This is a genomic window from Marinoscillum sp. 108 (genome assembly GCF_902506655.1).
Taxonomy (GTDB): domain Bacteria; phylum Bacteroidota; class Bacteroidia; order Cytophagales; family Cyclobacteriaceae; genus Marinoscillum; species Marinoscillum luteum.
This window is the reverse complement of sequence record NZ_LR734808.1, coordinates 2,537,545-2,595,215: the sequence shown is the minus strand read 5'-3', so window position 1 is coordinate 2,595,215 and position 57,671 is coordinate 2,537,545. Positions and strand designations below refer to the sequence as shown.

Annotated in this window: 50 protein-coding genes and 1 tRNA gene (2 of these 51 only partly in view); 34 read left to right on the top strand and 17 right to left on the bottom strand. The window is 45.2% G+C overall.

What is annotated here, in order from left to right; genetic code table 11:
- The 5 genes in view from GV030_RS10395 to GV030_RS10375 are tightly spaced (at most 7 nt apart) and all read left to right on the top strand, a layout consistent with a single transcriptional unit that may run on beyond the window.
- Positions 1-529 carry the final stretch of a dihydroorotase family protein gene (locus GV030_RS10395; protein ID WP_159582245.1) on the top strand. Its footprint begins 728 nt before the window's first position, so the window shows 529 of its 1,257 coding nt (coding positions 729-1,257); its start codon lies beyond the left edge, outside the window; the stop codon is at positions 527-529.
- A 3-nt stretch (positions 530-532) separates the two neighbouring features.
- Complete coding sequence (locus GV030_RS10390) at positions 533-1,042, top strand: DUF4199 domain-containing protein (RefSeq protein WP_159582244.1); 510 nt, start codon at positions 533-535, stop codon at positions 1,040-1,042.
- A 7-nt stretch (positions 1,043-1,049) separates the two neighbouring features.
- The gene (locus GV030_RS10385) at positions 1,050-1,571 is read left to right on the top strand and encodes a DUF4199 domain-containing protein (RefSeq protein WP_159582243.1); all 522 of its coding nucleotides are present in this window, start codon (positions 1,050-1,052) and stop codon (positions 1,569-1,571) included.
- Positions 1,572-1,574: 3 nt separating this feature from the next.
- On the top strand, positions 1,575-2,546 hold the full coding sequence (locus GV030_RS10380; protein WP_159582242.1) for a glycosyltransferase family 2 protein: 972 nt from the start codon (positions 1,575-1,577) through the stop codon (positions 2,544-2,546).
- Positions 2,539-3,537, top strand: a complete 999-nt coding sequence (locus GV030_RS10375; RefSeq protein ID WP_159582241.1) for a glycosyltransferase family 2 protein — start codon at positions 2,539-2,541, stop codon at positions 3,535-3,537. Before GV030_RS10380 ends, GV030_RS10375 begins: the two co-directional genes overlap by 8 nt.
- Positions 3,538-3,545: 8 nt before the next feature.
- On the opposite strand, the gene GV030_RS10370 is transcribed toward GV030_RS10375, so the two are convergent.
- Positions 3,546-4,310: a class I SAM-dependent methyltransferase gene (locus tag GV030_RS10370; protein WP_159582240.1), complete on the bottom strand. Its 765-nt coding sequence runs from the start codon at positions 4,308-4,310 to the stop codon at positions 3,546-3,548.
- A 108-nt stretch (positions 4,311-4,418) separates the two neighbouring features.
- On the opposite strand from GV030_RS10370, the gene GV030_RS10365 reads away from it, so the two are divergent.
- On the top strand, positions 4,419-4,841 hold the full coding sequence (locus GV030_RS10365) for a hypothetical protein (protein ID WP_159582239.1): 423 nt from the start codon (positions 4,419-4,421) through the stop codon (positions 4,839-4,841).
- 12 nt (positions 4,842-4,853) lie between these two features.
- A complete protein-coding gene (locus GV030_RS10360) occupies positions 4,854-5,441 on the top strand; it encodes an acyl-CoA thioesterase (RefSeq protein WP_159583768.1) in 588 nt (195 codons plus the stop codon).
- On the opposite strand, the gene GV030_RS10355 is transcribed toward GV030_RS10360, so the two are convergent.
- The 4 genes from GV030_RS10355 to GV030_RS10340 are packed head-to-tail and all read right to left on the bottom strand — an operon-like array spanning position 5,416 to position 7,984.
- Positions 5,416-5,823: a DUF3052 family protein gene (locus GV030_RS10355; protein ID WP_159582238.1), complete on the bottom strand. Its 408-nt coding sequence runs from the start codon at positions 5,821-5,823 to the stop codon at positions 5,416-5,418. The genes GV030_RS10360 and GV030_RS10355 overlap by 26 nt on opposite strands.
- Entirely contained in the window at positions 5,820-6,986 is a 1,167-nt protein-coding gene (locus GV030_RS10350) for a lipopolysaccharide assembly protein LapB (RefSeq protein WP_159582237.1), read from the bottom strand. Before GV030_RS10350 ends, GV030_RS10355 begins: the two co-directional genes overlap by 4 nt.
- 42 nt (positions 6,987-7,028) lie before the next feature.
- The gene (crcB, locus tag GV030_RS10345) at positions 7,029-7,403 is read right to left on the bottom strand and encodes a fluoride efflux transporter CrcB (protein ID WP_159582236.1); all 375 of its coding nucleotides are present in this window, start codon (positions 7,401-7,403) and stop codon (positions 7,029-7,031) included.
- Entirely contained in the window at positions 7,400-7,984 is a 585-nt protein-coding gene (locus GV030_RS10340) for an ACP phosphodiesterase (protein ID WP_159582235.1), read from the bottom strand. Before GV030_RS10340 ends, crcB begins: the two co-directional genes overlap by 4 nt.
- Before the next feature lie 120 nt (positions 7,985-8,104).
- Between GV030_RS10340 and GV030_RS10335 the strand changes: the two genes are divergently transcribed.
- The 6 genes from GV030_RS10335 (at position 8,105) to GV030_RS10310 (ending at position 12,854) form a co-directional block, all read left to right on the top strand.
- A complete protein-coding gene (locus GV030_RS10335; protein ID WP_159582234.1) occupies positions 8,105-8,500 on the top strand; it encodes a TerB family tellurite resistance protein in 396 nt (131 codons plus the stop codon).
- Position 8,501: 1 nt separating this feature from the next.
- Positions 8,502-10,403: an AAA domain-containing protein gene (locus tag GV030_RS10330; protein WP_159582233.1), complete on the top strand. Its 1,902-nt coding sequence runs from the start codon at positions 8,502-8,504 to the stop codon at positions 10,401-10,403.
- 84 nt (positions 10,404-10,487) lie between these two features.
- Positions 10,488-10,901, top strand: a complete 414-nt coding sequence (locus tag GV030_RS10325) for a DUF4440 domain-containing protein (protein ID WP_159582232.1) — start codon at positions 10,488-10,490, stop codon at positions 10,899-10,901.
- 68 nt (positions 10,902-10,969) lie between these two features.
- Entirely contained in the window at positions 10,970-11,467 is a 498-nt protein-coding gene (locus tag GV030_RS10320) for a hypothetical protein (protein WP_159582231.1), read from the top strand.
- Position 11,468: 1 nt separating this feature from the next.
- A complete protein-coding gene (locus tag GV030_RS10315; RefSeq protein WP_159582230.1) occupies positions 11,469-11,900 on the top strand; it encodes a sporulation protein in 432 nt (143 codons plus the stop codon).
- 90 nt (positions 11,901-11,990) lie between these two features.
- Positions 11,991-12,854: a class II glutamine amidotransferase gene (locus GV030_RS10310; RefSeq protein ID WP_159582229.1), complete on the top strand. Its 864-nt coding sequence runs from the start codon at positions 11,991-11,993 to the stop codon at positions 12,852-12,854.
- 91 nt (positions 12,855-12,945) lie between these two features.
- Here GV030_RS10310 and GV030_RS10305 read toward each other — a convergent pair whose 3' ends face one another.
- From GV030_RS10305 to pxpA, 4 genes are all read right to left on the bottom strand, one after another.
- Positions 12,946-16,224, bottom strand: coding sequence for a M4 family metallopeptidase (locus GV030_RS10305; protein WP_159582228.1), 3,279 nt, complete (start codon positions 16,222-16,224; stop codon positions 12,946-12,948).
- Positions 16,225-16,615: 391 nt separating this feature from the next.
- On the bottom strand, positions 16,616-17,464 hold the full coding sequence (locus GV030_RS10300) for a biotin-dependent carboxyltransferase family protein (RefSeq protein WP_159582227.1): 849 nt from the start codon (positions 17,462-17,464) through the stop codon (positions 16,616-16,618).
- Positions 17,457-18,182: a 5-oxoprolinase subunit PxpB gene (gene pxpB, locus GV030_RS10295; RefSeq protein ID WP_159582226.1), complete on the bottom strand. Its 726-nt coding sequence runs from the start codon at positions 18,180-18,182 to the stop codon at positions 17,457-17,459. Before pxpB ends, GV030_RS10300 begins: the two co-directional genes overlap by 8 nt.
- Positions 18,179-18,880 carry a 5-oxoprolinase subunit PxpA gene (gene pxpA, locus GV030_RS10290; protein ID WP_159582225.1) on the bottom strand — a complete coding sequence of 234 codons (702 nt, stop codon included), beginning with the start codon at positions 18,878-18,880 and terminating at the stop codon, positions 18,179-18,181. Before pxpA ends, pxpB begins: the two co-directional genes overlap by 4 nt.
- 65 nt (positions 18,881-18,945) lie before the next feature.
- Between pxpA and GV030_RS10285 the strand changes: the two genes are divergently transcribed.
- Entirely contained in the window at positions 18,946-20,220 is a 1,275-nt protein-coding gene (locus GV030_RS10285) for an amidohydrolase family protein (protein ID WP_159582224.1), read from the top strand.
- A gap of 3 nt (positions 20,221-20,223) precedes the next feature.
- Here the strand turns inward: GV030_RS10285 and GV030_RS10280 are convergent, their stop codons facing one another.
- The 4 genes from GV030_RS10280 to rlmD form a co-directional block, all read right to left on the bottom strand.
- Positions 20,224-20,940, bottom strand: coding sequence for a hypothetical protein (locus GV030_RS10280; RefSeq protein WP_159582223.1), 717 nt, complete (start codon positions 20,938-20,940; stop codon positions 20,224-20,226).
- A 125-nt stretch (positions 20,941-21,065) separates the two neighbouring features.
- A complete protein-coding gene (locus tag GV030_RS10275) occupies positions 21,066-21,896 on the bottom strand; it encodes a mechanosensitive ion channel family protein (RefSeq protein WP_159582222.1) in 831 nt (276 codons plus the stop codon).
- A 43-nt stretch (positions 21,897-21,939) separates the two neighbouring features.
- Positions 21,940-22,302, bottom strand: coding sequence for a hypothetical protein (locus GV030_RS10270; RefSeq protein ID WP_159582221.1), 363 nt, complete (start codon positions 22,300-22,302; stop codon positions 21,940-21,942).
- Position 22,303: 1 nt separating this feature from the next.
- Positions 22,304-23,698 carry a 23S rRNA (uracil(1939)-C(5))-methyltransferase RlmD gene (gene rlmD / locus GV030_RS10265; RefSeq protein WP_159582220.1) on the bottom strand — a complete coding sequence of 465 codons (1,395 nt, stop codon included), beginning with the start codon at positions 23,696-23,698 and terminating at the stop codon, positions 22,304-22,306.
- 65 nt (positions 23,699-23,763) lie between these two features.
- On the opposite strand from rlmD, the gene GV030_RS10260 reads away from it, so the two are divergent.
- Positions 23,764-26,343, top strand: coding sequence for a gliding motility-associated C-terminal domain-containing protein (locus tag GV030_RS10260; protein WP_159582219.1), 2,580 nt, complete (start codon positions 23,764-23,766; stop codon positions 26,341-26,343).
- A gap of 1 nt (position 26,344) precedes the next feature.
- On the opposite strand, the gene GV030_RS10255 is transcribed toward GV030_RS10260, so the two are convergent.
- Together GV030_RS10255 and GV030_RS10250 are read right to left on the bottom strand one after the other, a co-directional pair.
- Positions 26,345-28,873 (bottom strand): DUF5686 and carboxypeptidase regulatory-like domain-containing protein, encoded by a 2,529-nt coding sequence (locus tag GV030_RS10255; protein ID WP_159582218.1) that lies wholly within the window; start codon positions 28,871-28,873, stop codon positions 26,345-26,347.
- Positions 28,851-30,014, bottom strand: coding sequence for a PLP-dependent aspartate aminotransferase family protein (locus GV030_RS10250; RefSeq protein ID WP_159582217.1), 1,164 nt, complete (start codon positions 30,012-30,014; stop codon positions 28,851-28,853). Before GV030_RS10250 ends, GV030_RS10255 begins: the two co-directional genes overlap by 23 nt.
- A 442-nt stretch (positions 30,015-30,456) precedes the next feature.
- Here GV030_RS10250 and GV030_RS10245 point away from each other — a divergent pair, with 442 nt between their 5' ends.
- From GV030_RS10245 to GV030_RS10235, 3 genes are all read left to right on the top strand, one after another.
- Positions 30,457-31,794, top strand: coding sequence for an ammonium transporter (locus GV030_RS10245; protein ID WP_159582216.1), 1,338 nt, complete (start codon positions 30,457-30,459; stop codon positions 31,792-31,794).
- A 122-nt stretch (positions 31,795-31,916) separates the two neighbouring features.
- Positions 31,917-32,957, top strand: a complete 1,041-nt coding sequence (locus tag GV030_RS10240; protein WP_159582215.1) for an outer membrane beta-barrel protein — start codon at positions 31,917-31,919, stop codon at positions 32,955-32,957.
- A 235-nt stretch (positions 32,958-33,192) separates the two neighbouring features.
- The gene (locus GV030_RS10235) at positions 33,193-34,203 is read left to right on the top strand and encodes a glutamine synthetase beta-grasp domain-containing protein (RefSeq protein WP_159582214.1); all 1,011 of its coding nucleotides are present in this window, start codon (positions 33,193-33,195) and stop codon (positions 34,201-34,203) included.
- A gap of 58 nt (positions 34,204-34,261) precedes the next feature.
- On the opposite strand, the gene GV030_RS10230 is transcribed toward GV030_RS10235, so the two are convergent.
- Entirely contained in the window at positions 34,262-34,948 is a 687-nt protein-coding gene (locus tag GV030_RS10230) for an SH3 domain-containing protein (protein WP_159582213.1), read from the bottom strand.
- Positions 34,949-35,063: 115 nt separating this feature from the next.
- Here GV030_RS10230 and GV030_RS10225 point away from each other — a divergent pair.
- From GV030_RS10225 to GV030_RS21700, 5 genes are all read left to right on the top strand, one after another.
- Positions 35,064-35,139: transfer RNA gene (locus tag GV030_RS10225), tRNA-Lys, on the top strand.
- Positions 35,140-35,572: 433 nt separating this feature from the next.
- Positions 35,573-36,856, top strand: a complete 1,284-nt coding sequence (locus GV030_RS10220) for a hypothetical protein (protein ID WP_159582212.1) — start codon at positions 35,573-35,575, stop codon at positions 36,854-36,856.
- Between the two features lie 56 nt (positions 36,857-36,912).
- The gene (locus GV030_RS10215; RefSeq protein WP_159582211.1) at positions 36,913-39,885 is read left to right on the top strand and encodes an RHS repeat domain-containing protein; all 2,973 of its coding nucleotides are present in this window, start codon (positions 36,913-36,915) and stop codon (positions 39,883-39,885) included.
- Positions 39,886-39,897: 12 nt separating this feature from the next.
- Positions 39,898-44,070, top strand: a complete 4,173-nt coding sequence (locus tag GV030_RS10210) for a DUF6443 domain-containing protein (protein WP_159582210.1) — start codon at positions 39,898-39,900, stop codon at positions 44,068-44,070.
- Positions 44,071-44,687: 617 nt separating this feature from the next.
- Positions 44,688-44,849: a transposase gene (locus GV030_RS21700; protein ID WP_221413328.1), complete on the top strand. Its 162-nt coding sequence runs from the start codon at positions 44,688-44,690 to the stop codon at positions 44,847-44,849.
- 309 nt (positions 44,850-45,158) lie between these two features.
- Here the strand turns inward: GV030_RS21700 and GV030_RS10200 are convergent, their stop codons facing one another.
- On the bottom strand, positions 45,159-46,097 hold the full coding sequence (locus GV030_RS10200; protein ID WP_159582209.1) for a hypothetical protein: 939 nt from the start codon (positions 46,095-46,097) through the stop codon (positions 45,159-45,161).
- 425 nt (positions 46,098-46,522) lie between these two features.
- Here GV030_RS10200 and GV030_RS10195 point away from each other — a divergent pair, with 425 nt between their 5' ends.
- From GV030_RS10195 to GV030_RS10145, 11 genes are all read left to right on the top strand, one after another.
- Positions 46,523-47,653, top strand: a complete 1,131-nt coding sequence (locus GV030_RS10195) for a hypothetical protein (RefSeq protein ID WP_159582208.1) — start codon at positions 46,523-46,525, stop codon at positions 47,651-47,653.
- A 27-nt stretch (positions 47,654-47,680) separates the two neighbouring features.
- The gene (locus GV030_RS10190) at positions 47,681-48,874 is read left to right on the top strand and encodes a hypothetical protein (RefSeq protein ID WP_159582207.1); all 1,194 of its coding nucleotides are present in this window, start codon (positions 47,681-47,683) and stop codon (positions 48,872-48,874) included.
- Between the two features lie 227 nt (positions 48,875-49,101).
- Positions 49,102-50,181: a hypothetical protein gene (locus tag GV030_RS10185; protein WP_159582206.1), complete on the top strand. Its 1,080-nt coding sequence runs from the start codon at positions 49,102-49,104 to the stop codon at positions 50,179-50,181.
- Positions 50,182-50,201: 20 nt separating this feature from the next.
- Positions 50,202-51,143: a hypothetical protein gene (locus GV030_RS10180; protein ID WP_221413327.1), complete on the top strand. Its 942-nt coding sequence runs from the start codon at positions 50,202-50,204 to the stop codon at positions 51,141-51,143.
- A 3-nt stretch (positions 51,144-51,146) separates the two neighbouring features.
- The gene (locus GV030_RS21485) at positions 51,147-52,106 is read left to right on the top strand and encodes a hypothetical protein (RefSeq protein WP_185155814.1); all 960 of its coding nucleotides are present in this window, start codon (positions 51,147-51,149) and stop codon (positions 52,104-52,106) included.
- Complete coding sequence (locus GV030_RS10170) at positions 52,103-53,116, top strand: hypothetical protein (RefSeq protein WP_159582204.1); 1,014 nt, start codon at positions 52,103-52,105, stop codon at positions 53,114-53,116. Before GV030_RS21485 ends, GV030_RS10170 begins: the two co-directional genes overlap by 4 nt.
- A 258-nt stretch (positions 53,117-53,374) precedes the next feature.
- On the top strand, positions 53,375-53,788 hold the full coding sequence (locus GV030_RS10165) for a type IV pilin protein (RefSeq protein ID WP_159582203.1): 414 nt from the start codon (positions 53,375-53,377) through the stop codon (positions 53,786-53,788).
- 80 nt (positions 53,789-53,868) lie between these two features.
- Entirely contained in the window at positions 53,869-54,276 is a 408-nt protein-coding gene (locus GV030_RS10160) for a hypothetical protein (RefSeq protein ID WP_159582202.1), read from the top strand.
- Positions 54,245-55,636, top strand: coding sequence for a GspE/PulE family protein (locus tag GV030_RS10155; protein ID WP_159582201.1), 1,392 nt, complete (start codon positions 54,245-54,247; stop codon positions 55,634-55,636). The genes GV030_RS10160 and GV030_RS10155 overlap by 32 nt, the downstream gene beginning before the upstream one ends.
- Entirely contained in the window at positions 55,633-57,507 is a 1,875-nt protein-coding gene (locus GV030_RS10150) for a type II secretion system protein GspD (protein ID WP_159582200.1), read from the top strand. Before GV030_RS10155 ends, GV030_RS10150 begins: the two co-directional genes overlap by 4 nt.
- 8 nt (positions 57,508-57,515) lie before the next feature.
- Positions 57,516-57,671, top strand: the beginning of a protein-coding gene (locus tag GV030_RS10145) for a hypothetical protein (protein WP_159582199.1). 1,026 nt of this gene lie beyond the right edge of the window; only the first 156 of its 1,182 coding nucleotides appear in the window; the start codon lies at positions 57,516-57,518; its stop codon lies beyond the right edge, outside the window.

The following is a 57,671-nucleotide window of genomic DNA, read 5'->3' as shown; positions in this document are numbered from 1 at the left end:
GAAAAAAGGACTGCAGGTGACGGCAGATGTGGCTGTTCATCAGCTATTATATACGGAAGAGGATTTGATCGATTATGATTCTAATTTGAAGTCGGATCCTCCCTTTAGAAGTGAAAGGGATCGCAAAGCACTCATAAAGGGCCTGAAAGAAGGCATTATTGATGCGATTATTTCGTCTCATCAGCCTCAGGATCCTGAAAGTAAAGAATTAGAGTTTGACCTGGCGAGCCCCGGTCTGATGTCTTTGCCAACAGTGTATTCGGACTTGCTGGCCTTGCAGGATGAGCTACCACTGGAAATAGCGGTGCAAAGGCTGACCTCAGGCCCCAGGGCAATATTGGGACTTCCTGAGGTGAAAGTGGAAGAAGGAAGCACGGCAAAGCTCGCTGTTTTTGACCCTTATCAGGTTTGGGAATTCTCCGCTAAACATAATCCATCCAGATCCAATAACGCTCCCAAATACGGTAAGCAACTGACCGGTAAATGTTTCGGCGTGTATAATCAGGGTACATTTTTTCAGAATAAATAAACTATGCTGAAGATTTCCATCAAATACGCACTGATATGTGGGGTATTTATTACGATCATCTATCACCTTTCTTTTCTTTTCAATTCCAATCCACTGATCGATCTGAGTCACTTGTTGTTTGATTTGATCCTCTTTGGTCTGTTCATATTTTTTGCGGAAAAGGAATACAAGACCTACCATGGTCAGGGTGTGTTTCATTTTTGGCAAGGCATGACCATGGGCTTTATTGTTTACACCGTGGCAACAATTCTTTTTGTTGGGGCTTTGATAATATACTTCCAGTTTTCGGAGGATGCTGTAAAGAATTATCAGGAAGCCGCGACTCATTTTCTCAACGAGCGTGCTGAGATGTACAGGGAGCAGTTTGGTGAAGCCGGATTGCAGGAGCAAATGGATGAAATACGGGATGTCACCATGTGGGATTTGGTACAGAGTTCGGCACTCAAAAAAATGTTGGCCGGATTCTTCATTACCCCGGTTATATCCATAATTTTAAGGAAACAACCTAAATGAAGTACCCATGGAAGAAACGAAAAATATTTCTGTAAAGAGTGTAGCAATCAAATATGGCCTTATCAGCGGACTCGTTGGTGTCATTTTCTTTTTGGTCATTGATTTTGCAGGCCTCTCTGGTAATCAGTCTGTTTCCTGGATAGGCATTCTCTTTACTGCGGTCATCATGTATTTTGCCCAGAAGGAGTTTATCAAGGAAGGCGACGGATACATGAACTATGGCGAAGGACTCGGGCTAGGGACTCTGATGTCCTTGGTTTCAGCCGTGATATCCAGCATATTCACTTACATCTATGTGTCGTTTATAAACCCTCAGTTTATTGAAAACATCAGGCAGGCACAGGTTATTGCTATGGAAGAGGAAGGTATGAGTGATGCTCAAATAGAGCAGGCTATGAAGATTTCTGAGAATTTCACAGGCCCCACTGGACTACTAATCTTTGGTTTGATTGGAGGTGTTTTTGTGGGCTTTCTTATTTCATTGATCATCTCTGCCATCACAAAAAAATCAAGACCCGAATTCGAATAATCTGTGTCAGATAGAAGAATAGCGCTTTCGATAGTAATACCGGTATACAACGAAGAGGAGTCACTTCCGGAGTTGTTTGAGTGGATATGTAGGGTAGTGGATAAAGAGAACTACGATACGGAGGTGCTCTTTGTGGATGATGGTAGTGGTGATACATCGTGGCAAGTCATTTGTGAACTGAACAAAAAGGACCCACGGGCCAAAGGCATCAAGTTTAATCGGAACTATGGCAAATCTGCGGCCCTTCAAACCGGGTTTGAAGCAGCTGTGGGTGAGGTGGTGATTACCATGGATGCTGATTTGCAGGACAGCCCTGACGAGATTCCGGCTTTGGTCAAAATGATCACGGAGGACAATTTTCAGCTTGTTTCGGGCTGGAAGAAGAAACGACACGATCCCATCGGAAAGACCATTCCCTCGAAGTTTTTCAATGCCATCACCCGGATGGTTTCTGGGATCAAACTGCATGACTTTAACTGCGGGCTGAAGGCCTATCACAGAGATGTGGTGAAGAATATAGAGGTATATGGCGAAATGCATCGCTACATTCCGCTGATTGCTAAGTGGAATGGTTTTTACAGAATTGGCGAAAAGGAAGTACATCACCGTGAGCGAAAATACGGGCAGACCAAGTTTGGCTTGGAGCGCTTTGTTCACGGGTTTCTGGATTTGATTTCCGTCACGTTTGTGAGCAGGTTCAGAAAAAACCCCATGCACTTTTTTGGAGCATTGGGTACGCTCTCTTTTCTTTTCGGATTGGGAGTCACGGCCTATGTGATTGGGGATAAGATGTACAGAATCTACCATCACCTGGATGTGCGTGATGTGGTGGATCAGCCGCTGTTTTTTCTTGCGTTGGTGGCTTTGGTTATCGGCACACAGCTGTTTCTGGCTGGATTTTTAGCGGAAATGATCATTCAGGTCAATCATAAAAAGGGCGACTATCTGATCACAGAAAGGACAGGGGATGCCTAAGTATTCTGTGATTGTGCCGGTTTACAATCGGCCGAGCGAAGTGCAGGAGCTCCTATCTACGCTTGTAAATCAGACTTTCAGAGATTTCGAGGTGATCATTGTGGAAGATGGGTCTACGTTAAAGTCTGATTCAGTGGTTGCTGAATACCAGTCGAAACTATCCATCGCTTATTTCATCAAGGAAAATGAAGGGCAAGGGTTTGCCAGAAACTATGGTTTTGCCAGGGCAAAGGGCGATTACTTTATTGTATTCGATTCTGACTGCCTGATCCCGTCTGACTATTTTCAGGTAGTGGATCGTTATCTGAGTTCACATACCGTGGATGCCTTTGGTGGGCCGGATGCTGCACATCCATCTTTTACAGTGGTGCAGAAGGCCATCAATCAGACCATGACTTCATTTTTTACTACTGGTGGCATCAGAGGGGGAGCTTCTCATATTGGTAAATACCACCCCAGGAGTTTTAATATGGGATTTAGCAGGAAGGTGTATGAGAAAACCAAAGGCTACATTATTCCATTTATGGGAGAGGATATGGAATTCAGCACACGTCTGCTGAAGGAAGGCTTTCAATCTGTATTGATCCCCGAGGCTTATGTCTTTCACAAAAGGAGAACCTCACCAACGAAATTTTTCAAGCAGCTCATGTACTTTGGACGGGCCAGGATCAACCTGTCCAGATTTCATGCGGGTCAGGTAGGACTGGTACACTTATTTCCGCTGGCTTTCACTCTGGGGTTGTTGGTGTCATTCTGTTTGCCCGTTTTTTTCTTCGATTCGTTGGGCTTTACCGGATTGATTGGCTACTTGTTTTATCTCAGTATCGTCTTTAGCGAGTCACTTATGGTCAACAAATCATTGACCGTGGCTGCACTTACACCTGTGATGACTCTGCTTCAGATGACTGGCTATGCCACAGGGCTTGTTTATGAAGGCATAAGAAAACTAATGGGGATTGATCCCAATACCAGGTATATAGACTTATACTGACCCCTGTTTTACTTTTCTACCCTGAAAATAATTTCCTGTCGGGGTAGTGCAAATCTTGATACCTCATCTTCTGAAAGCTCCATGACGAGTTTGTCTTCAGTCACTTTAAACCCGGCACTGGCCAGGCGGGCGCCATAATCTTCACCAAACATACGGACATGGTCGTCCTGTCCAAAGGCCTTTTCCCTTTCTGCCGGAGACGTGATGCTCTTATCCTCGTAGGTTTCTTTTTTCAAAGGATAGAAAAACGGAACCTGCAGGATGGCCCATCCTCCCGGCTTCAGAACCCTGCGCATTTCTTTCATCGCCAGGATATCATCCTCCACATGCTCGAGCACGTGGTTGCAGAAGATCACGTCAAAGGTATTTTCCTCAAAGGGGATGTCATGGATATCCATTTTCACCTTGGCTAGCGGTGATTCTATGTCTCCGGTGATGTAGTCCAGATTTGGCAGGCTTTCAAATCGGTCCATAAAGCACAGTTCTGGCGCTATGTGCAGCATTTTATTTTTTCGGGTAAAGAAATCTGTTTTTCTTTCCAGGTATAGCCAAATGAGCCTGTGCCGCTCCAGCGCCAGACATTTGGGACAGAGCGCATTTTCTCTTGATTTTCTGCCATAGGGCAAAAACTTCCTGAAGGTGGAGTGACATACTGTACACTCTACATTGTTTCCACTATAAAAAAGTGCCAGCACACGCAATCCATGATGACTAACCAGCTGAAGGTATTTTCTGGGTATTTTTCTTAAAAGAAAGCTTATGATTTGCTTCATGGAAATGACAGAATCAGATTTGCACTTATTTAAATTAGCGGGCAAAGATATTTAAGATCATTATCTTTAAGAATCTATCTCTCGTCGAAGAATTAACATGTTGCGCCTATGGCCTTGATCAGGATTTTGATCATTTTTTTGCTCGCTGTTTTCAGTGCTAATATAGTCAATGCACAGTCTCAGAAGGACGGTTTTAGTAAGGACATGCCTACTGAAAACATTAATTTTGGGAAAGAAGCCAATCGTTCGAGTACACGACCTAAACGTCAGAAGATAGAATACATTTACAAAAGCTCATCAGAAGGACTTCTTTATGGTAATCCATGTGCCATGCAGGCCACCAGAAAAATGGGGTTTGAATACGTGCTGCAACCACCAGGGATCCCCGGAAGCCCCACTCAGAAGGAATCGGAGCTCAATAATTTTCTCGTGAATCTGAAATTGATTTTCACAAAAAGCCCTTTTTGGAAACTGATTTTGAACAATAGGATAAAGAAGTGCAGGCAGGACAGTGGAGACATAGTAGGCTAACCTAAAAGTATGATGGAACCAATTCCCGTTAAATTTTCGCAAACGACGCTCACCGAACTGATGATTCCCAGTTATGCCAATTTTGGTGGTAAAATACACGGAGGTATACTTTTATCACTGATGGATAAAGTGGCTTATGCCTGCGCCAGCAAGCATGCCGGAGCGTACTGTGTCACAGTTTCTGTTGATGAAGTAGAGTTTTTACAGCCCGTGGATGTTGGGGAGCTGGTTCATCTAAGAGCATCGGTCAACCATGTGGGGAATACCTCACTGGTGGTGGGCATACAGGTGACAGCTGAAAACGTGAAGAACCATGCCATAAAGCACACGAATACGAGCTACTTCACCATGGTAGCCAAAGATGATGATGGCAGTCTGGTGAAGGTGCCTCCGCTTAGGCTGGAGAGCATGGATGAGATCAGGCGTTTTATCGAGGTGATCAAGCGCCGAAAGCTCAAGGCTGAAGCCAACAATAAGATGCAGAAGGAGCAATCAAACTTCGTGATGGCTGAAGATTTCCCACTATTACGGGGCCAGCGCTGTGAAACCCGGTTGGTCGGAGATGATGATCATCTCAACGATCTTTTCGCCGGTACATAAATTTTAGTCCGGACCAATCCTTATCAACCGCGCATACTTTCACATCCACCAGGCCATTTTCGAGTCCATGTGCACGTATGTCGTTTTCATTAATGTCTTTTGGTAGTTTGGATGATCCTTTGGGCCATGAGATCCAAAACATGCCATCTTTTTTCAACGCTGCCTTCAAGGGGGACCAAATGGATTTAAGTTCTGATTGGTACGATACAAAGGCGTGGATAAAGTCATACTCCCCATCCACTTTTCCATCCTCAAATTCGGCCTCCGGGAGACCGAAAAGCAAATCAAAATAATCATCTGGTACCTGATGTAGATAGCACCGATCACCTTGCCTGATACCTAGTTTTTTGAAGAGTGGGGTTCCTGAATATCCAGTAGTCATAGGCATGGGGAGTTGAGGGTGCCTGTGTAACCATGTTCCCGGGCCTTCTTGATAGACTCGCAGGCTTCAGTATCATCTCCAAGTACTTCAAAACTTTGAGCAGCGATGAGGTAGTTCTCTACACTATCCGGCCAAACGCTGATGTTCCATTTAGTGGATTTGATAGCTTTCTCCAGCTCGCCGGTTTCCAGATAAGCGCTGGCCAGACCGGTATAGAGGTAGTAATGTTCCTCCGGCAAGGATGCACCACTGAGCACCAGTGGGTAGGCATTTCCATAAATAGACTTGTATTTTTCTATGGCCAGGTCGCTGGCCACTTCGAAGTAGCGTTTTGCTTCTGTTATATCGTGAATGTCGTCTCTATAAATCTGAGCCATTAACAGGTAGGTTTCCATCTTCCGGTAATTGAAAATGAGCAGTTCCTTGAGTTTTTTCAAAGATTTATAAGGCCTGTTCACTTCTCTGTATGCCAGGGCCAGGTGTTCCTGAAGCGGCAATGGGTTTCTGGGAGCATAGTTTTCGATGAGTTCAAAGTAGTAAATGGCCTCTTCGTACACCCCTTGATTATAGTTGTGTTCAGCTTCAAAAACGAAGCTTTCCATCAGATTGGTTTTATATGCTTCCATGTCGTCTTCACCATCCATGAAAACACCCAGGCTGTTGATCGTGGAGATAGCACTCTCTATTTCTCCGAGCTTATACTTGTTTTGGGCCACTTGAAAAATGCCCCGACGTTGGGTCAGCAACTCCTCCATTTTCTTTTCATCATAAGTTCTTTTGATAAAAATAGCGGTCATTACCAGGGTGGCTACTACCAGCGTAAACCCAAAAGCATAGGCCGTGGCGACCCAATTCTCCCGCCAGTTGACCTCAGGTTCTTTATAGGCTCTTCTGTAGGCAGGTCTGGGTGGTGGAGGCGGAGGTGGTGTGTAATATGGCTCGTCAGGTTGCCCAAACTGCCACTGGATGTCGTATCGTGCTTTTTGGTAGGGGTTCGAGAGTACCTGATAAGCGTGGTTGATTTCTTTGAACCGCTCCTCCATTTCTGCACTGCCATCGTTTTTATCAGGATGATACTGAAGGGCCAGCCGCTTAAAAGCAGCCCTGATTTCGGAGCTCGAAGCAGCCTCAGTTACTCCCAAAACCGTATAGTAGTTAACCATCCTAAATTTTTTTAGTTAACGTTAGTCAGGGAGCATATTGTTTCATGCAAGGAGTTTTTGTGCGATCCACACTCCCAGAAGGCAAAGGACCAATCCTCCAAAAACACTTACCGTCACATAGGTGACGTACTGATAATATTGAGCTTCTTTCAGAAGCCTGAGCCCCTCTATGGAGAAAGAGGAAAAAGTGGTAAATCCACCGCAAAAGCCCGTGATTAGGAGCAATTGATAAAACTGATTGTTCATTTTCAGGAGTGCCCCAGCCAACAGTCCGATGAGCGCACTGCCTACAAGATTGACAATAAGGGTGCCGTATGGGAGGCTTGGAGCCAAAACCCTGAGGGAGTATATGGTAACCAGATACCTGCAAATACTCCCTGCAAATCCGCCAAGGCCGACCAGTAAGATGTTTTTCATAAAGTCTCTAAAAATAATTCTGAGTGCCGGACAAGATCGGGAAAGAAAGCCTCAAATTCGAGTTGGTAGCTCTCATAATCGGTCTTTAAATCCACAGCGGCCTGCTCCATTTTGGAGCGAAACGGCGTTCGCTGACTCATCCCTGTCAAAGCTCGGTTGATCCCCTCTACAAATTGATAATTATATAGCCAGTTGTCACGTTCCATGTAAAACAGCATCTTTTGGGCACGCTCAGGGATTACATCCCGATAGTGAGTGGTCACCTCATAAAAGGACCGGGTAAAATCCAAAAGAGGTGTCGGATGGTAGTTTTCCCAGAGACTGGCCAAAAAGTGATCATAAAACACATCAGATATTACAGGGGCATAATGATGGTATTTGGGGCGCAATCGCTCCTTGGTTTTGATCACTACTTCATGGTCATCGGTGTACCGGTCGATTTCCCGATGCAGCAAAATCCCCCTTTGGATCGCTGAATCAAACTCTTCCCAAGCTTTTCCTTTTACAAAGTCGCCAATGAAATTGCCAATCATGACACGCTCCTGATCCCCGGATAAGTAAATATGTGCAAGAAAATTCATGGCTGCTTGATTATCAGACTGAGCAAAAGGCTTGTAGGTCTTTTGATTTTAACCTAAGTTTAAAAATTATTTTGTTAGTACCGCTAAACAAAAGAAATTATCGCGCCTAGTTCAACGAATATGATCCGCACACATTTAAATCTCCTGGTACAGCTGGCCAAGGTGGATGGAGTGGTTGTGCAAGACGAAATCGACCTCATCGCTCAGATCGGAGAAGCCAATGGGATGTCTTCCAGTGACATCAGTGCATGCTTTGAAGACTCCTCGCTCATCGAAAATCTGGAAAACCTGACCGATGACGAAAAATACGAATACATCTACAATATTGTCCAGCTCATGAAGATAGATGGGCGATTGTACAAAGAAGAGATTCGCTTTTGTGCAAAACTAGCCAGTAAACTAGGCTACAACGAAGACGTCCTTCTGGAGCTCATGCTCAAAATCTACAGTGATCCTGAAATATCTGCAGACAAGGCATCCCTCAAATCCACCATTCAGCAGTATCTGAAAAAATAGCATGGTTCATTCTGAGCATTTTCTTCGGCTCTTGCTTTTGTTGAAAAAGGAGAGGGTAGAAGACCGGAAGCAGTATGAAAGTAAAATAAGAAATCGTTCGCTGGAAGACCGGAAAAAAGAGGGGGTAACCTGGTATCCGGTGGTAGTTGATAGCTCCTTTCTGGGTACCGGTGAGAAGTGGGTGCTGAAGATGGAGCGCACCACCGATCATGACAAGCGACATTTTTTTCAGGCGGGCTCCTCGGTCAGTATTTTCCTCAATGACCAAAAGAAAAATTTAAGTGCTTCGGGTATTATCAGTAAGGTGTCAGAAAAATACATGACAGTGGTTCTCAACTTTGATGATCCGCCGGACTGGATTGATGAGGGCCGACTGGGGGTGGATTTACTCTTCGATGAAAGCACCTATGACGAAATGGAGCGCACCATGCGCAAACTGGCCGATGTACGTGAGGGTCGGATACAGGAGTTGATTAGTGTGCTACTCGGACATACACAGCCGGGGTTTCACCAGTCTTTTGGCATCAGACACCCCAACCTGAACGATAGCCAGAATGAAGCACTGAACCTGATTAAATCCGCTCGGGATTTAGCGCTGGTTCATGGACCCCCCGGTACTGGCAAAACCACCACCCTGGTGGAGGCCATCAAAGACACGGTGGCAGAAGAAAAACAGGTAATGGTGACGGCAGCCAGCAATGCTGCGGTGGACTTACTGGCCGAAAAGCTCACACAACAAGGGGTGCGTGTGCTCCGTATAGGTCACCCTGCCCGGGTAACCGAAGAGGTGGTGTCATCCACGATAGACGCCAGGTTGGCTGAGCATGCAGATGCTAAGCTCCTCAAGGATCTAAGGAAAAAGGCGGAGGAATACCGTGCTCTTGGTAAAAAACACAAACGCCATTTTGGAAGAGAGGAAAGACAGCAACGTACCCTGCTACTGAACGAAGCAAGGACACTGAAGGAAGATGCCCGTATGTTGGAAGATCACATGATCCACGACGAGCTCAATAAAGCGGAGGTGATCGCTTGTACCCTGGTGGGGGCTAATAGCAGTTACTTGCAGAACAGAACTTTCAAGACACTTTTTGTGGATGAAGCTTCCCAGGCACTGGAGCCGGCGAGCTGGATTCCAATCATGAAGTGTGGCAGGGTGGTGATGGCTGGCGATCATTGGCAGCTGCCGCCTACCGTGAAATCACTGGAAGCAGCCAAAGAAGGGTTGTCAGAAACCGTCTTTGGCAGGAATATCGCCAAATGGGACGCTGATGTGATGCTGGAGACACAGTACAGGATGCATGATGATATCATGCGTTTTTCCAATCAGTATTTTTATGAGGGAAAACTCAAAAGTGGGGACATTATCTCTCAAAGAAGACAGCTCTTTGAAAAGTCCGTTCTTTTCATTGATACCGCGGGATGTGGCTTTGATGAAAAGTTGAACCCGGAGACTTTGTCTACCTACAATGTGGAAGAAGGCCGTTTTGTGCTGGCGCAGCTGGACAGGATTTTGAAGGAACTTCCGGAGGCGGATGCTCACCAACTGAAGATTGGGGTGATAGCCCCCTACAAGGCTCAGTCGGAGCTTCTAAAGGCAAATTTGCCAGACCTGGGGTTGCCTGGTGAAGTACTCAAAAATATCACAATCAACTCCGTAGATGCCTTTCAGGGGCAGGAGCGGGACATCATGATGATCTCACTCACCAGAAGTAATGCTGAGGGGATTATCGGTTTTCTCTCTAACGAGCGTAGGATGAATGTGGCGATGACACGGGCCCGGCATTTGCTGGTGATGGTTGGCGATTCTGCTACCCTCAGCTCAAACGATTTTTTCGATCAGCTCATCCAGGACCTTCAGCAACGCAATCTCTACCACAGTGCGTTTGAATTCATGTATTCCTGATATTTGGAAACACTTACGAATGATCGGTGCGATGGAGGGCTGATTTGATGCTAAATGGTTATTTTGGTGTTAAAGGAATGCCCTATGAAAACTTTTGCACTGGTTTTTTTAATGATTCCCTCACTGGCATTGGCACAGACGGAAAACGAAATACGAGCGGTCCTCTCTGCTCAGGTGGATTGCTGGAATGCCGGAAATATTCCATGTTTTATGGAAGGCTATTGGAAATCCGATCAGCTGGTTTTTGTGGGTAAGGATGGGCTTACTTATGGCTGGCAGACTACTTTGGAGCGCTATCAAAGAAACTATCCTGATCAGGCTACCATGGGCCAACTGGCCTTTGATATCCTGGAAATTTACCCACTGAATACCGATTATTGGTTTGTCATTGGGCAGTGGTCCCTGGAGAGAAGTGCCGGGAATGCCAGTGGACATTTTACGTTACTTTTCAGGCAGATTGATGGCGAATGGGTGATTGTCTCCGATCATTCTTCCTGAAATACCCTCTTACACGGATGATCTTTTATCTTTTTTTCAACAGTTTTAACACCCAAAAGTGATTGGACATGGGCTTATTTTCTAAAATCAAAAATTATATCACCGGAGGGGCGGCAAGTGTCAGTGTGGTGTTTGAGAGTCCGATGGTGGATGGAAGTGCCCCGATTCGGCTGTTTGTGACGGCCATTGCCAAAGACGACTGTAAGATCAAAAAAGTCTACCTGAATATTCGTGCGAGGGAAACTTATATCAAGACGGTGACCTATACCGAAACAGATGGAGATGGAAACTCCCGAACATCCACCCGGGATGAAACCCGGTTTGAGGATCATTTTCAGAAAGAGATGATACTAGCGACCGATCTTGAACTAAAGAAGGGGGCTGAGGATAAGTGGCTGGCGGAGTTTGAACTCCCTGAGGATACAAAGGCTACTTATCATGGTAAGAGTGTCTTTTTTAAATGGGAGTTTCAAGCCGGACTGGATATGCCAGGAAATGACCCGGACAGCGGATGGGTGGAGCTACTGGTGTCCAAGGCCATGAATTATACAATGAACGATCTGTGAAATGAGCATACTGAAAGACCTTAAGAATTTTGTGACAGGAGGGGCGGCCAAGGTAGATCTCGCCTATGACAAGGAGGTATTGAGTCATGGCGAGTCACTTCAGGTCAGCGTCACCGTGAAGCCTGTAGATGAAACCCTCATTTTTGAAAAAATTTACCTGAGGGTGAAAGCCGTCGAAAGCTCTGCGCATAGTACTACGATATATAGCGAGGAGAAGCTCATTGCGGAGAATTTTCAGATTTCTGCGGGTGAGGAGAAGACCTGGAACACGGAGGTGAGTCTGCCGGAGTCCGCCCCAGCCACCTATATAGGTAGGCATAGCAGTCTTCACTGGTCTGCGCAGGCAGGAGTAGAACTACCCGGGGTGAATCCTACAAGCGACGAAAGGAGGTTTGTAGTGAATAAGCGGATGGTTTATCCTGTGCCCGAATAATCATGGCCTATAAAAAGCAGTACATAGTCGTGAGAATGGTGGGATAATTTCCTATCTTTTATCTCAACAACTGAAAAAATACCCAAGGCCATGTGCCGCTTTACTTTCTATCAGGGTAAGCCAATCAGGATTGGCTCCCTCATCACCGAACCCACGCATTCCCTGATTCATCAGAGCTTTAATGCCCTGGAGCGTGACGAACCACTTAATGGCGATGGCTTTGGTCTGGGCTGGTACAATCACTCCATTTCAAATAGTCCGGCTTTCTTTAAGTCAGTTACTCCAGCCTGGAACAACCGTAACCTTATCCAACTGGCTCGCATCACAGAGTCTACCTGCATCATGGCTCATGTACGGGCTGCTACTCAGGGGCTTCAGGTTTCTGAAAATAACTGTCACCCATTTAGCTACCAGCAATATGCCTTTATGCACAATGGAGATATTGGTGGATTTCACAAAATCCGACGGAAGATTGTTCAATTGCTTTCGGATGAGGCTTTTGAGGAATTAAAAGGATCTACTGACTCGGAGCACTTTTTTTGTCTGGTGCAGGATGAACTGAAAAAGCGAGATACCCTGCCTCCACATGATCAGATGAGTTCTTCGCTCATGGCTGCCATTCGCAAAGTGGTAGAACTAGGGCTGGAAATGGGAGTGGATGAGCCCAGTTATATGAACATGGTGCTGACCGATGGTAGTATATCTGTGGCAGTCAGGTTCACTACGGATATACCAGAAAATGCGGATTCGCTTTATCTGAATGTGGGGAAGCGATATGCCTGTGAAGACGGAGTTTGCCACATGATCAGTCCGGGAGAACACGAAAAAGCGGTGATCATCAGTTCTGAGCCTTTGAGTGATGATCCCGGGTGGGAACCAGTGCCGGTAAACTCGATGGTGGTGGTGAAGGAAGGCTATGTGCTCGATCGACTCACCATTGCCATGGGAGATTGATCAGGGTATTAAGATAGTATGGATAAAAAAAAAGGTCTTACCAGCTTGCGCTGATAAGACCTCTTTCCCATTTATTAAACCGTTTTATTTACTATCGCTTGAGGAATTTGGTCTGAAACTTACCTCTTTCAGACTCCACTTCCAGGATATAAAGGCCAGGGTGTAGGTCGGAGACGTTGAGTGCATTCGCGTTTCCGGAAAGTCTCCTCATTTCTTTTCCTCCCAGGTCAATAATTCTCAAGCCTGAAATGACTTTGAAATCTCCTGTATTGAAATTGAGTACAGCTCCTACCGGGTTAGGATACACTCCGAATGAAGCTTCCGAAAGCTCATGATCCAGAGACTCTGCAAATGACGGGCTGCTGGCCGCAGCAATGCCATTGATACTGGTGGCAGAGATGTTGACTGTGTAGTCTTCTACTTCACCGTAAGAGAAGGTTCCACAGCTTGCAGGTGTGGCGTTCCACACCATGGCAACACGCATTCTGGTAGAACCAAGAGCGGCTCCTCCAGGTACTGTAAAGCTGGCCGAGTAGGTATTTCCATTGGAGGAAGTACCGGTGACCACCTGCTCACCACTGTCTGAGAAATCACCATCTTGATTGTAGTCTATCCACACTCTCCAGTTTTCACTGTAAGTAGAGCTGGCAAATCCGGCACTGAAGTAAATCGTGTTGCTGGAGTTGAGTACAAGCGTGGTAGACTGTGAGGTGAAGTTGCCATAGCCACCATTGGCTGCTGAGGAGTTATTGATAGATCCAAGTTGAATCAGGTCAATCCACTCGTAGTTGGTGTTATTTCCCTTAGCCGTGCAGTACGTCACGTTGTTGGCTGCCGTGGTTACATTCAGCGCAGTACTCTGTGCCGAGTTGTTACCTGCGGCATCTTTCGCTCTTACCCTGAATGCATAGGTAGTACTGGCCGTAAGTCCTGTGACGCTGGTGCTGGTGCCAGATACTGAAGTATAAAGACTGCCGTCTCTGTATACGTCGTAACCTGTTACTCCTACATTGTCACTGGAAGCGCTCCAGGATAGCGTAAGTGAAGTCTGGGTCACTCCAGATGCTGCCAGGCCCGTTGGTACAGATGGAGCTGTGGTGTCCGGAGACTGAGTGGTCACATTTACCGTATTGCTGGAAGCAGACTCATTGGCTGCCGCATCCACTGCTGTCACATGAAACGAGTAGCTTGTGCCCGAAGACAAACTAGTGATGTTTGCGGATGTTCCTGTTACCGTACCAATGTTTGTGGAGCCCTGGAATACGTTGTACCCTGTCACACCTACGTTATCAGTTGAGGCAGTCCATGTCAGAGTCAGCGTAGTTTGAGTGACATTGGATGCCGCCAGGCCGGTAGGTGCTGTAGGCGCCTGTGTATCAGCCCCTGATGAGATACAGAAGTTAGTACTCTCAGACGAAGAGAAACTTCCGCCGGTCTTGATGGTGGTAGATCCACTTGAAAGGGTGTAAGACCCACTTCCGTATGAGCAGCAGATACCGTCTCCATAGCTGTCATTGATGGTGAAAGTGTAATCACCTGCGGTCAGGTTGATGTCCAGGTTGAGGGTAGATCCATCAGGTTGTGACCCATAGGTTCCACCGGAAGCTACTGTAGTTCCCCCGCTATTCTTCACTGTCCAGCTGGTTTCCTCCGGATAGTTATCAAATGTGATAGACAGGGATAAAGGTGAAGCTACACATCCTACAGGGGCTGAGTAGGCAGCGCCCACACCCACTGCATACCAGGCGTTGGTGACGGCTATTTCTTCCGGAGAGTCTGCTCCGTAGAGGTCCTTAGCTGATTGGATGGCAAAAGTTCTCCAGTCTGCATAGGTGGAATTAGCACCCAGGTAAACAGACTGTGATCTCCAGGAGATTGCTGCTGCTTTGTCAATACCTATACCTGTGACACTATAGTTACTTCCAATGTCATTGGTGCCGGATTTCCCCACTGTCAGGATGTAGAACCAGTGATTACCCACTCCACTGTTGGTGTGTACACCACAGTAGTCATTGCTGCTGTTTGGGCTACAGCTGGTTACGCTTACCCAGTAAGTACCACCATAAGTATCAGGCTGGCTATGGGCGTTAGGGTTGGACATGGATCGGAAAGTTTGTCCAATCTCCGTACCCAGGTTCCATAGGTCCTTGTTGGTGCCGTAGTTTACGTTGGTGTAGTTTTCCACACAGGTACCCCAGATGTCACTAAAGGACTCATTCATGGCACCTGATTCTTTCTGATAGATCATGCCGGCTGTGTACTCCATGAAAGCATGACCAATTTCGTGGCCGGTGATGTCCACAGTGGTCAGGGGATCCAGTGAGTTACCTTTTCCATACACCATGACGTTGCCATTCCAGAAGGCATTGTCGTTGTAGCCTGAAGGGTAGCCATATACATCTTCAATGTCTGTATTCACATGGCTATTGATGGTAGCGCCTGAGCCATTGTAGCTATTTCGGCCAAAAGTGGTGCTAAAGAAGTCATAAGTGGCTGCAGCACCGAAATGAGCTTCGAGTCCGGCATCATCCTTATCGGCATTGTCAAACTCTGCGGCAGTCCAGCTATTGTTGTTATCCGTGTAATCCGAAGACCCAATAGGAACCCCGGTTGAGTTATTCACGCCAGTAGCAGTGGTAGCATCCCAGGTCACCACGCCATTTCCACGTGAATAGTCCCTTAGTCTGTAGCTACCGGAGTAGCTATCGGTATGGACGGTTTGTGTGCCACTGTAACGGGTCGCTGCAGAACCCACAGCATCCGCAAAATGGATTTTGCTGTACATCATGAGCGTCTCTCCGCTTTTGGCATCCACAAAGACATCATACCGCTGGTACGGTCTTAGTGAGATGATTTCAAACTTGTACGTCAGGCGGGCTTCGTCTTTGCCCGTCGTGGCAGCATCAAGTATGACCAACTCAGCTTTTGGCTTCTTTGAGAAGTCTTCATCCCAAATGAATTTTTCAGCCGTAATCTTAGAAGAAGCTTTGTCCAACGCAGCTTGCTCAGAAAGAGTAGGCTTCACGTCTACATTTTCCACTTTGGCAAGTTTCCCCGAAAGATGTGAAATCTTGCCTGATTTGGAATGTACGGTGTATTCTGATCCGAATACTTTGACTCCCTCATAATAGTGCTGATACTTCTCATGCTTCATTCCAATCTGATCCATTTCAGATTTCATGAGCTGCATGTCATCAGCATTCTGTAGCTGAAGTTTTTCTCGTAGTAGAGTTTTTGCGTTTTGATTAGGAACTTCCTGCACAGAAATCAATTGAGGAGATTTGAAATCTTTTGCAGGCTTACGCTCACTTTGGGCATAGGTCAGCAATGATGCCCCCATAAGGGTCATTGCAAGTAATTGTTTTCTCATGTGTGTTTTGAATTAGGTTTTGAACTTACGTTTTGAATTAGGTTGAATTTAACGGTTTAATTAGTGTTACATAGTCGTATTGTCTTTTGTGTGGTTCTCAAAATTTTTCAACAGCGGGAAGTTGTTTGAGTTGACTTTTTAGTCGGTAATCTTACTGGTAGCCAGTCAAATGTATAAAAAACTTTTAACACAAATCAAGAGACCTAATGATGTTTTGTGAAAGTGATGTGTGGCTGGTTTTTATTCCGAAATATGTCCGATTGTGAAATTTAATTCGTGAATTTCTAACGATTTTCAGGAAATAGCGAAGCATGTAGGTACATGTAGGGCCGAGGGCTATCGATATATTTACCTATCCTATCAGTTCTTCCATCAAGCATGGGGAAATGACTCAAGCCAGCTGAAATAGAATTGATTGACCATTGGTTTTCTGTGCCAGTTGGTCAATGCTTTCCTTGGTAAGTTGGAGAACCCGAGGGTACCCACCTGTCACCTGGGCATCTCTCATAAGAACGATGAGCTGTCCAGAAGGGGTAAACTGTACTGTGCCCGGGATAACCGGAGCCGTGACCATCTCCATCTGATGAGGAGGCATGTCGGGATGTTTGAGTTGATAGCCCATTCTATCATTCCCCTGGATAAGGAAACTACTGGTAAGGAGCATCTGTTGGGTGGAGTTCTCCAGTAGGTCAAATTCCGGGCCCGGAGATGCTTTCAGTATTTTGTTCGTAAAGTGCTGCGGATCTGTATGGATCAGGGCATGATTTCTACCTGATACTGTCTGTGACTTGTACGCCAATCTATCCCCTTGCTGGAGGCTTCCTGATGGAGTGACCATGGGATATTGTGAATAGCTCCCCAGCACTTTTGGACAATCGAACCCGCCTTTGATGGAAAGATAGGTGCGGATGCCTTGTATGGGCTTGCCAAAGGAGAGCGTTTGACCACCCTTCACCTGTACGCTTTGATTCATTCCGATCGCACTTCCGTCCAAATTTGGGCTCAGGTTTGCTCCGGTGAGGACGATGATGGCTGATTCCGTAAATTGGAGTTGAGGTCCCATCATGGTGATTTCGATTACCGGAGTATCCTCTTCGTTATTGGTCAGGAGATTGGCCAGTTGTGCACTTCTTTGATCCATGGCTCCGCTCAGCGGCACACCAAAGTGCCTCCAGTGCCCTCGCCCAAGGTCTTGGATGGAGGTGTGTAAACCGGTTTTTTTGACGATTATTTCACCCATCGAGCGCGGTGGTTTTAGGGTTGTATTTGCCTTGTGCTATCAGCTCTTTGATGGACAGATATTCATCCACCTCCACTGCGTTGAATTTCACTTCGTCTCCCATGCGAATAAAGCATGGAGGGTTTTTGGAGGGGTCAAACATTGGTACGGGGCAATTGCCAATGACGTGCCATCCTCCTGGTGATGAGGAGGGATAGATGCCAGTCTGGCTTCCGCCAATGGCCACGGAACCTTGCTGAATTTTACGTGTGGGGGTTTGTTTTCGAGGGTGATGTAATGCTGTGGGCAGGCCACCCAGGTACATGAATCCCGGGAGAAACCCAAAGAAGTGTACAGAATGGCTCGTTTGGGTATGGAGGAGGATGATTTCTTCAGGATCGATTTTTTTGACCTCAGCCATTCTCGGAAGATCAACGCCATATACTTCAGCGTAACACACGGGCAGTTCCCAGCATGGTCTTTCTGATTTTTGCCCTTCCTTCAGATCCAGCTGGCGGATACTTTCCTGAAGTTTGGCTGCCGAAATCCGATCTGAATCAAAATGGATGGCGATACTGCAATAGGCTGGATAGCAGGTGATGATTTGTTCTGCCAGTTCATTTGAAATGGCTTTGAAATAGTCAGTAACTGAGGTGAGCGTCTCCTTATTGATCACCTCTGGCCACTCCATCAATAACGTTTCCGGACCAAGCGTACGGAAAACTATTTTTGGACTCATGACACTTTCAGGTGATGGAGGGCTTGCAGGATTTTCAGGGCATCTGGGTTATCACCATGTACACAGAAGGTTTCGGCCACAAATTCTATTTCATCTCCCTCTATAGAGATGAAGATGCCTCTGTCGGAGATGGATTTCACCTGTTCCACGGCATCATTGGCTTTAGAGATCACACCGGCAGGGTTTTTTCGCGAAACCAGGGCCATGTTGCTGTGATATCTTCTGTCTCCATAGCCCTCAAAGCGTACTTTGATCCCTTGTTCTTCGGCCATTTGAGCGATGGTAGACTTCCATGGAGCCATCAGCATGGTGCCCGGGTAATCTTTAATGACTTCCAGAACGGTCCAGGCGATTTCAGGATCTACTGCTGCCATGTTATACAATGCCCCGTGAGGTTTAATGTGTTCGATATCGGGGTAGATTTTTCTCAGGGCATCGATCTGTGTGCGCAGTGTGTCAGATAACGCATTTTTCTCCATTCGCATCGGGATCCGGCCAAAATTGACCTGATCCGGAAATGATGGGTGAGCTCCTATAGAAACGCCATGTTTTAATGCCAGATCCACCGTCTTTTGCATGGAACTTTCATCCCCTACATGCCCCCCGCAGGCTATGCAGCACTCATTGAGGAAAGGCATCAGAAGATGGTCATTCCCTATGTTTTCACCCATGTCACTGTTGATGGTCCAGGTTTTCATTGTCTCTAGTTATGAATCTGTATCAGAAATTAGTTGTATTTTAAAGAGAAAAACAAACATCAACAATGAAAAGTCTATTTGCATTTATTCTCATCACCTTCTGTGGGGTAGTTTCGGCACAGCAAAAGCTCATTTATGCGGGGAGATTAATTGATGGTGTGGGAGACAAGATACAGACGCAGAAGACGATCATTGTAGAGGATAAAAAGATCGTCGCAGTAGTGAATGGGTATCAGGCTCCTGAGGCTGGTGATGTGGTGATTGATTTGAAAAACATGACCGTGATGCCGGGGCTCATAGATATGCATGTGCATTTGGAGCATGAGACCAGTACTGATGGATACCTCAAAAAATTTACGATGAATGAAGCGGATGTAGCTTTTGAGGCAGCGGCCTTTGCCGAGGTGACCTTAATGGCCGGATTCACCACGGTGAGAGATTTAGGAGGAACGGGTGTGAATATTTCTTTGCGAAATGCGATTAATAAAGGAGTGATAGTGGGGCCCAGGATTTTTACTGCAGGGAAGTCCCTGGCTATTACCGGAGGGCATGCAGACCCTACCAATGGATACAGAAATGACTTGATGGGTGATCCCGGTCCGCGAGAAGGCGTGGTGAATGGTGCTGCTGATGCCATGAAAGCGGTGCGTCAGAGGTATAAGGATGGTGCCGACCTGATTAAAATTACGGCGACAGGGGGGGTGCTTTCGGTAGCCAAAGATGGAAGTGGCCCGCATTTTAGTGAAGGTGAAATAGAAGTGATCGTGAAGACTGCTAATGATCTGGGTTTCCAGGTGGCGGCTCATGCCCATGGTGACGAGGGCATGCAGCGAGCTGTCAGGGCGGGAGTGAAAACGATAGAGCATGGAACTTATATGTCTGAAGTGACCATGAAGCTCATGAGGGAAAAAAATGCCTATTATATCCCTACCATTACTGCTGGGATGTCTGTGGCTGAGCTCTCCCGGGTGGCAGGTTATTACCCCGACATGGTGGCAAAAAAGGCTGCTGTCATTGGCCCACAGATCAGCGAAACATTTACCCGAGCCTATAAAATGGGTGTGCCCATAGGCTTCGGTACGGATGCCGGGGTTTTCCCGCATGGGGAAAACTATAAAGAATTTATCTACATGGTGGAAGGAGGGATGCCTGCCATGGAGGCGATTAAATGTGCTACTTCGGTGAATGCCTCTATTTTGGGCGTTTCAGACCAGTTGGGGAGTATTCGTGTCGGTCTTTATGCAGACATTGTAGCTGTGGATGGCAACCCTCTTGATGATATTGATAACATGGGTAAGGTCAACTTTGTGATGAAAGAAGGTGTGGTTTATAAAGACTGAATATTATTGAGTCAGTTGTTGCAATAGCACCCGAAGATCTCCATTGAGGTTGCCCCAGGCGTGTACTTCCAGGGCATTGATCATATACTGAGGGATCTTTTCACCTGCATCTTTTTTGCTTTGGATATCCCTGAGTAGTTGCTGTAGTTCGGTGACCTGATCCAGAAGACCACTTATTTCTTTGACTCCTTCAGTCACATTGGACTTGGCTTCAGTATTGAGGCATTGGGTATTGTAGTCATTTACCAGCGACGAAAGATCCGAGATTTTATATGCTTTGTTTTTGATGGCTTGTACGATAGACGGGCACTCGCTCAGGAAGTCGGCAGCCACTGATCGAAACCCGAAGGTGGGTATTTCCTGACCTTCGCCTGTGACTTTATATAAAAATTTGGGATCAAAATCATAATTGTCCTCAAATCGGAATGAATACAAACCCAGGTATCCCGGTGTGATTTCTTTCATCATCCGGTACTTGTCGCCATGTTTTATGCTTTTGTATAGGTCTTCATTGATACGCACCGCGATGATCTGGCCTGAATGGAATGTTCTTGTTTCGTTCTCAGTGGTTACGGTGACTTTTTCTGTCAGCTTTTCCTGTAGCAATAGGGATACTTTGCCTCGGAGAGTGTCCTTTGATGATGTGATCAGGTAGTCGGTTTGCGCCTGAGTATAAAGTGAGGAGGTGATTAGAAAGCTTAACACAAGAAGTATTCGCATGGGGTATTTGATTTTTGAGATTTCGAAAATATATCAATTTTCGTTCTCCAGACCCTTATCTTACTTCTGAGAGGAAAAAAAACGCTCCTCAAAACTTTGAGGAGCGTGCATGATTCTTTTATTTCTTATTTCTGATTGTGCATGTGTACATCCAGTTGTGGAAAAGGGATGTTGAGGCCTTCTTTCGCAAATTCCTTGTATACTTTTTCGTTCATATCGAAATATACCGGCCAGAGGTCTCCCGCCTTAGACCAGGTACGTACCACAAGATTTACAGAGCTATCGCCCAGAGAATGCACCGCAATAAAAGGTTCGGGCTCTTTGAGGATGCGCTCATCTTCATCAATAAATTTTCTCAGGAGCGTTTTGGCTTTGTCTACATCATCTCCGTAGGCAATCCCAAACTTCCATTCATTTCGCCGATCTTCTTCCTGTGAGAGATTGGTCATGTCCGAGTTGGCAAGTGTGCCATTGGGGATATAGACCACTTTCTTATCGAAGGTGTTGATGATGGTATAGAAAATATGGATTTCTTTCACGGTACCCGTGTAGCCTTTGGCATCAATGACGTCACCAACCTTGAAAGGTCTGAGGAGGAGGATGATCACCCCACCGGCAAAATTTTGCAATGTGCCCTGCAAGGCCAAACCTACAGCCAGACCAGCGGCACCTAGTATGGCGATAAAACTCGTGACTTCAATACCTACCATCCCAATGACAGAGATAAAGAGCATCACTTTTAGCAATGCGCTAAGGAGTGTTTTCAGGAATGGTGTTAGGGACCGGTCAAAATTTCTTTTCTCCATGACACGGCCAAATCCGCGTGTGAGCACACTTATGATCCAGAGACCAATGATAAGCGTGATGATGGCCAGGACCACTTTGGGACCATATTCCCATGCATACTCCATGGCGATGGCTGATAGGTCTGTGATTTGATTTACTTGTTCTTCCATACAGGTAGTAATGTTTTATTCGGTGATTTTGTTATAAAAAATGTCAATCTTCGGGAAACGGTATGAATAAGAAGTTGGTGAATTCTCTGTCTACGATGAACAGACAACAGTACTCATCGGGGTCTTTGTATGCTTCTTTGAATTTTGCTTCCTCAGCAATGAGTTGCCGCTGGGCAAACTCCTCCATGAAAGAGGCGTAGTAATTCCATTCATTTTCCAGTTTGCCTTTTTCGTAGAGCAACTGACCAATGGGGACATCTTCTTTGGATACCGGGAATACCGGGTATTCAGAAAAACCCTTCTTCCTGATGAGGTAGGATGCCTCTTTGAGGTACTCGGAGACTTTCACAAAATCAGAAGAGATTTTGCCGAGGTATTTCGGGTCTAAAGTAGGATCGTTTTGCATTTTATTTTGCTTTTAATAGCATCACATTCTCCACATGATGGGTTTGAGGAAACATATCCACAGGCTGCACTGCCACCACTTCAAAAACGGGAGAGAGTAGCTCCAGGTCTCGCGCCTGTGTGGCAGGATTGCAGCTTACATACACCAGTTTTTTCGGTTTTATCTCGTTGATCATCTCCACCACCTTTTGATGCATACCAGCCCTTGGCGGGTCAGTGATGATCACATCCGGGTGTCCGTGCTTCTTCACAAAGTCGGCATTGATCATATCTTTCATGTCTCCTGCCAGGAAGGTAGTGTTGGTGATCTGATTCAGCTCAGAGTTGATACGTGCGTCAACAATGGCCTCCTCCACAGATTCCACCCCGATGACCTTTTGAGCTTTCTTCGCTACAAAGTTGGCAATGGTGCCTGTGCCGGTGTAGAGGTCGTAGACTACCTCATCGCCTGTCAGACCTGCAAATTCTCTGGCTACTTTGTATAGTTCATAGGCCTGAATGCTATTGGTCTGATAGAATGATTTGGGCCCGATACGAAACCTGAGCCCTTCCATCTCCTCATGTATGAAACCTTCTCCATGAAATGTATGAACAGGCAGGTCGTAGAACGTTTCGTTTTGTTTGGGGTTGATGATGTAAAGCAAGGAGGTGATTTCCGGAAAGCTATCTTTCAAGTGATTTAGAAGTGCCGTTATGGCGGACTGATCCTCATAAAACACTTGCAGAATCACCATCAGGTCGCCGGTGGTGGAAGTACGGATGATCAGGTTTCGCAGTAGTCCCTCTTGTTTTTTCAGATCGAAAAACGTGAGTTCGTTTTTCTCTGCGTACGCCTTTACGGCAAGTCGAATCTGGTTGGACGGATCACCCTGCAGCCAGCAGTGGTTGATGTCGAGTATTTTGTCAAACCTTCTGGGAATATGAAAGCCGAGTGCATTGCGGCTAAGCTCGTCATTGTCTTCTATCTCCTCACGTGTGAGCCATCGCATGTTGGAGAAGGTGTACTCCAGCTTATTTCTATAATACGTGGTGTTGGCAGATCCTTTGATAGGGAGTAGCTCAGGGAGAGCCGTCTTGCCAATTTTGGCCAGGTTGTGCGCTACATGGTCTTGTTTGTGCTTCAACTGGGCATTATACTGTATATGCTGCCATTTACAGCCGCCACAGGTGCCAAAGTGCTCACAGAAGGGGTCTGTTCGGTCTGCGGACTTTTCATGAAAGTGGATGATCTCGCCCAGAAGAAATTTCTTTTGTTTTCCAACGATTCGCACATCCACTATGTCACCTGGCGCACCATTGGCTACAAAAATGACTCTGTTCTCATGACGTCCCACACTCTTTCCGTCAGATGATACACCGGTAATCTCCAGCTTTTCGATAACTTTACTTGCCTTCATTGGGCGCAAAGCTACTAAGAGTTTCTGAGGCGTTCTATTGGGGTATGGGGCAAAAACAATGTTCTATGGGATTAAGACTTGGTATGAAAAAGTTTTCTCTTTTCATCTGTGCGTTGATGTTCTTTTTCGGTCTGGAGGCTTTCCATATCGTAGGGGGGGAGATTGAGTTCATTACCATTGAGCCTGGCGTCTATAGGATCAACCTCATACAATACCGCGACGAAGCCCAGCAGCAGAATACCGAACCAGACCCCTCCGTGACGGTGTATATCTATTCTAACAAGGATAACCGACTCGTTTCCACTCACTTGCTTCCTCTCTCTTCGGTGAGTGAGGTGTTTTATACCAACCCGGAGTGCTCTATAGAAGAATTGCAGACCTCCAGAGTGGTATATACCAGTGTGGTGGAGCTGGAGCCCTCGGGGTATGCCGACACTAAAGGGTATTATGTGGAATGGGAGCGCTGTTGTCGAAACCTGGACATTGTGAATGTGGAGAACCCTGGGCAGACCGGAATGAAATATGTGGTAGAGATACCCCCACTCTGGAAAAATGGTAAGCCTTTTATCAATTCTTCTCCGGTCTTGTTGAAGCCGTTGAGTGATTATGCCTGCATTAATCAGTTGTATTATACCAATTTCACAGGCACCGATCCTGATGGTGATTCGCTGGTTTATCGCCTGGTGACACCTCTCAATAGTTCTTCTGCTGACGCTTTGCCGATCCCTCAGTCAAAACCGCATATTCCCGTTTACTGGGCTGAGGGATTTTCTCTTGAAAATACTGTGCCAGGCAGCCCACCACTGCGCATTACGAGTAAAGGCTTGCTGACAGTTAATCCTAAAACCAAAGGGCTGTATGTGTTTTCTGTTTTGGTGGAAGAGTGGCGGGATCAGGTGAAAATAGGGGAGGTGCAGCGGGATTTTCAAATGCTGGTGAGAGAAGAAGGTTGTGATCCTCCAGATCCGCCGGAAGTGGGTATCCAAATTCCAGGCAACGATAGCTTCGATCCGGAGGTGGACGTGCTTACTTATGCGCTGGAGGACGACAAATGTTTTGACTTTATCATTACCAATATATCTGCAGGAGAGCAAATCACGCTAAGGGCTGTTCCGGTTAATTTTGATGAAGAGCTGGATGATCTATTTAGTATCACTCAGTCCTTTATAAATCCAGGTCAGGATACCTTGGTCGTGCAGGTGTGTGCACCCGGCTGTCCGCCCATAAGAGATGGTCCTTTTATTATTGATCTGATCGCCAGCGATGATGCCTGCCCACTCCCGCAAATGGATACGGCAAGGCTCACCATTAATGTAGAGCCCCCTCCCAACCAGTTTCCGGATTTCACCTCCTTTGGCCCAGGCTATACGATCAATGAAAATGAGGTGCTCACACTCGGTTTTACCGCGACTGATGCTAATAATGACAGCCTGGAAATGATTATGTATGTGCCAGGGATAGAAGACCCGGCCGAAATGGGGTTATTTATAGAAGTGACCAAGTCTGAAAATGGGCTGATGGAGGGCACCCTTACCTGGGACACCAATTGCCAGATATATGACTTCTCCAGCTTGAAGAACTTTCAGTTGGCGCTCCTTCCTGAGGATTTTGATATATGTGAGGTGGAAAACCCCAATGTGGTATGGCTGAGTATGGGGGTGATTTTGCCTCCGAATACCAGTCCTGAGGTTACCTTGGGGTCTGATCATGTGATTACTGCCAGGGATGGTGATGTGATTAGTTTTGATGTGCTCGCAACGGATTTGGATCAGGACACTGTCAATCTGAGTTTGCAACCCCTGGGATTTCAGGGGTCGGGGATAGGAGTGAGTTTCGCGGAAGCGAGTGGCGTGGGTAGTGTCAATTCGCTTTTTCAGTGGAAGGTGGACTGCAGCCTGCTGGACCTGGCGGAGAAACGAACTTACGAGTTTTTATTTATAGCGGAGGATGAGGATCGATGCGACGAGGTAAATCAGGACACTGTGGTGTTTACAGTGAACCTGGACATTCCTGAAAACAACCGCCCTGAGATGCGGGAGTATGCAGATACCGTCTTGAAGATCAATGTGCCTTTTGAAATGGATATTTCTGCATTCGATTTTGATGCCGGAGATTCAGTGACCATTGAGTTTTTGAATCCCTCCAGACTGCCCAGATCAGAGTCCCTTTTCTTTGAGCGCAAGACCGGTCTTGGGGAGGTTACTTCTACTCTTTACTGGACACCCGAGTGCTCCCTGTTAGATTTGGGTGAGGAGTCTGGCTTCTTCGAAATCTCCTTTCTGGCCTACGATGATGCTTGCCCTGTACAGAAGCAGTACACCATGAGTATCACTTTTGAGGTTAGGGAGACCCAGGAGTTGTTTTTGGGGTTTGAACCTCCTAATGTTTTTACCCCCAATGGAGACGGGCACAATGATACCTATACGCTGACCAACCTGACGCAGCCACGGCAAAATCTGCCCCCCGATAACTGTGATGATGCTTTTCAGTACATCAGCATTCACGACCGGAGTGGCACCAGCGTTTTTCGTAGCGAGCAAAGGGATTTTGTATGGGATGGCAAGAATGTACCGTCAGGCGTGTACTATTATGTGATCAAATATGATCGGACTCAATACAAGGGATTCCTGCAGGTTCTTAAGTAGCTCAGAATCCAGCCCCAAACCTTATTCCGGCTCTGGAATGCCGCCCGTTGGTCACGCTGGTATAAAAATCTACCCTAAAGAACTTCAGGATGTGTTCTATTCCCGCACCGAATTCAAAGTAGTGCCCTAAAACAGGCGTAGTGAGGTAATTTACCGACCCTACCGCTTGCAGGTTTAAGCGCCGCACCCCCGGAATTTTATTAAAGATAAATTCATTGAAATGGTGCTCATAATGGGCCTGAAGAAAACGATCCTGTGTACTGTAAGGATAGTAGTCCAATAATTGGAACTGATTTTCGCCTTCTGCTTGCCGGATGTAGGTGAGGTTGCCATTGAAGTGGTGAAAATCAGGGAAGTACATTCGGCGTGTATTGAGAAATAATCCTGTCTGAGCACTTATTTTACTTGTGCCTACCTGGCCCACCCGAAGACTATATTCTGATCCTACCTTCACCAGGTCGTAGTTCGTGTCTCCTCCGAGGAGGTTGATTCCTTTTTTGTAGAAAACATATACATCAGGGTATTCAGAGCTAAGGATGATTTTACGGTCAGGGCGTTCTATGTATTGCTGAGCAAACCGGATACGCAACCGAAAAGCGGTAGTGAGGGTCTGGTGTTTTGGGAAATCCGTAGCTGTCATTTCCCGATTAACAGGGGTATTCGAATGGAATGTTTTGTCAAACAGGTTGTAGGAGGCCGTGTTTTCGAGTGTCTCGCGTTGCTCATAGCTCAGTTTGCCATTGAGGAGGACTCCATTCATGAGTTCTTTCTGATAGCCAAAATAGGTGAAATATTTTTGAAACAGGCGCATGTAGTTTTCTCCTCTGACCAGCGTGAAGAAGCTGTTGCTGAAAGGGGTGATGGGCTCCTGCTCGTTCACCTGAAAGACATAACGCCCGAGGCCTCCGGTGAGGATCAGCCTTTTTTTGAGGTTGATCATTTTGGTCACTTCCACTTTCGCCTGCAGCTTTTTATTTGAAAACCCATATCGCAGGCCAGGTTTGATGGTGTAGTCAAAAGACTGCTCAGTTCTTTTCTGAAATGAAAACTCCAGGTTAGTGACCAGTCCTTCCACGGAATTGTACTGAAGTCCCTCCACAAGAGTAGGAAAGCTAAAATACCTTCGGTTGTAGCTGTTGAAGTGGGTATAGCCATTGAAGAATAAATTGCCTGGTTTGAATTTGTTTCTTACCTGATCTATGGAATCCTTGTAGGGCTTGGATTTCCTGATCACACCGATGGAATCCTTTATTTGGTAGTCGCGCACCTCTATTTCGGTCAGAGGAATGGGCCGGACACTTGCCCAGTAAATAGAGTCCTTTTCATTGGCTCCGTCCACCACGGTCACTACGGCGTTGGAAAAATCTTCTTTGGAGAGGAGGGTTTCTTTGGTAGGTTCTTTTGGGGACTTTTTGGCCACTTTTTTAGGGATTTCCGTTACCGGGTTTGGGTCCGTAGCACGTGGTTGCCAGTAGTTGGGTTCCACCTGATAGTTTCTGTAGATGGCTGTAAAATGCCCACTGCCTTTGAAGCCAAAAGCCCTGAACTTAAAGGTAAAGCGCTGCGAAATGGGCATCCAGATATCATAATCTACAGGAGCGAATACCTGATTGAAAGAAAGTGAATCCAAAAACTCGATGCCATTGTCTTTGGTGAGCTTCACATCCACACTATGGATACGCCAGGAGTCTTCTATGATGTATAGGTAGCCGCTGAACACCGGGTCTGTTTTACGTTTGGGGATGATCTTGATTTTGTTGATGAAAAGTCCGTTTTCTACTATGGTACCAGCCATTTGGTAATCGTAGTACAGAAATGCATTGTTGGCAATGGGTGAGATAAAGGAACGCTCGCTCAGGCCTTCTATGAAAAAACTGTTTTCATAAAGGTTGATCCTCATCTCGGAGGCCTGGTTATAGCTGAAGGCGTTGTTGTTTCCGCTCACCTTAGAAGAGATCATGGTCTCATTCACTTTGTCCGGGTGCAGGTACTTGAGTTTGGAGATAGACTCAGAGAGGTAGACAATGCCCGTATCGATGGTGACCGTCATACCCAAAAGGCTATTGGGTTTTTTATCCAGCCGCTGCAGTCCTTTGATGTACACTTCGCAGGTGTATGCACTTACCTCATCAGCATAATACTTGCGTTTTCTGATGGCATTGCGGATCACCTGGCGTGCAGGATCTTTTTCGCTTGCTGAGATGACCACTTCTTTGAGTACCAGTGTTTCCGGTGCCAGTTCAAAGTTGATTGTGGCATGCTCCCCGGGGGGCAGGTCTATCGTTTGTGTCTGCCGTGCATAGCCGATGTATTGTGCCACAATGGTGGCAGGTCTGGCTCCAATGGTAAGCTGATAGCGTCCGTCTGCATTGCTGGTGGTGCCATTGGTACTTCCCTCCACATATACAGTAGCAAACGGCAAGGCCTCTCCTGATTCACTCAAGATCATGCCCGAAATGGTATTTTGCCCCTGGAGGAGCATAGGACAAAGCCAGAGTGTGAAGAGACTAATCGATAATTTCCAATGCATTGGTGAGATCGTCTATTAAGAGCCCGGAATCCTCCAAACCTACATAAAGTCTTATTCTGTTGATGGCGGTATCAGGTTTATTGTAGTTGAGCGAGCTCATTGTGGTGATGGCTGGAAAAGCCAGGGATTCAAAACCACCCCAGGAGCATCCGAGTTTGAAACGCTTCAATGTGTTGCAGAATTGTTCCACCTGATGAGCATTGTTCGTTTTGAGGTCGATCGTCATAAGTCCGCCATTTCCTGAAAGGTATTTCTCTACCAGCTCAGGTTGAGCAAAGGATTCTGAATGGGTGTAAAACAGTTGGGCAATTTTTGGATGCTTTTCGAGAAACCGGGCTACCTCCAGTGCGTTTTTGCTCACTTTTTCCATGCGGAGTTCCAGTGATCTGAGTGATCGGATCATCAGCCAGGCTTCAAGCGGGGAGATGATGGCCCCGAAAGTCATGTATTCGTTTTTGAAAATGGATAGGTAAATATCCGAAGAGGTGCACAAGACTCCAGAGACCACATCGGCATGTCCCGACAGGTATTTGGTGGAGGAGTGAACGATGATGTCGACACCATACCGAGCGGGTTTCTGATACAAAGGTGAAGCGCAACTATTATCCAGGATGGTACGGATGCCTTGCTGTTTGGCAAAAGTGGTAATCACTTCAATGTCCTGCATCTCGTAGGTCCACGAGTTGGGGCTTTCCAGGTAGATCAGTCGGGTGTTCTCTCTTACATGCGCCAGAATGGCCTCAGTGTCTGAAGCCTCTACAAAATCACTGGCCACAGAAAATTTGGCTAAAATACCTTCGATCAGCTTTTTGGTCCAGCTGTATGGATTGGAGACACAGACGATGTGGTCACCGGCTTTTACCTGTGAGATGATGGCTGCGGTGATGGCTGCACTGCCGCTGGCAAAGATCAGTGAATGCTCGGTTTCTTCCAGTGCGGCTATTTTCTCCTGAAGTACCTGCACCGTAGGGTTGGCCCCACGGGTATAAAACGGAATGTGATCCTCGTGCTGCAGAGCCGTTTTCATATGATCCAGGGTGGGAAAAATGAAGTTGCTGGTTTGGTAGATCGGAGGGCTGGCTGACGTCCCGCCAAAGGGGGTACTTTCACCCAGGTGAAAGAGGATATCATCTATGTTCATGGGCTAAAAATAGAGCATATCGGTCACATCCTGTTTTGTGCATGAATTATGAAACCATACAGGATTATGGAGGGTCTTTGATATTTCCATATATTATTTGGAGAAATAATAGGAATATTTAAAAAATTGAAATCAAAATTGTGAAAAAAAGCAAATTATTTTGTGAAAACGCATTTTTACAATATGAATAAGATGCCTGCCGTCAAATAAGGATCAATTATATAATTATTAATATTTTGCTTCTTTTATAATGAAAATTTAAAAATTGACCCTTCTAAACTTAAAATAAGGTGATAAAAATGTGTAAGTATTAAAATTTCGTTTTTGATAATTCGTGATTATGTCCTTTTATTTGGAGTGTGGACAGAGGCTAATTGCCCGGTTTGTGCTAACCGGAAGCCGAATCTTCGCAACGAATTTTTAATCTTAAAAACTTATGAACATGATCACCAACCTATTGATGATTGTACAAGATTCGGTAGCCGTGGCAGACACCATTGCGGCGGTAGTTCCGGAGGTTGTAGAGACTGTTGCGGTGGCGACAGATTACAGTGCGGACATTACGGCCAACCTACTAACGGCCAATAACATTTGGATGATGATGGCCACGGCGCTGGTTTTCATTATGCACTTGGGTTTCGCGGGTGTGGAAGCAGGATTCGGCCAGTCTAAGAACACGGTTAATATCCTTTTCAAAAACACACTGACTCCTATTATAGGTATTCTTACCTATGCGCTTGTGGGTTTCAACCTGATGTATCCTGGCTTTGACGTTCCTGGCTGGTTCGGCTTTGCAGGTTTCGGCCTTGAGACTTCTGCCACTGCGGACATCTCCGCAGAGTATGCCGGTGCCGGATACACTTACTGGACAGACTTCCTGTTCCAGGCGATGTTTGCTGCTACAGCTGCCACTATTGTTTCTGGTGCGGTTGCTGAGCGGGTAAAACTAGGTGCTTACCTTATTTTCACGCTGATCTTCGTGGGTGTTGTATACCCGATCATCGGTAGCTGGAAATGGGGTGGTGGAGCACTTGATGCAATGGGCTTCTACGATTTCGCAGGATCCACGCTCGTACACTCAGTAGGTGGATGGGGTGCACTTGCCGGGATCATGATTGTAGGTCCAAGACTTGGGAAATATGTAGATGGCAAAGTTATCGACAAGCCAGGTTCTAGTGTGCCTTTGGCTGTGATCGGTGTGTTCTTGCTTTGGTTAGGCTGGTTCGGTTTCAATGGCGGATCTGTTCTTTCTGCTGATCCAGGGTTGGTATCTTTCGTATTGGTGACGACCTCTCTTGCTGCCTGTGCTGGTGGTCTTGGTGGATTCGTTACCGGATACCTTGTGTTCAAGAGACTCGATTTGGGTATGGTATTGAATGGTATCCTTGCAGGACTTGTAGGTATTACTGCAGGAGCTGATGTGATCGAGCCAGGTAATGCCATCATAGTAGGAGTCGTTGCCGGTATCCTTGTAGTGATCTCTGCGATCACATTGGACAAATTCAAATTGGATGACGTGGTAGGTGCAGTTTCAGTTCACCTTACCTGCGGTATTTGGGGAACACTCGCTGTGGGTATCTTCTCTATCAATGCGGATCATACTTTCATGGCACAGCTCAAAGGAGTGCTGATCTGCGGAGCAGCAGCCTTCATCTGCGCTTTCATTATCTTCTATGTACTGAAATTGACTATCGGTATCAGGGTATCTGAAGAGCACGAAAAAGAAGGTCTTGATAGCCACGAGCACGGCATCAGAGGATACACCATCATTCAGGAGTAATCTTCCTTCTCTACAAAAAACACTTCTAAAATAAATAGGCCTCTGAGCTCTAAAGGCGGGAACCATTAAAGTACTCAGAGGCCTGTTTCAAAACTTTCCAAACTCATTTATTTAAAAAGCTTATGAACACTTTTACAAAACTATCAAAAAGATTTCTGATTGCTGCAATGTTGTTGTTGGCAGTTGTGACCGTGAAAGCACAAGAGGAAGAGTCTTCTTTCTCACTGAGTGGATCTGTGGATACTTATTTCAGAACTAACCTGAATGCTGCAAATTATACTGATTTTGACGATGATGGCGTGAAGGAAATTCAGGCTCCAGGATCATCTTTTGCCAACCTTCCAGGGTTTTCTTTGGGTATGGTTAATCTGATTGCTGCTTACGAGGGAGAAAAAGTAGGTTTCGTTGGAGATTTGGTATTTGGACCCAGAGGAGCGGATGCCGTATTCGGTTCTGCCCCTGCCTTGAACATCGTGAACCAGTTGTATGTATACTGGAATGTAAGCGATGCATTAACAATTACAGCGGGTAACTTCAATACCTTCCTTGGTTATGAGGTGATCTCACCTTCTGCCAACTTCAACTACTCTACCTCATACATGTTCTCATACGGACCATTCTCTCACTCAGGAGTGAAAGCGGATATCTCTGCTGGTGATGTGAGCTTCATGGTGGGTGTGTTTAACCCAACTGACGCTACAGATTTTAACCCATCAGGCGAGTACCTTGGTGGAGCGCAGATTGGTTATGGTGGAGCTTACCTGAACTTCTTGTTTGATGATGAGTTTTTCCAGGCTGATTTGACTGCTGGATGGGATTTGTCTGAATCTTTCTACCTGGGTGTGAATGCAACCAGTGCTTCTGACAACTTCTTCGGTGCAGCGCTTTATCTGCAAAATTCTTTCTCTGATGCTTTCTCTATGGGATTGAGAGGTGAGTATTTCAGTGACAAAGGAGTGGGTGTTTTGACTACTGACGAAAGTATAATTGACCTGACTTTGTCAGCCAACTATACCGTAGGAAGTCTGACATTGATTCCTGAGGTAAGATTGGATTCTTTCTCTGAAGATGATGTAGTGGTTACGGAATTCAACAGTCCTACTGACTTCAAAACCGGTAGTTCTTTGTCTTCATTCGTGATTGCTGCAGTGTACTCTTTCTAAGAGTCCACAGCTAAGACATCATAGATCCCATTTCCGACCAGATCTCAGGTCTTTCGGAAATGGGATTTTGTATTGAATATTTATGGAATTATTGGTTTATTAACAATATTTCATAAATAATGATGAAAAATGTTTAATAATTCAGTTATTTTTTTAAAATTTGAAGTATCGACATTTTGGTAATTAAATCGTAATTTTTTTAGTTAAACAAGTTAAAATATAAACCAGAATTAACATGGCTAAGTCAAAATTGGAGTACATCTGGCTTGATGGTTACAAGCCTACCCAATCATTAAGAAGTAAAACTAAAGTGGTGAGTAATTTCAGTGGAAAGCTCGAAGACCTGGATGATTGGTCTTTCGACGGTAGTTCTACTGAGCAGGCAGAAGGAGGTTCTTCTGATTGTATTTTGAGACCTGTATTTGTTTGTCCGGACCCGGTGCATGAAAATGGCTACCTGGTCATGACTGAGGTAATGAATGCTGATGGTACTGCTCACGAGTCTAATGGCAGAGCGACCATCGATGATGAGGATGATGATTTTTGGTTTGGCTTTGAGCAAGAGTACTTCATTTGGGACCCTGCTACAGATAAGCCTTTGGGTTTTCCAGCTAATGGATATCCGGCACCACAGGGACCATACTACTGTGGAGTAGGTGGACAAAATGTCTTTGGAAGAGAAATTAAGGACGAGCACCTGGATCTTTGCATTGCAGCTGGTCTGAATGTAGAAGGTACAAATGGTGAAGTAGCTGCTGGTCAGTGGGAGTTTCAGATTTTCGCTAAAGGAGCTAAGCAGGCAGGTGATGAAATCTGGATCGGTAGATTCTTGCTGGAGAGACTGGTAGAGAAATACGGTCTTTTTATCGAATATCACCCTAAGCCACTTGGTCAGACTGACTGGAATGGATCAGGTATGCACGCCAACTTCTCCAATTCTTTCTTAAGAACAGCTGCTTCTAAAGAGAAAGTAGAGAAGGTTTGTGAGGCATTCAGACCTTTGGTGAAAGAACACATTGCGGTTTACGGAGCTTACAACGATCAGCGACTGACTGGTAAGCACGAGACTGCCTCTATCAATGACTTCTCTTATGGAGTATCTGACAGAGGAGCTTCTATCCGTATCCCACTTTATACCAAGACACACGGATGGAGTGGCTACCTGGAAGACAGAAGACCTGCATCTAACGCAGATCCGTACAAAGTAGCTGCAAGGATCATCAAAACGGTGAAGCCGGTAAAATAAATAATTGCAATTAAGCAGAAATGAAACAGGCGCCCGATTACATCGGGCGCCTGTTTTTTTATAGGGTCTTGAGGTTTTTGGTACGGATGTAGGCCACTTCTTCCTGCCAGCGAATTTTGGTCCACAGGGCATCAGATTGAAGCACCGTCACCTTATTGCCTTTCTCTATGTAGCTGATAGGCTCAGCCCCGGCAGAGGGTCCGGTCATGAGCAGCGAATGGTCCTGGCTCACGATACCCGTATCAGCAAGAAAAAGTTGATTGCTCAATAAACCAATGAGCACGAGCGTCAGGGCTTGCAGGAAAAGAGATACTCTGGGTAGCTCATCTTTCTTGCGCTTGCTATAACCGTAGATGAGTAAGAACAGAGAAAAGGCGAGCAAAACGATAAGGATCTCCACTTCATAGTTTCTAACGAAATTAGCCATGAACTTAAAGTCTGAATACTCAAAGCCCGACAGGTGATGTTCTTCTGCAAGTTCACGCATTTTGGTGAGTGCGGCCTTGTCTGAGGTCTTTAGGTAGTAAAGGTTGAGGTAGAAGAGGGCGTCGGCATAGTTGCCCAGACCTTCCTGTATGAAAGCCATCTTAGTAAGCATGGCAGGAGAAGCTTTATCCTGATTAAAAATATTCTCATACTTCTTCAGTGCTTCTGTGTATTTTTGATTGGCAAAAAGGGAATCTGCAGTCGACAATTCGGCATTTTGAGCGTAAATCGGAAGGCCGATGACCAAGATTAGAAACATTGTCTGAATTATTCTGATAAAAAAGTATTTCATTGTTGTATTTTGAAAACAAGCTTCCTATTTTTGCAACCGCAATTTAAGGAAACGGCCTTAAAAAAAAGCAAAATAATCACACGATTCGCTAGCTCAGCTGGTAGAGCAACGCCCTTTTAAGGCGTGGGTCCTGGGTTCGAGCCCCAGGCGGATCACCATCGAAAACCCTACCACATCGGTAGGGTTTTTTTGTTGTTATACGTGGGAGTGAGGGATTGGATTTGAGGGATGATAAAAGTGACGAGCCGAAGTAAAGATTAAATCCAAAACCTTGTATCCATCCCTTTAGATATAATGCAATCAGTTTTTTATAAGTTTTACTAGGAAGGTTTTTTATTTTTTTACATTTTAGCGGTGTCTAACCAACCGTTACCAATTATGACCTTTCCAACCGCTACAATGATTTGGATGCATCATCCAATCTGATGACTAACCGGAAGATGTGCATTCCTGATCCAGGAACCCCTTCTAAGCAGTACGCTACAGCCTCTATTTTTTAATTGTCAAATTAGTCTCAAAGAATTTGACAGGAGTTTTGTGGCTACACTATCTATTTAATAAACAGAACCATAGAACCAAGCGCCAACCATAATGAAAACCAGACTAACCCTATTCATAGCACTTGTTTTAATCAATACTTTACTCCAGGCCCAACCATGGGATTACGAAGGTCAGTCTGTGATTTACTCGTTAGTTGACAAGGTTGGTGTTGGATTGAAAACCCCTTCAGGTAAGTTTCATATCCTGCATTCGGGTACTTTGGGAGGTAAAGCAGATGCTTCCAAGTCATACTTAACCCTTTCTGATGGTACCAATCAGATGTTTTTTGATGTGAATGAAATCACCGGTACGGATCAGATGATTATTGGGGCGCAAGGAGGTATACGCTTCAGGTATGTCAACAGCAGTGGTTTTACGGAGCGCATGTCGATTCTTCCAAGCGGGGAGGTGGGCATTGGCACGATTGCTCCGGCAGGCAAGTTTCATGTTCAGTCTCAAAATATTGGAAGTCAGCATTATCTGACTCTGGCTAATATATTTGAAGCTACTGAAGCGAGGGTGCAGATTATCGCTCTGGATAAGGACAATGCCGCCTCTATGATTCATCTGACCAATGTCCCCGAAGGGGGAGGGAATAACAAACACTGGGGCATCCATCATACTGGTGCATTGCGAAATGATCGCCTCGAATTTGGGTTTGGCACCACTACTACCAGCGGTGACGGAAATGCCTGGGACTTACCTGCCAAGATGGTGATCGAAACTGATGGGGATGTGGGAATAGGTACAGCCACTCCAGGATCTCGCCTGGACATTCGTGGCGGAGATCTGATGGTCTACAAAAATGACATTCGCTTGCTGGATGTGAACAACGGGGCCAGTGACGGAATGGGGATAGGCCATATGAGCATGTCACAAATGAGCATTTTTGCTGATGCAGAGATCCATTTCAAAGAAAGTGATGAAATGGCCACTAAGGTATGGATAGACTTGAATGATGGTCAGATGGGTATCAGAACCACTTCTGTACCTGCAGACTACGCTTTTGCTGTAGATGGAAAAGCCATTATGGAGGAGGTGAAAGTAGAAATGTCTGGCTCGTGGCCCGATTACGTGTTTGATCCAGATTACACGCTGCCTACGCTCGAAGAAACTTCAGCATACGTTAAAGCCAATCAACACCTGCCAGGAATGCCTTCTGCCAAAGAAGTGGCGGCAAACGGCATCTCCCTTGGAGAAATGAATGCCAAACTACTGGAGAAAATAGAGGAATTGACCTTGCATACCATTCGTCAGCAGGAGATGATTGACGCCCTGAATCGTCAAAATCAATATATATTAAAGGAATTAGCCCATATCAAAGACCAAGATTGATGTCTCTATCCGATCTTGATTATTCAATTTTCTCAAACCAATTTATCCAGCCAATCATGAAACGACCCCTTCTATTACTCCTCTTCAGTGTGAGTGTATACGTGCTTCATGCACAAGATAACTATTCCAATGAACCGACCTTTCATGACCCCAATGCTGCCTCATTAGGTAAGTATGTAGATATCCCAGTGAGCTACCATACGGGTGTGCCTAATATTTCCATACCAATTTATACCGTCAAAGAGGGTGAATTAGTCCTTCCAGTTTCACTTTCTTATCATGCATCTGGTATAAAGGTCAACGAAGTGGCTAGTTCGGTTGGCTTGGGGTGGAGCTTGTCTGCAGGTGGGGTGATATCAAGGTCTGTAAATGGAGCGCCTGATGAGGGTATACAAAGGACAGGAGGTAAAACCAACCGAAATGGTTGGGGGTATTATACAGATGGTGGATTACCCCCTGAAATAGAAGATCCGGCAAACAATTGTGGATCTCAATGGGTGAATGCATGCAAAGAGAGTTGCAATGTGGGATGCAATTGCTTTGAATACTTTTATGATGCGGCAAAAGGCCGGGCTGATTCGGAGCCTGACCTATTCTCTTATAATTTTAATGGAAAATCTGGGAAGTTCTACTTTGACCAAAGTGGTGGTGTGGTTCTCCTGCCCAGAAGTGATATCAAAATTGAAGTTATATCCTTTCCTCATTCATGGAAAATAGTTGATACAGATGGAACTAAATATTACTTTGGGACTACAGCTGCGACATCCAAAGTCTATACATACAACCCTTCAGGTTCTGGCTCTATCGGTAATGATACCTACTCTACCAGCTCATGGTATCTGTATAAAATTGAGTCAAGAAATAGTGATGATAATATCTATTTGACCTATGAGGCAGATGATCATGGATACGGTAATCGTCAGTCACAGTCCATCAGTATGTATCATGCTCAGGCATCCCTTAGTGGAGATGTCGCTGGTGTTTCGCATCTGCTAAATTATACCTGGGTTGACGGGGTTCGACTTTCCTCAATTATTAGCTCCAAAACCACCATTTCGCTTATTCCTGGTTCAGTACGTCAGGACGTTACACAATACGGAAGCCCCAATGGAGCTGCTAATACTGTGGCAAAGTCCATTCAGGAAATTCAAATTTCTTCACTTGGTATCTGTAAATCCTTTGAGTTAAATACTTCTTATTTTTCTTCAGCAACCGGTTCATCAGATTATTCCTTTTCGGACATTTCCGATACCAAACGATTAAAACTCAATTGGATACAAGAGAAATCTTGCGATGGAACATTAGTAAATCCGAAACATGAGTTTACATATTATGAATCCACTCCTTTGCCCAGAAGATACTCACTAGGACAAGATCATTGGGGGTATGCAAATGGTGAATCCCAACAGAATCACCTAATCCCAAGAGGTTTGCAACTTTTCTATTCTCCTACACCGGAAACCTATGCGAACAGAGCGCCGAATTTTACCAATGGTCAGGCCTACACGCTAAAATCCATTAAGTATCCAACAGGGGGTACTTCGGAGTTTATTTTTGAAGCTCATAAGGATGCGTCTAATAACGTGATAGGAGGGCTGAGAATTAAAACCGTGCAGAGTAAGGACGCTTCTGGTACGGTGGTTTTGAGTAAATCTTTTACCTATGATCTCCCCAACCTATACGATGGTGATCCCATGGGAGACTACGTGGATGATTTAGAGAATAATTTGGAATGGGCTCAATGGAATTTGATGCTGAACTCAGAGGTTAGGCTAGGTAAACGTATCACCTCGTCACCCAAATCGATATTATCCAGTACTCAGGGCTACCATATCGGGTATTCTAAAGTGACAGTCACCAATAGTGATGGATCTGACGAAATCTACAATTACACCAATCAAAACCCCATTCCTGTCACTTTTGAATACCCAAGTCCACCACCGTTTCAGGTCATTGGTATTGGGCGACTAGCAGGGAGTGAATATCGTGATGCAGATGATAACCTTGTCTCCTCAGAGGTAAATTATCATGGTACAGCTTTGGGCGCGGCATTTGATGGTATTCGGATATCCGTTGAGACTAGTCCGGATGGGACAAGCGGATGTGCCCTAGGTTACTCCTATATTGTAAAAAAAGCCTATAGCTATACTTCCAAATACTCACGTCTGGAGCAGAGCACTGTCACAAAGGATGGTGTGACGAGTATTACGAATTATGAATATGGTAATAATCACAACTTCCCCACAGCCATTATTTCCACGAACTCCAATGGGACAGTAGAGAGAAAAGAGATATCATATGCTCCTGATTTGTCTGGCTCTACCTACACTACCCTTGTCACACGCAACGTGATAGAGACCCCGATCATTGAGATGCAAAAGGTAGATGGTTTTCCTGTTTCTAAAGTGGAGCGAAGCTTTTCAGTTGCCGGGTATGATATATATCCTGAGACCACGGAATATTACCCTACCGGACAGAATGAATCAAGTATATACCATTATGTCTATAATTCAAACGGTCTGATAGAGACTCATAAGGAAGACGATAAGCGGGTAGCGTTCTGGTGGGAAGGCCCCAAACAGATTTCGGTAGCACGCTTTGAAGGTGCACCAATCGCTTCCGTGTATTACAATAGCTTTGAAGAGGTAGCGGGAACCACCGGAACGGCCAAAACGGGCACGAAGTATTACAATAGTGGTTCGTATGTTATCCCCACTGCTTACCGACCCTCGGGTGCAGGACTCAAAATGACCTTTTGGTATTATGATGGTACCTGGAAGTTCCAAAGTGAAACGGCATACTCCAGCACGGTCACCAAGTCCGGAGCTACCAGATTGGATGAAATTCGAGTGTACCCCGCTGGTACAACGGTGACTTCATATGTGCTGGGATACAATGCTCAGCCGATAACCGTAAATGATCCTAATAATGTGGTAACGACTTTCGAATACGACAAATTGGGAAGGCTGAAGCAAAAAAAGGATGAAGCCGGCAATATTTTACAAGCATACGATTACAACTTCAAATAATCCCGTCCAGCCATGTATAAGTATATAACAAGCCTTTTCATACTCACCCTGTTTTTTTCCTCAGTGCTAAAGGCACAGACTTATGATGATTATCATCAGGAGTATTCCCTTAGTACCTTTCTTAATACTGTTCCTGCTGGGTATACTGGGGGGCTTACCATCGATATATCAGATAATTATCTTACTGTTTCTATCGTGGCACAGCCAGCCAGCACTCCCAAGGCCTTGAGTGTCAAGCAAGGCCAAATTGTATTGATCAATTCTGTACCTGCTGTCACCCTTAAGGGGTTGGGGGCATTTGGTGATTACTTCGTAGATATAGATGCTTCAGGTTACCTGACCATTGATACAGAAGTCATGGGCACCATTGCCAAAGTATTTTCTATCAATGAGACCTATGGCCTGGAGCTGGGTTTTTCGGCATATCCTGTTTTCACCTCCACAGAAAACTATGTGGCTACCAGCACGATGATCAATGCGGTTACTACTTCCAATGTGAAGTCCAATGACAGGATGATTGGAGTAACCTATTTCGATGGACTGGGAAGGCCCGTTCAAACTTCCTCACTGTTTGCGTCTAATGATGGATATGATCTGATTACCCCCATCACATATGACGCAAAAGGGCGACAGGATACAGAGTATATGCCATACCCGGATAATTTGTTTGGTGCATACTCCAATGCCCGTGTCGCAGATCAGCTATCATATTACGGCAGCCCCAGTGAAGGTGTACAGTCCACCGGAGCGCCTTTTGCCAAAACGATATTTGAAGATTCCCCGCTGGATCGGCCCAGAAAACAGGGGAGTCCGGGTGCCCCCTGGCAACCCACCACTAACCCGGATGACCTTTCAGATCATTCCCGTAAAATGAGCTACAGAAGCAATGTTGCAGCAGATAATGTGCGGAAATATTTGTGGTCAGATATTGCCGGTGAAATGGACGACGCTGGCTTCTATGGAGACAATACCTTGTTTGTGAGCGTGATTTACGATGAAGACAATCATTTAGTCCATCAGTTTACAGATAGAAAAGGACAGGTGATTCTAAAACGTGTTTTTGATGGTGCTTCCGGGCTGGATACCTACTACATCTTTGATAATCGGGGCAATCTGAGACGTGTATTGCCACCCATGGCATCTGCCGGGTTGCTTTCACCTACTCCACCAGCCACAACCTACACCAATTTTTCGGCCACCTGGAATTATACTTCGTTTGTTCAAAACTCAGGATCAGGGGGTGGGGCAGTGGATGTAGCCATCACTAACAATATTCTTACCATGGACTTTAGTGCAGGGTTTAGCTCCAATACGCTGAAGTCTGGAAATACGGTACACCTGAATACAAAACGCATCCCTGACATGACATTGGGAACCATCTGTGATGGCAAGTATACGGTGAAAGTCACCAACAATTATATAGTAATAGACCATACCCCAGGGGGGAGTGTCACTGGTTTCGATGCTAGCTTCAGTGTGGACATAGCCGAGCTCTCCCGCCAGTACGTTTATAACGAAGACCTTGCTGTAAACTCCTATGATGGCAGATCCTATGAAATCGTGAAGGGCTCGGTCACACTGCTTCCGGGTTTTAACTTCACAGCCACTACTGATGAAACTTTCAGTGTAGGCCTCTCTGATGGTACCAGCGCCGGAGCTCTCAACTATCTGTATGGTTTTGAGTATAACTATGACCAGAGAAACAGACTCATTGGGAAGAAAGTGCCTGGGGCTGATTGGGTACATATGGTGTACGACAAGCGCGATCGGTTAATTCTTACTCAGGATGGAAACCAGCGATTGTCTAACCAATGGACATTTACCAAATATGACCATCTCAACAGACCGGTGCTCTCAGGCGTGACTACAATATCCGGGGGTAGGCAATCGGTACAGGATGCGGTCGATACCTTCTATCAGGGTAGTGCGCCACTTTATGAGTCGCGAGGGTCCACCATTCATGGGTATACCAATAGTTCATACCCGGTTGATTCGGATCCTTTTCATTATTACTCCGTCACCTATTATGATGATTATGCCTTTGGTATCCCCTCAGGCTACGAGTATGCCAAGCCTGCGGATTTTAACATTACCAAAACAGATCGGGTGAAGGGCCAGGTGACGGCTACCAAAACAAAAGTTTTGGGTGTGACGGCCTATCACTGGTCGCTGAACTACTATGATGCGAAGTACAGAGTAATCCAGAGTGTTTCTGCCAACTACGTGGGTGGCCAGGACCGGATCACCACTCAGTACAAACACATTGGGTGGGTGGAGAAAACACGGCGCGTTCATACAGGAGGCGAATCCGTGACTATTGATGACAGATTTGCATATGACAGTCAGGGTCGGTTGCTCAAGCAATACCAGACCATCAACTCCGACCCAGAGGTGCTCCTTGCCCAAAACCGGTACAATGACCTGGGGCAAGTCATTGAAAAGAATATTGGCCAGGAAGGTACTGGAGCTCCTGCACAGAGTGTGGATTATCGCTATAATACGCGTGGGTGGCTCACCACTGTAAACGGAGGCACTACCTTTGATGATGCGAATGACAGATTTGGGATGGAGCTGAAGTACGACGGGGCCCCTACAGGCTATAAGCAGTACAATGGAAATATTGGGCAGATGCTTTGGAAGACAACCGGCGGGGGGCAAAATGCCAACAGTCAGAACTACAAATTTGGCTACGATGACCTGAGTCGACTGACCGCCGCCACTTATAACAGTTCGTCCAAAACTAACTACTACAATGTGAGCGGTATTAGCTATGACCTCAATGGCAACATACAGACCCTGGTGAGGAAGTTCAATAACAGCAACGCCGACAACCTGGACTATGACTATTACGGCAATCAGCTCACCTCAGTGGGAGACACCTCTGACAATAGCCTTTTTGATGAAGAGTTCAGTGAGGGAAATCAGCCAAATGAGTATCTTTATGACCAAAGCGGCAATATGATTTCTGACGCGAATAAGGCAATAAGCAACATCAGCTATAACTACCTGAATCTACCTGAGCAGGTGGTGGTTCCTGAGGGTACCATCTACTATACCTACAATGCCCAGGGTGTGAAGCTGCGCAAGTTCTTTGACAAAACCAGTGGTATTGATGAGACGACTGACTATGTGGGCGGCATACAGTACAAAAATGGAGCCCTCGATTTTATCCAGCATGGGGAAGGTCGTGCAGTGAAGAATGGTGCGGGTTTTGACTATAAGTACAACCTCACGGACCACCTGGGCAATGTACGGGTGACCGTAGACGCTGCGGGAGTGGTGATCCAGCGCGACGATTATTATCCCTTTGGGCTTACTTTTAACTCCTTTAAAGACGGGTCAGATAATAAGTATCTCTACAACCAGGGAACAGGAGAAAAGACTTTTGCTACAGAAAGGCAACCAGAGCTTGGCTTAGATATGACGAAGTTTAGAATGTATGATTATGCTTTAGGTCGCTTTACCAGTATTGACCCTAAAGCAGAACAGGCTGGGCAAGAGAGCTGGACACCTTACCATTTTGGTTTTAATAATCCTATTCTACAAAATGACCCTTATGGGGATTGCCCAGTTTGTGTTAATTATTTCATTTCGTCAGCCTCTGCACTTTATGTTAAATATTCTGGAATTGTTTCTAATGTGAGAGCGCCTGTACAAAGGTCAATAAATGGTACATCAGGAGTACCTTCACATGTTAATATGGATGATAGAAGTCGTTTTGTTACTAATACAGCAAGTACATGGAGCGATGCAAATCAGGTTGCAACTAACGCTAAAAAACTTGGAGTAGAAGTTACAAAAGATTGGGGGGAAGCATTAGACAAAACAGGAGATGCAATATCCAATGCAGGATTGGCATCAACTCCTGTAACAGGCCCGGTTGGATTAAGTGTTATGAAAGTAGGAGACGCTATTTCTGCAACGGGGAAAGTCACTAAGGCTGTTGCAAATGCAGTAGATGGTGATTATGAGCAAGCGGGAGTTGAACTTACTAAGGCTGGCATTTCTGCTGTTAGTGGTTCACTAGTTGGTAACATGGTAGATGCTTCTAAACTTGTGGGAAATGCAGCTAAGAATGATATAGTTCAGGAGACTATTTTGCAAACGGTTAATAAAGTTGGTAATACTGCTTCAAATGCGGTAATAGATGAACAAGTGAAAAAACAAGAAGATGAAAGAGAATGATGAAATAAAGGAATCCGAATCCACACAGTCGGGACGAATTCAGTTGATAATAGTATTAGTTGGATTAATACTTGTCTTGCTAGTTTACTTAATTAAAGGTTGATATGAATGTACTCGTTGTAATAATTGCATTGTTTATTCCTAATAATGCCGATTTTGAAAGCAAAATAACCTACCAGAATACTTACAAGAGCCATATTCCGAATATGACATCAGAGCAGTTTAACCAGATGATGGGGACGGTTCAGGAATATTATATCAAGGGGATAAATATAAATCTGAGATGAATGGATCATTTTCTCAGTGGCAGCTATATGTTCCTTCTGAGAATCGGCTATATAGTATGCTAGCAGTATCAAATACCCCACGCTGGCGCACGCGTGTCGCGTGTGCCTTGAGCTCCCTTGAGCAATATCTGTTCTATTCATGTGATTTTCTATTTTTTGAGTATTTTTCCGTTGTGAGTAGAAAGTACAAGTTTCACAATCCTGAAGGACTATATTTCGTGAGCTTTGCCACGGTCTATTGGTTGGATCCGCAGTGGAACTGGTTTTTGTTAGAGACCTCTATAGTTCGATTATGTCGAGCGTCTTGACCATTGTCGCAAGCACAAAGGAATGGAAGTGTTTTGTTGGTGTATTATGCCGAGTCATTTGCATCTTATCTTTTCCGCGAAAGAAAACAACCCGGAAGCTCTTTTGGGGAGATTTAAAGAATATACCTCTAAGAAGCTTCAAAAGGAAATTGAGGACAATCCTCGAGAAAGCAAGAAAGAATGACTTTTGTGGATGTTTGAGCGAGCTGCTCTAAGTCCAGCAATGTGAAAGGAAAACAACTGTGGCAGCATACAATAAACCAATGGAGTTGTGGAGCAGTCACGTTATTGATCAGAAGGTGGCCTACATGAAAATCCCATTGAAGCGGGTTTTGTAAGTGAGGCCGAACATTGGAAATACAGCAGTGCCATCGGCTACAGTGGTGGAAAGGGATTGTTGGAGATGGATTTTATAAAATAGGAAAGGAAAAAAGTAAAGCACACGCGACACGCGTGCGCCAACGATGGGGGTTGGCGAACATGTCAGATCGTGTTATTTACTTTTTAAGACAGAGAGCTCATTTTGAAGCGCCTCTATTTTCTTGTTCTGTTCGATAAGATAGAGCGTTAACTCTTCGATTTTCTGGAGTAATAGGGCATCCATTTCACCCAGGTTGATTCCGCTCTCGGTTACCTGTGCCTCATTTGGGACATCCGGAAGATGACCATTCCTGGCGATGTGTTCTTCTACTTCTTCAAGTGTTCGCAAGCTATAGCCCTGCTCAAAAACGAAATCAGACCAGGTACCCGCCTCCACTTTAACTTCCCTTGCTCCAATAGAGCCATTCACAGCGAGTTTGTGTGAGCCAGTTGAGGCGGTTCCTATTCCGACCTTCCCATCATTTCTAATGGTAAATACTTCTCCTGCTGTGGGGCTTTCGAAGTAGAGTTTGTTGTCTCCCCCTGTGAAATTGTCTCCGTTATAATTGATGGAAAAGCCCAATGGTGCAGTATCGTCTGAGCCTTCAGAAAATATAAGTTTTGAAATACCCGTCCCGCCAGTTGACACATCATTTGATATTAATAAATCTTTATTTTGAACATGCAGGCCGGCATTTGGCTGGATAGTTCCAATACCAACGTCTCCACCTCTCATTAACCAAAGCACGGGATCACCCCAGATAACATCGTCCCCTGCGGCGGTTGAGGCCGGACTAATAAAAAAGCCAATACTCGAATGGTTGGTATAGATCATTTTGGCGCCATGCGATGTTGATCCAAAAACAGATGGATTGAATTTGTATTTTGTGTTGCCCGTCGTGGATAGCCCGCCATTCACATAGGTGTCTGACGCATATGCACTGAAAAGAATCCCGGCACTTCCACTCCATGTCCTTTGGGCCAGTTCCGTATAGGTTCCCCCGGATTGTGATATTCGGTTGCTGGTTTGGTCTCCGTGCACGTGTAGTTCGGTCACTTGGGCGTATCCCATGAGTGCAAGAATTGACAAGCAAATTGTGAGTGTTAATTTTTTCATTTCCTTATGTTCAGATTTGTGGTTTTGGACCTGGTTATGAATCCAGGCGATCGGCTACCACGAAATTGGTAGGTACCGATAGATAAAGCTAGTGAAATCTAGCATTTTCGGCAAGGGAAGCTCACAACGGTTCTCAGTAGAGATGAAGTAGTCAGTTTAGGAGCTGCGCGATGCTGTTTCAGATAATAGTCGGGTGGCTTACTGCGTTGGTCCTTACCACCAACGCTCGTACCTTTCTGAGCATTCTGAGTTTGAATCACACTGCCCTGCGTTATTCACAAATAAGTCTTTGATTCTAAGGGGGAATTTTCTTTTTTTGTTGGGTTTATATTGTCACCAAATAAGCCAGAAACTTATCTACCACCAAATAATCCTAACCTATGAAAGTTCTTTTCTATTCGATCTTGCTCGCGTGTTCCACCTCAAGTGTCATTGCACAACAGGTAGATGTTCAATACCTTAATCCAAAGCATTACAGTACCGGGGTATATAAGTTTATTCGCATAGGTACTTCTTCCGATTACGGAGCGGGGCTTATGCTGAACGAATCAAGTGCAGATTACGGCGATGGAAATGATTTCTCTCTGTTCACGTACAATGATCGTGACCTGACCATTAAGACAGGTTTGGGGAATTTTATTGTGTTCCCAAGTAGTGGAGGTAACATGGGGGTGGGGATGACAAACCCAATATCCAAATTGGACGTGCTGGAAAATTCAGGGTCTGATGTGGTGGCGAGATTTAGGACAGGTGAAGGCCGTATTTCTATCGGTGCTGCCGGACCCTCTACCGCCAATTATACTTATGGAAATTATATTTCGTCACATAACTTTGACGGAACATCTTACAAGGATTTGGGCCTGAAAACCGCTGCAGGGCCTCCTCAATTTGTATTTACCACATCAGGTAATATGGCTGTGGGCATATCCAGTCCCGGAACCTACAGGCTTGCTATTAAGCAATCATCCTCCAATTCCGGCTATGGGTTGAGAATCTTGAATGCTGCTCAGAATAGAAGTGCTCAGCTCTGGGTAGGGACTGGAGGTGCGGTTTTGGATGCAGAAGGAGGGGCTAATTTACACTTACGAACAGCTGGGATCGATAGGATATATATAAAAAATAATGGTCAGATTGGAATGGGGACGTCAGCAACGGGTTCTCACAAACTGGCCGTTGAAGGTTCTATTGGGGCAAGAGAGATCAAAGTAGAATCAAGTGGCTGGTCTGACTTTGTGTTTGAAAAAGACTATAAGCTAAGGCCCCTGGAGGAATTGGAAAGTTATGTCAGTGAGCATCAACATCTACCCGAAATTCCCAGTGAAGCTGAGGTAACAGCACATGGTATCAACTTGGGAGAGATGAACGCAAAATTGCTGCAGAAGATCGAGGAATTGACGCTTTATCTCATTGAGCAGAATAAAGAAATAAGGGCTCACCACGAACAAAATAAATCCCTGGAGATGAGAATCAAGGAACTTGAGAAGCAAGTTTCACAGATCGGAAGTCATTGAAATAAAACAAATTAAATCTAAGAAAAGATGAGAAAAGCACTGATATTGTTGCCTGCCATACTTCTGTCAACCACCCTTTGGGCCCAATGGAATGGTAATTCTACGACCGATCCGATTTGGCGAAGCGGGGCTGTAGGGGTTGGTGTTTCTAGTCCAACGGAGAAATTAGATATTGAGGGCACCATTAAAATAAGAAACAATTCTGACTCATGGAGATTAGTGACCAACTCAGGAGGAAGTTTTTCTATCAAACAAACGGGATTTTCCGGAGCGCTGAACATCTATAAAAGTGGTGCTTCGAATAATGATCTTCTAAATCTATATAACGGAATGGTTGGGATAGGCACCACTACTCCGGATTTTCCCCTTCAGGTGCGTACCCCGCTAGAAACAACTGATCCAATCAGTTATGGCTTTGATGTGACAAGAGTAGATAATGAAGCAAGAGGGCTTTCGATCGGAATGGCTACAGATAACTCTTATTCAGTAATTGGTGCACACAACGCAGATTTGAAGTTGGGGCATACGTTTGGGGTAGGGGCCGGAGGACAGCCTGTCTTCTTTGCGGATATTACTATCAAACACACTGATCAAAGCATTGGTAAGGTTGGTATTGGAACATCTACTCCATCGCAGAGATTAGATGTAAATGGGAACATAGCGCTCAACAACTATCAAATTTTATCACAAGGAGGATCGTCAATTGGATTCGGAACTGGTGGAATTGGAAATGAGGACGATGATATCACCATTGATATTGTCAACGATGGTGAACTGGAACTGCACAGAGCTGGTATCAACTTGTTAAGCATAGGTAATAGCATTCTATTGGACAGAACCAATTCTGTAAATGTTGGCATTGGCATTGAAGATCCTAAGTCAAAGTTGGCAGTGAATGGACAGATTAGAGCAACTGAAGTCAAGGTGCTTGCAAATATTGATGTGCCGGATTATGTCTTTGAATCCGATTACCAACTCCTATCGCTAAAGGAAACTAAAGCATACATTACCGAAAATAAGCACCTTCCTGAAATTCCTTCTGCTACTGAGATTGGTGAAAATGGAATTGATCTTGGAGATATGAACATGCGGCTATTGAAAAAAATAGAGGAACTAACGCTCTATCAGATCGAGCTTTTAGAACGATTGGAGCAATTGGAGTCTAAAAGCATCGAGTTTGACAAACTCATGGGAAGAATTCAAGCACTTGAAAATAAGTAAAAAATTATGAGAAGGAATATCTGTATGCTCTTACAGCCTTCCTGACAGGTCAGTGTTATATGCTCTTGTGGCGTTCACAAGAGTATCAAAGCATGAAGTTGCGTTATTCACAAATTAGCCTTTGATCCTATGTGTTAATTTCTTTTTTTTGTTTTGGGCTATTGTCATTTTAATTAAATAGAGAAATGTAAGCCCGTTGGTGATCACCGCTTATGTCAACCTCTTCGATGAAACACATACTATTCTTCCTGCTCGTCACGATCATGGCTAGTCAGTGGGCTGTTGGTCAGCCCTATACCAACTCCGTACCGAGCGGAGATACGTGGTATCAGATCGGAACTCGGGGTAATCGTTTGGTGAAAATTTACGCCACAGGCGATTTCGCAGTACACGAAATGGTGGTTTATATTGTTTCCGGGAACTACAATACGGCTGAGTTTACCATTGTTAGTGAATATAATTACAATCACAAGCAGATCAAGCTTGAGTGGGGTTATGTTGGATCAGGAGCTAACCGTTATCTTGTTTTGAAGAGTACTCCCACTCCCAATGCTACATATGCTAATGGGTTTACCATTACTGATGTGTCAGATCCTACCACTGATTTTAACCTCACTCCTGTTTCAGATGTATCGAGTATTGTGCCCATTAGCCCATCTAATGTCGTGTATAATTCTGAACACCTCCAAAGAGTGGGAATTGGGACACTTGAGCCAATGTCCAAACTGCATGTGAAGGGCGCCACCATCTTCGAGGATCCCATTCGGTTTCATAATGGCACTGCCAACAAAGGATTGGTGTGGGGGAATGATTCATGGGCTAATTATTACAGCCGAATTGATGATTATGGAGGTCAACTTAGGATAATGACTGACGATAAGTTGCTATTCACCGATATTAACTCAGGGGATGGAGCTCCCACGAGTACTGCGGTGTTTATCAATACGAATGATAAAACCCTCGGAGTAAATACAGACTTGATTCCATCAGGTTATAGGCTTGCCGTGGCTGGCAAAGCCATCATGGAAGAGATAAAAGTAGAAGCGGCGCCATGGCCAGATTACGTCTTTTCTGAGGGGTACGAGCTTCCGGATTTGGGAGCTACAGCGGACTTCATAAAAGAAAATAAGCACCTACCTGGTATCCCGTCAGCCACAGAGGTGGCGGAGCAGGGGATTTTGCTGGGTGAGATGAATGCGAAGCTGCTGGAGAAGATTGAGGAGCTTACCCTTCATTTGATCGAGCTGGAGCGGCAAAACAAAAAGCTTAATGAGAGACTAACCAACCTTGAGAATAAGAAACAATGAAGGACTTACTATTTTATTTAATGATCACATTGCTGGTGCATTCTGCCTATGCCCAGGAGTCATCATATACTGTGAATAAAGGCAGTGGCTATGCCAGGTTAAGAATTGAATCGGACGGAGATGGCACCCATAACAATGTCACCAATGTCATTGAGTCCTACGGTTATGGAGGGGCCTCCGATCTTAACTTCATGATTTCAAATTGGAATGGCCACTATCATTTTGCCTATCAGACCACTGCGGGAAGTTTTAATGCAGTCAGATTAACCAAAGGAGGAGGTGGGAGCAATGGGCCAAATGATGGTTACGGATTGATTGATGTTTATGGTAGGGACCAGTCCAACTATATTCGTTTGGCCGGATATGGAGATTCTTTTTTCAAAGGAAGCCTGGTATTAGGGGGAACTTCCACATATGCAAGATTGGAATTGTTGTCATTGGCCTCTCAGCCCACCATGCTAGTGGGTCGGGCAAATGGGTATCCGAATATTATGGCCAGTACTGATGGCACTGGTCACTTGATCATGGATTCCCGGTCAAATGCTTACGCCAGTTTAAATCATTATTCATCTGCAGATGTGACCTTGGCTTATGGTGGTGGCAATGTCGGTGTTGGTGTCGTTCACCCCACTGAAAAGCTGGAAGTAAAGGGCACCATTCGGAGTAAGGAAGTAAAAGTAGAAGCCTCTCCCTGGCCAGATTACGTTTTCTCTGAGGGGTACGAGCTTCCAGATTTGGGGGCAACAGCGGACTTCATAAAAGCAAATAAGCATCTACCTGGTATCCCATCAGCTGCAGAGGTGGCGGATCAAGGAATTTTGCTGGGGGAGATGAATGCCAAACTGCTGGAGAAAATAGAGGAACTGACGCTCCACCTTATTGAAAAGGATAAACAAATAGACCTCATCCTTGAAAGACTAGAGGCGCAAGAAGGAGAGATAGACCAACTTAAAAAGCAATAAGCCATGAAAATTTTAGTCAGTATTTTATTGGGCCTTCTAGCCATAGGAGCCGTTGCTCAGGGCAACGATGATCTTACAATGAACAACAACAGGTTTGTTAAATTTTTAGCGAGCGGAAATGTAGATGATGGAGTTAAGATTGGAAGATTTTCGGGCAATGCCCTGAGGGTATCTTATCAAGGCAATGTCATTGCTTTTGATGCCTTGGATAATCGAGCCATAATTTTTAATAACGCTGGCAATCAAACTAAAATACAACTTCATCCAGCAGGGAAATCATTTATTAAGGGCGGTGATTTTGGTGTGGGATTATCCAACCCGGATGCAAAATTCCATGTTTTGTCAGATGCTGTGGATATCAATTCAACAGATGAAAAGGCAGCTAATTTGATTATTGAAGCCTCTTCTGGTACTCGAAGCATGAATGAGGGTGCTACATTAGGCTTTGTGATTCCTGCCAATACCAATGGAGGTAACGCCTGGCAGCAGGGAAGGATTATGGTCACACCGAATAATGAAAGTAATGCCAATGCCAGTGGAAGAATGTTGCTTCAAACAAGATACTACAACTCGGGATCATGGGAATGGCAAAACAATTTGACATTAACCGCAGGTGGTAGCGTGGGAGTTGATGTGATCAACCCCACTGAAAAACTGGAAGTAAATGGCACCATTCGGAGTAAGGAAGTAAAAGTAGAAGCGGCACCATGGCCAGATTACGTTTTTTCTGAGGGGTACGAGCTTCCAGATTTGGGAGCAACAGCGGACTTCATAAAAGCAAACAAGCACCTACCCGGTATCCCATCAGCCACAGAGGTGGCGGAGCAGGGGATTTTGCTGGGGGAGATGAATGCGAAGCTGCTGGAGAAAATAGAGGAGCTCACTTTGTATGTCATTGAACTAAAAAATGACAATCAAAACCTTTCCGAGAGAGTCATCGAACTTGAATCTAAAATAAAATGAAAGGAAGTTTATTAACATTTGCGTTGGTTTGTTTGTCCAATCTGGGGTTTGCTCAGTGGAATGGTAACACTTTCAGTGGTGGTCTGGTCAACTTTAAGTCTCCTAGTAGTGGTGGGAGTTTTCTTATGAACTTTCACTCAAACGTAAACTATGGGTCAGATAGAGCTTTTATTCTTGTTCAAGATGAAAGTTCTGATAGTCCTGGCTCCGGATCAGAAGACTTGAGAATGACGATTGGTGTTTACAATGATTTCAGGCACAGTATTTCGCATTCTGATGAGTTGTGGTTTCAGGGCGGAGGTAGGTTGGTTTGGAATGTGGGTACCTGGGATTCGCAGCTTTCCTCGCTCATCGGGTCTTCTACCTCGGGAACCACAGGTGGTTTTGAATGGCGTATCAATAATTCAGTTAAGTTGAAACTTGATCATTCTGGTTACTTAACGCTGGGTAAGAATGGCACAACGAGCAGGTTACTTTTCAGTGCTCAGACCAATGACCCAGCTGAAATTCGACACATTGAGAGCAACAATTCAGCTCAATTCTGGATTAACCCTTCTGATGATTTCGATGTTGGTTCGACAGCCGATTATTTCATAGTTGGGGATCCTGATATTAATGTTAAGCGGTTTTATGTGCGTGGTGATGGACTTACACATGTTTCATCTGCTCTTACAGTAGGTACTACAGCGCTTCCTGCCGGATACGAGCTTGCCATAGCAGGTAAAGCCATCATGGAAGAGGTAAAAGTAGAAGCGGCACCCTGGCCAGATTACGTTTTTTCTGAGGGGTACGAGCTTCCAGAGTTGGGAGCAACAGCGGACTTCATAAAAGCAAACAAGCACCTACCCGGCATCCCATCGGCCACAGAGGTGGCGGAGCAGGGGATTTTGCTGGGGGAGATGAATGCCAAACTGCTGGAGAAAATAGAGGAACTGACGCTTTATTTGATTGAGCAAAATGAGCGGGTTGAAAAACTTGAAAAAGAAATAGAGACCATGAAAAACAAATAGACTCATGTGGGCTGAAGGACCTCTACCAGCTTAGGATTGGCATAACTTAAAATCTAGGACAATGGTCAGTTTATATCTGACTGAATCGAATATAAAAAGTCAGAGGCTAACTGAAACGGGTACATGGTCTCACCAGTACCTGAGATCATCCACAGAGTAAATGTGGTAAGGATACATCATCTTCACCAAATTGGAGTTCCTCAATTGATTAAACCAATGAGATTTTCCTAAATTTGAGAAAAAGTCCAAAGGAACCTTATGAGTAATCTGAATAAAAAGCGGCTGGCTGCCTTTACCTTATCCGAACTGCTGGTAGTGTTGGTGATCATCGGGATACTGGTGTTATTGGCATTGCCCTCTCTGATGCCACTCATTACCCGCACTAGATCCATAGAAGCCAAGCAGGCACTGAAGCATGTTCATACCCTGCAAAAGACCTATTACTATGAGTACTCCAGGTTTAGTGACAACCTGGACCAGATTGGATTTGAACAGGAGGGGTTAGTCAGTGAGGAAGCTGGGAATGCCAACTACTTAATCGAAATCTTGGAGGCAACGCCCACTACCTATGTGGCTCGGGCCACAGCTCAGGTTGATTTTGATGGCGATGGGGTGATGAATATCTGGGAGATCGATCAGGATGGAAACATGATAGAGACCCAAAAGGATTGATGTATGTGATTTTTCTCCTGCTTTTCAGCTTCTGCTCATTCCTGATTTTTTGGCAGGATTTTAAAAGCAGAAGTATACATGTGTACCTAATCCTTTTTTTTGCAGTACTGCCCGTATTGTTTCATTTTTTTGTGCAGCCCATCTCGCTCTGGGGCCTCGCATTTAATTGGGGGTTCCTTGCTGTTATTATTGGTCTTTCTATGCTGCTGATTCGCTGGCGCAATCAGCTCAGTTTTTCAGGTATGTTCGGTCTGGGGGATGTATTCTACCTAATGATTGTATCGGTTTACTTCGATTTTCCAGATTTTGTGATCTGGCTCAATGCCGGGCTGATTTCAGCACTTAGCATGCATTTGATGGCCAATCGTCTATCTGAAAGGTATAAAAAGCAGCACTTGATTCCGCTTGCAGGGTTTTTGGCCCCTATATTTACTGTCGCCTTATTTATTCACATTTATGTTGGACCAGTCAGCGCCTATTTCTTCTAATCTGATCAAAGAGTTATCCACTTCCATTGCCTGGAAATATCGGGTTTTCCCGAAGATGGCTGAAGGGAGGCGCTTGGTGCTGTACGCTGATGCTCAAGAACCTGAAATGCTGGCAAGGCAACTTTCCGTCATCACGGGTAAGGAGATACACATAGAGGTTGCGGATAGTGAGTGGATAGGTAGTCAACTCACCAGGTATTACATCAGATCTGGGGGAGACACGGTGCGCTCGCTCAATGTAAACTCTGATGAGTTTATCGGCGAGATGATTTCGGAAGCCAATGAGCTTGGCTGTAGTGACATCCACATAGAAAAGTATCAGGATCGGTCCAGGATCAGGATGAGGTTGGATGGTAAGCTGATCGAGCGGTATGAACTCAAAAAGGAGAAGTATCATGAGTATGTCAACAAGATCAAGATCATCAGCAACCTGGATATTGCTGAGAAGCGCCTGCCTCAGGATGGTCGCATCCTGATTAAAAATGCAAAGGGGCAATATGATATTAGGGTTTCAGTGCTGCCCACTTTGTTTGGTGAGAAGGTGGTTCTCAGGTTGTTATCCAGTGATGCATCCAATCTGGATATTCGGCAGCTTGGACTAAATGCGGGTCAAATAAAGCTATTTCTGGAATCCATTTCCAGGCCCCAGGGCATGGTGCTCATCAGTGGACCTACCGGTTCTGGGAAGACCACCACACTATACGGGGCATTGAAATACCTCAATGTGCCCACTACTAATATCCTCACTATTGAAGACCCCATAGAATACACGCTTGACGGGATCAACCAGGTACAGTTAAATGAAAAAGTAGGACTGGATTTCGCTACCACCCTGCGCACTTTTTTGAGGCAGGATCCGGACATTATCATGGTGGGTGAAATTCGGGATGTGGATACGGCCAGGATAGCGATCAGAGCAGCCATGACGGGTCATTTGGTGATGTCTACCTTGCACACCAACTCTGCCATTGGCATTATCTCCAGGCTTATGGAGATGGGTATTCCGGAGTATCTGATAGCGGATACCCTGAATGTAGCGGTGGCCCAGCGATTGCTCAGGAGGTTATGTCCAGCATGCAAGCACAGGCAATCAGATTTGTCACAGCTACCAGAAATTTTGAAGAATTCCCAAATAGATTGTTATTTTACCCCCGTTGGTTGCAGTGAATGCCATGGGACAGGCTACAAGGGGCGAATGGCTATTTACGAAATGGTCAACATCACGGAGACCAACAAGGAGTTGATTTTTTCAAAACCTGATCAGTACAGCTCCGAAAATGGTAGTCTGATGACGAGTGCAATAGAACAGTTTGAGCAGGGAGAGACCTCTCTGGAGGAAATTTATACGTATTTACTTTGAGCAAATCATTCATTTTTGTTATTCTCTTCTTTCTTATTGCCCGTGGGGTAGTGGCACAAGATCCGTCTGGCCTGAGTCAGCGGCTGGATACACTCAGTAAGGAAATTGCCGGTCTTAATGAGCCTGTGGACTTTACCCTGGTGGATGCTCCACTGTCCGAATTACTGAGAGCGGTGGCCGAAACTCATCATTTAAATGTGAACCTGGGCAACATCCCTCAGATAGCAATTACCAATAACTTCAATAATGTGCTGGTGAAGGATTTGTTGCTGTTTATCTGCGACGAATATGACCTGCAAATAAAATTCACCAATAATATTTTTTCTTTCTATCATCAAGGTATTGTAGAGCCCGAAAGAGCGATTGCTACATATGATCAGGAGCATCAATTACTGACCATCAATGCTCAGAACAATTTGCTTGCAGAAGTAGCTGCGGACATCACCCGAAAGTCCGGGTATAATGTGATCGTCAATCAGGCGGTAGCGGGTCAGATGGTCAATGCATTTATCAGAGCCCTCCCCATAGAGGTGGCTATCGAAAACTTCGCGGAAGCCAATAACCTTAAACTTGAAAAAAAATCCGAAAACGTCTATCAGGTCTCGGGTCAGATTGCACCTCAAATTGAAAATAACCGGCCCAGCAGGCGGTCAGCGGGTTATACGCATTCCGGAGGTCATGATTTGAAGACTTTTTATATGGATGGACTTCCCTACCTATCCATAAATTGCTACCAAACTCCAGCTGTTGAGTTGATCCGACAGGTGGGAGAACAATTGAATATTGGTTATGTCCTTTTGGGTGATCCTCAGGGGATGCTCAATTGTAGACTGGACTCCGTATCATTTGAGGATTTTTTGAATATAGCCCTGGAATCTTCTAATCAGACCTACTCAGTGACCAATAAGGGTATTTATCTAATCGGAGAAATGCAGAAGGGTACAATCAACGAGGCCCGTGTGTATTCCTTCAAAAACAGATCTGTAGAAGGTGTGGAGGCGGTGATTCCACAGTCTTTGATCCAGCAAGTGCAGGTGAAACCATTTAATGACCTGAACGCACTGATTCTTACGGGGAGTGAGCAAGCGATCAATAGGTTAACCAGCTTTTTGAACGATATAGACCGGGCTGTTCCCAATGTGCTGATAGAAGTGATGGTGGTAGAAATGAGAAAGGGTAGTTCGTTGAGGACAGGGGTCAAGGCGTTTTTGGGAGATTCTGTCCCTACTACACAAGGACAAATATTTTCGGGCGTAGACGTGACCCTTAGTTCACAGACATTCAACAGGATTCTGAATAATCTGGATAGCCGGGGAATCATGAACCTTGGCCGGGTTACCCCCAGTTTCTATGCCACTATCCAGGCCATGGAAGAGAACAATAATTTGAATATCAGGTCTACCCCCAAGCTATCTACACTGAATGGACATGAAGCTACGCTGACCATTGGTCAGTCGGTCTATTACCTGATCGAAACTCAAAATGTAACAGGAGGAGTCAACCCAATTGTGACGGTGACCCCCAGGTATGAGAAAGTGGAAGCAAATCTGGATTTGAAGATCAGTCCTTTCGTGAGTGACATGGAGGATGTTACCCTGTCCATAGAGGCAGAGTTTAGTGATTTCATTCCTCCGGAGATCACCGGAGCTCCTCCGGGCAATGCCAGTAGGAAGTTCATCTCTAAAATCAGGGTGAAGAATGAGGAAATGGTGGTGATAGGAGGCCTGGAAGAAGTGAGCAAGGCCGAAGGAGGGAGTGGAATTCCGCTGCTTTCCAGAATTCCGATCCTCAAATGGCTCTTTAGTTCTAAGACCAAGGATAACTCTGAGACAAAGCTGTTGATTTTCATTAAGCCTACAATCGTCTATTAACCAGCACCATGAAAGTATTGGAGCGATACTTAAGGAAGGAATGTTTAGGGCTGAGCATCGAAGACTCACCTGACGGGTTAGAGGTCAAAGGTGCGCTGGTGTGGATCGACGCTGAGGGAGAGATTTGTATGGGAGAAGCCTTGGAGGGCACCGAAAGCATTTTG

Bases quoted from the DNA above. Each gene is read 5' to 3' on its own strand.
- GV030_RS10375 (WP_159582241.1), top strand. From the start codon at position 2,539: ATGCCTAAGTATTCTGTGATTGTGCCGGTTTACAATCGGCCGAGCGAA.
- GV030_RS10275 (WP_159582222.1), bottom strand. From the start codon at position 21,896: ATGGAAGAACAAGTAAATCAAATCACAGACCTATCAGCCATCGCCATG.
- GV030_RS10280 (WP_159582223.1), bottom strand. From the start codon at position 20,940: ATGCGAATACTTCTTGTGTTAAGCTTTCTAATCACCTCCTCACTTTAT.
- GV030_RS10255 (WP_159582218.1), bottom strand. From the start codon at position 28,873: ATGCATTGGAAATTATCGATTAGTCTCTTCACACTCTGGCTTTGTCCT.
- GV030_RS10210 (WP_159582210.1), top strand. From the start codon at position 39,898: ATGTATAAGTATATAACAAGCCTTTTCATACTCACCCTGTTTTTTTCC.
- GV030_RS10185 (WP_159582206.1), top strand. From the start codon at position 49,102: ATGAAACACATACTATTCTTCCTGCTCGTCACGATCATGGCTAGTCAG.
- GV030_RS10340 (WP_159582235.1), bottom strand. From the start codon at position 7,984: ATGAATTTTCTTGCACATATTTACTTATCCGGGGATCAGGAGCGTGTC.
- GV030_RS10300 (WP_159582227.1), bottom strand. From the start codon at position 17,464: ATGGGTGAAATAATCGTCAAAAAAACCGGTTTACACACCTCCATCCAA.
- GV030_RS21485 (WP_185155814.1), top strand. From the start codon at position 51,147: ATGAAAATTTTAGTCAGTATTTTATTGGGCCTTCTAGCCATAGGAGCC.
- crcB (WP_159582236.1), bottom strand. From the start codon at position 7,403: ATGAAAAACATCTTACTGGTCGGCCTTGGCGGATTTGCAGGGAGTATT.
- GV030_RS10320 (WP_159582231.1), top strand. From the start codon at position 10,970: ATGGGCTTATTTTCTAAAATCAAAAATTATATCACCGGAGGGGCGGCA.
- GV030_RS10220 (WP_159582212.1), top strand. From the start codon at position 35,573: ATGAAAACCAGACTAACCCTATTCATAGCACTTGTTTTAATCAATACT.
- GV030_RS10215 (WP_159582211.1), top strand. From the start codon at position 36,913: ATGAAACGACCCCTTCTATTACTCCTCTTCAGTGTGAGTGTATACGTG.
- GV030_RS10245 (WP_159582216.1), top strand. From the start codon at position 30,457: ATGATCACCAACCTATTGATGATTGTACAAGATTCGGTAGCCGTGGCA.
- GV030_RS10200 (WP_159582209.1), bottom strand. From the start codon at position 46,097: ATGGGATACGCCCAAGTGACCGAACTACACGTGCACGGAGACCAAACC.
- GV030_RS10355 (WP_159582238.1), bottom strand. From the start codon at position 5,823: ATGACTACTGGATATTCAGGAACCCCACTCTTCAAAAAACTAGGTATC.
- pxpA (WP_159582225.1), bottom strand. From the start codon at position 18,880: ATGAAAACCTGGACCATCAACAGTGACATGGGTGAAAACATAGGGAAT.
- GV030_RS10330 (WP_159582233.1), top strand. From the start codon at position 8,502: ATGGTTCATTCTGAGCATTTTCTTCGGCTCTTGCTTTTGTTGAAAAAG.
- GV030_RS10165 (WP_159582203.1), top strand. From the start codon at position 53,375: ATGAGTAATCTGAATAAAAAGCGGCTGGCTGCCTTTACCTTATCCGAA.
- GV030_RS10385 (WP_159582243.1), top strand. From the start codon at position 1,050: ATGGAAGAAACGAAAAATATTTCTGTAAAGAGTGTAGCAATCAAATAT.
- pxpB (WP_159582226.1), bottom strand. From the start codon at position 18,182: ATGAGTCCAAAAATAGTTTTCCGTACGCTTGGTCCGGAAACGTTATTG.
- GV030_RS10325 (WP_159582232.1), top strand. From the start codon at position 10,488: ATGAAAACTTTTGCACTGGTTTTTTTAATGATTCCCTCACTGGCATTG.
- GV030_RS10315 (WP_159582230.1), top strand. From the start codon at position 11,469: ATGAGCATACTGAAAGACCTTAAGAATTTTGTGACAGGAGGGGCGGCC.
- GV030_RS10285 (WP_159582224.1), top strand. From the start codon at position 18,946: ATGAAAAGTCTATTTGCATTTATTCTCATCACCTTCTGTGGGGTAGTT.
- GV030_RS10360 (WP_159583768.1), top strand. From the start codon at position 4,854: ATGGAACCAATTCCCGTTAAATTTTCGCAAACGACGCTCACCGAACTG.
- GV030_RS10250 (WP_159582217.1), bottom strand. From the start codon at position 30,014: ATGAACATAGATGATATCCTCTTTCACCTGGGTGAAAGTACCCCCTTT.
- GV030_RS10230 (WP_159582213.1), bottom strand. From the start codon at position 34,948: ATGTTTCTAATCTTGGTCATCGGCCTTCCGATTTACGCTCAAAATGCC.
- GV030_RS10335 (WP_159582234.1), top strand. From the start codon at position 8,105: ATGATCCGCACACATTTAAATCTCCTGGTACAGCTGGCCAAGGTGGAT.
- GV030_RS10155 (WP_159582201.1), top strand. From the start codon at position 54,245: ATGTTGGACCAGTCAGCGCCTATTTCTTCTAATCTGATCAAAGAGTTA.
- GV030_RS10235 (WP_159582214.1), top strand. From the start codon at position 33,193: ATGGCTAAGTCAAAATTGGAGTACATCTGGCTTGATGGTTACAAGCCT.
- GV030_RS10170 (WP_159582204.1), top strand. From the start codon at position 52,103: ATGAAAGGAAGTTTATTAACATTTGCGTTGGTTTGTTTGTCCAATCTG.
- GV030_RS10305 (WP_159582228.1), bottom strand. From the start codon at position 16,224: ATGAGAAAACAATTACTTGCAATGACCCTTATGGGGGCATCATTGCTG.
- GV030_RS10370 (WP_159582240.1), bottom strand. From the start codon at position 4,310: ATGAAGCAAATCATAAGCTTTCTTTTAAGAAAAATACCCAGAAAATAC.
- GV030_RS10190 (WP_159582207.1), top strand. From the start codon at position 47,681: ATGAGAAAAGCACTGATATTGTTGCCTGCCATACTTCTGTCAACCACC.
- GV030_RS10310 (WP_159582229.1), top strand. From the start codon at position 11,991: ATGTGCCGCTTTACTTTCTATCAGGGTAAGCCAATCAGGATTGGCTCC.
- rlmD (WP_159582220.1), bottom strand. From the start codon at position 23,698: ATGAAGGCAAGTAAAGTTATCGAAAAGCTGGAGATTACCGGTGTATCA.
- GV030_RS10195 (WP_159582208.1), top strand. From the start codon at position 46,523: ATGAAAGTTCTTTTCTATTCGATCTTGCTCGCGTGTTCCACCTCAAGT.
- GV030_RS10260 (WP_159582219.1), top strand. From the start codon at position 23,764: ATGGGATTAAGACTTGGTATGAAAAAGTTTTCTCTTTTCATCTGTGCG.
- GV030_RS10390 (WP_159582244.1), top strand. From the start codon at position 533: ATGCTGAAGATTTCCATCAAATACGCACTGATATGTGGGGTATTTATT.
- GV030_RS21700 (WP_221413328.1), top strand. From the start codon at position 44,688: ATGGAAGTGTTTTGTTGGTGTATTATGCCGAGTCATTTGCATCTTATC.
- GV030_RS10180 (WP_221413327.1), top strand. From the start codon at position 50,202: ATGATCACATTGCTGGTGCATTCTGCCTATGCCCAGGAGTCATCATAT.
- GV030_RS10270 (WP_159582221.1), bottom strand. From the start codon at position 22,302: ATGCAAAACGATCCTACTTTAGACCCGAAATACCTCGGCAAAATCTCT.
- GV030_RS10240 (WP_159582215.1), top strand. From the start codon at position 31,917: ATGAACACTTTTACAAAACTATCAAAAAGATTTCTGATTGCTGCAATG.
- GV030_RS10350 (WP_159582237.1), bottom strand. From the start codon at position 6,986: ATGGTTAACTACTATACGGTTTTGGGAGTAACTGAGGCTGCTTCGAGC.
- GV030_RS10365 (WP_159582239.1), top strand. From the start codon at position 4,419: ATGGCCTTGATCAGGATTTTGATCATTTTTTTGCTCGCTGTTTTCAGT.